The organism is Clostridium tetanomorphum, assembly GCF_017873215.1.
GTDB classification, from domain to species: Bacteria; Bacillota; Clostridia; order Clostridiales; family Clostridiaceae; genus Clostridium_AO; species Clostridium_AO tetanomorphum.
Window position 1 is genome coordinate 1 of the sequence record NZ_JAGGKA010000020.1, and the last position, 57,671, is coordinate 57,671.

The 57,671-nt window shown below is 28.5% G+C and carries 52 protein-coding genes, 2 tRNA genes, 1 riboswitch and 2 other annotated features (1 of these 57 running past the window's edge); of the genes, 41 read left to right on the forward strand and 13 right to left on the reverse strand.

Features of this window, described 5'->3' with window-relative positions; translation table 11 throughout:
• Window positions 1-136: 136 nt before the first annotated feature.
• The 5 genes from leuS to J2Z24_RS16700 all read right to left on the reverse strand — a co-directional run bounded on the left by leuS (window position 137) and on the right by J2Z24_RS16700 (window position 5,762).
• Window positions 137-2,575 (reverse strand): leucine--tRNA ligase, encoded by a 2,439-nt coding sequence (gene leuS / locus J2Z24_RS16680; RefSeq protein ID WP_173702740.1) that lies wholly within the window; start codon window positions 2,573-2,575, stop codon window positions 137-139.
• Window positions 2,576-2,638: 63 nt separating this feature from the next.
• Window positions 2,639-2,845: a binding site (T-box leader), on the reverse strand.
• A gap of 144 nt (window positions 2,846-2,989) precedes the next feature.
• A tRNA-Gln gene (locus tag J2Z24_RS16685) sits at window positions 2,990-3,065 on the reverse strand.
• Window positions 3,066-3,742: 677 nt separating this feature from the next.
• On the reverse strand, window positions 3,743-4,339 hold the full coding sequence (locus J2Z24_RS16690; protein WP_035150956.1) for a J domain-containing protein: 597 nt from the start codon (window positions 4,337-4,339) through the stop codon (window positions 3,743-3,745).
• A complete protein-coding gene (locus J2Z24_RS16695; RefSeq protein ID WP_035150954.1) occupies window positions 4,323-5,213 on the reverse strand; it encodes a DUF5685 family protein in 891 nt (296 codons plus the stop codon). Before J2Z24_RS16695 ends, J2Z24_RS16690 begins: the two co-directional genes overlap by 17 nt.
• Window positions 5,214-5,216: 3 nt before the next feature.
• Complete coding sequence (locus tag J2Z24_RS16700) at window positions 5,217-5,762, reverse strand: class IV adenylate cyclase (protein WP_035150952.1); 546 nt, start codon at window positions 5,760-5,762, stop codon at window positions 5,217-5,219.
• Between the two features lie 187 nt (window positions 5,763-5,949).
• Between J2Z24_RS16700 and J2Z24_RS16705 the strand changes: the two genes are divergently transcribed.
• The 3 genes from J2Z24_RS16705 (at window position 5,950) to J2Z24_RS16715 (ending at window position 7,591) form a co-directional block, all read left to right on the forward strand.
• Complete coding sequence (locus J2Z24_RS16705; RefSeq protein WP_035150950.1) at window positions 5,950-6,156, forward strand: hypothetical protein; 207 nt, start codon at window positions 5,950-5,952, stop codon at window positions 6,154-6,156.
• A 26-nt stretch (window positions 6,157-6,182) separates the two neighbouring features.
• Complete coding sequence (locus J2Z24_RS16710) at window positions 6,183-6,461, forward strand: spore coat protein (RefSeq protein ID WP_035150948.1); 279 nt, start codon at window positions 6,183-6,185, stop codon at window positions 6,459-6,461.
• Between the two features lie 95 nt (window positions 6,462-6,556).
• The gene (locus J2Z24_RS16715; protein WP_035150943.1) at window positions 6,557-7,591 is read left to right on the forward strand and encodes a nucleoid-associated protein; all 1,035 of its coding nucleotides are present in this window, start codon (window positions 6,557-6,559) and stop codon (window positions 7,589-7,591) included.
• Window positions 7,592-7,695: 104 nt separating this feature from the next.
• On the opposite strand, the gene fba is transcribed toward J2Z24_RS16715, so the two are convergent.
• The 3 genes from fba to J2Z24_RS16730 form a co-directional block, all read right to left on the reverse strand.
• Window positions 7,696-8,640: a class II fructose-1,6-bisphosphate aldolase gene (gene fba / locus J2Z24_RS16720; RefSeq protein WP_035150941.1), complete on the reverse strand. Its 945-nt coding sequence runs from the start codon at window positions 8,638-8,640 to the stop codon at window positions 7,696-7,698.
• Window positions 8,641-8,812: 172 nt separating this feature from the next.
• Complete coding sequence (locus tag J2Z24_RS16725) at window positions 8,813-9,193, reverse strand: DUF4363 family protein (protein WP_035150938.1); 381 nt, start codon at window positions 9,191-9,193, stop codon at window positions 8,813-8,815.
• A 13-nt stretch (window positions 9,194-9,206) separates the two neighbouring features.
• Entirely contained in the window at window positions 9,207-9,884 is a 678-nt protein-coding gene (locus J2Z24_RS16730; protein ID WP_035150933.1) for a DUF421 domain-containing protein, read from the reverse strand.
• A gap of 124 nt (window positions 9,885-10,008) precedes the next feature.
• Here J2Z24_RS16730 and J2Z24_RS16735 point away from each other — a divergent pair, with 124 nt between their 5' ends.
• Both J2Z24_RS16735 and J2Z24_RS16740 read left to right on the forward strand, forming a co-directional pair.
• Complete coding sequence (locus tag J2Z24_RS16735) at window positions 10,009-11,667, forward strand: nucleoside kinase (protein WP_035150930.1); 1,659 nt, start codon at window positions 10,009-10,011, stop codon at window positions 11,665-11,667.
• A 73-nt stretch (window positions 11,668-11,740) separates the two neighbouring features.
• On the forward strand, window positions 11,741-12,070 hold the full coding sequence (locus tag J2Z24_RS16740) for a hypothetical protein (protein ID WP_035150927.1): 330 nt from the start codon (window positions 11,741-11,743) through the stop codon (window positions 12,068-12,070).
• A 38-nt stretch (window positions 12,071-12,108) separates the two neighbouring features.
• Here the strand turns inward: J2Z24_RS16740 and pssA are convergent, their stop codons facing one another.
• Window positions 12,109-12,621: a CDP-diacylglycerol--serine O-phosphatidyltransferase gene (gene pssA, locus J2Z24_RS16745; protein WP_035150924.1), complete on the reverse strand. Its 513-nt coding sequence runs from the start codon at window positions 12,619-12,621 to the stop codon at window positions 12,109-12,111.
• A gap of 237 nt (window positions 12,622-12,858) precedes the next feature.
• On the opposite strand from pssA, the gene J2Z24_RS16750 reads away from it, so the two are divergent.
• Window positions 12,859-13,287, forward strand: coding sequence for a CBS domain-containing protein (locus tag J2Z24_RS16750; protein WP_035150921.1), 429 nt, complete (start codon window positions 12,859-12,861; stop codon window positions 13,285-13,287).
• A gap of 113 nt (window positions 13,288-13,400) precedes the next feature.
• Window positions 13,401-14,342, forward strand: a complete 942-nt coding sequence (locus J2Z24_RS16755; protein ID WP_035150917.1) for a YegS/Rv2252/BmrU family lipid kinase — start codon at window positions 13,401-13,403, stop codon at window positions 14,340-14,342.
• A 21-nt stretch (window positions 14,343-14,363) separates the two neighbouring features.
• Here J2Z24_RS16755 and J2Z24_RS16760 read toward each other — a convergent pair whose 3' ends face one another.
• The gene (locus J2Z24_RS16760) at window positions 14,364-16,199 is read right to left on the reverse strand and encodes a YgiQ family radical SAM protein (RefSeq protein ID WP_035150914.1); all 1,836 of its coding nucleotides are present in this window, start codon (window positions 16,197-16,199) and stop codon (window positions 14,364-14,366) included.
• Between the two features lie 256 nt (window positions 16,200-16,455).
• Window positions 16,456-16,621, forward strand: a riboswitch (M-box (ykoK) riboswitch).
• 200 nt (window positions 16,622-16,821) lie between these two features.
• Here J2Z24_RS16760 and J2Z24_RS16765 point away from each other — a divergent pair.
• From J2Z24_RS16765 to J2Z24_RS16800, 8 genes are all read left to right on the forward strand, one after another.
• Complete coding sequence (locus tag J2Z24_RS16765; protein ID WP_035150911.1) at window positions 16,822-18,087, forward strand: magnesium transporter; 1,266 nt, start codon at window positions 16,822-16,824, stop codon at window positions 18,085-18,087.
• Between the two features lie 171 nt (window positions 18,088-18,258).
• A complete protein-coding gene (sleB, locus tag J2Z24_RS16770; RefSeq protein WP_035150962.1) occupies window positions 18,259-18,963 on the forward strand; it encodes a spore cortex-lytic enzyme in 705 nt (234 codons plus the stop codon).
• Between the two features lie 62 nt (window positions 18,964-19,025).
• Window positions 19,026-19,263: a binding site (T-box leader), on the forward strand.
• Window positions 19,264-19,317: 54 nt separating this feature from the next.
• Window positions 19,318-20,229, forward strand: coding sequence for a cysteine synthase A (gene cysK / locus J2Z24_RS16775; protein ID WP_035150909.1), 912 nt, complete (start codon window positions 19,318-19,320; stop codon window positions 20,227-20,229).
• 39 nt (window positions 20,230-20,268) lie between these two features.
• Window positions 20,269-20,835, forward strand: coding sequence for a serine O-acetyltransferase EpsC (gene epsC, locus J2Z24_RS16780; RefSeq protein ID WP_035150907.1), 567 nt, complete (start codon window positions 20,269-20,271; stop codon window positions 20,833-20,835).
• A 12-nt stretch (window positions 20,836-20,847) separates the two neighbouring features.
• On the forward strand, window positions 20,848-21,828 hold the full coding sequence (gene queG, locus J2Z24_RS16785; protein WP_035150904.1) for a tRNA epoxyqueuosine(34) reductase QueG: 981 nt from the start codon (window positions 20,848-20,850) through the stop codon (window positions 21,826-21,828).
• A 38-nt stretch (window positions 21,829-21,866) separates the two neighbouring features.
• Entirely contained in the window at window positions 21,867-22,580 is a 714-nt protein-coding gene (locus tag J2Z24_RS16790; RefSeq protein ID WP_035150900.1) for a lysophospholipid acyltransferase family protein, read from the forward strand.
• 88 nt (window positions 22,581-22,668) lie between these two features.
• Window positions 22,669-23,310 carry an endonuclease III gene (gene nth / locus J2Z24_RS16795; protein ID WP_035150897.1) on the forward strand — a complete coding sequence of 214 codons (642 nt, stop codon included), beginning with the start codon at window positions 22,669-22,671 and terminating at the stop codon, window positions 23,308-23,310.
• A 173-nt stretch (window positions 23,311-23,483) separates the two neighbouring features.
• Window positions 23,484-24,656, forward strand: coding sequence for an NAD(P)-dependent malic enzyme (locus J2Z24_RS16800; RefSeq protein ID WP_035150894.1), 1,173 nt, complete (start codon window positions 23,484-23,486; stop codon window positions 24,654-24,656).
• Window positions 24,657-24,753: 97 nt separating this feature from the next.
• Here J2Z24_RS16800 and J2Z24_RS16805 read toward each other — a convergent pair whose 3' ends face one another.
• Window positions 24,754-25,992 carry a competence/damage-inducible protein A gene (locus J2Z24_RS16805; RefSeq protein ID WP_035150891.1) on the reverse strand — a complete coding sequence of 413 codons (1,239 nt, stop codon included), beginning with the start codon at window positions 25,990-25,992 and terminating at the stop codon, window positions 24,754-24,756.
• 167 nt (window positions 25,993-26,159) lie between these two features.
• Between J2Z24_RS16805 and J2Z24_RS16810 the strand changes: the two genes are divergently transcribed.
• The 5 genes from J2Z24_RS16810 (at window position 26,160) to J2Z24_RS16830 (ending at window position 30,801) form a co-directional block, all read left to right on the forward strand.
• Window positions 26,160-26,735 carry a LemA family protein gene (locus J2Z24_RS16810; RefSeq protein WP_035150887.1) on the forward strand — a complete coding sequence of 192 codons (576 nt, stop codon included), beginning with the start codon at window positions 26,160-26,162 and terminating at the stop codon, window positions 26,733-26,735.
• A gap of 1 nt (window position 26,736) precedes the next feature.
• On the forward strand, window positions 26,737-27,513 hold the full coding sequence (locus tag J2Z24_RS16815) for a TPM domain-containing protein (protein WP_035150884.1): 777 nt from the start codon (window positions 26,737-26,739) through the stop codon (window positions 27,511-27,513).
• Between the two features lie 447 nt (window positions 27,514-27,960).
• On the forward strand, window positions 27,961-28,953 hold the full coding sequence (locus J2Z24_RS16820) for a zinc dependent phospholipase C family protein (protein WP_035150881.1): 993 nt from the start codon (window positions 27,961-27,963) through the stop codon (window positions 28,951-28,953).
• A 125-nt stretch (window positions 28,954-29,078) separates the two neighbouring features.
• The gene (gene mtnA, locus J2Z24_RS16825; RefSeq protein WP_035150878.1) at window positions 29,079-30,125 is read left to right on the forward strand and encodes an S-methyl-5-thioribose-1-phosphate isomerase; all 1,047 of its coding nucleotides are present in this window, start codon (window positions 29,079-29,081) and stop codon (window positions 30,123-30,125) included.
• A 22-nt stretch (window positions 30,126-30,147) separates the two neighbouring features.
• Window positions 30,148-30,801, forward strand: a complete 654-nt coding sequence (locus J2Z24_RS16830; RefSeq protein ID WP_035150875.1) for a class II aldolase/adducin family protein — start codon at window positions 30,148-30,150, stop codon at window positions 30,799-30,801.
• Window positions 30,802-30,876: 75 nt separating this feature from the next.
• Here the strand turns inward: J2Z24_RS16830 and J2Z24_RS16835 are convergent, their stop codons facing one another.
• Window positions 30,877-31,917 (reverse strand): M42 family metallopeptidase, encoded by a 1,041-nt coding sequence (locus tag J2Z24_RS16835; RefSeq protein WP_035150872.1) that lies wholly within the window; start codon window positions 31,915-31,917, stop codon window positions 30,877-30,879.
• A 134-nt stretch (window positions 31,918-32,051) separates the two neighbouring features.
• Between J2Z24_RS16835 and J2Z24_RS16840 the strand changes: the two genes are divergently transcribed.
• The 5 genes from J2Z24_RS16840 to J2Z24_RS16860 all read left to right on the forward strand — a co-directional run bounded on the left by J2Z24_RS16840 (window position 32,052) and on the right by J2Z24_RS16860 (window position 38,048).
• A complete protein-coding gene (locus tag J2Z24_RS16840) occupies window positions 32,052-33,434 on the forward strand; it encodes a VanW family protein (protein ID WP_035150869.1) in 1,383 nt (460 codons plus the stop codon).
• A 92-nt stretch (window positions 33,435-33,526) separates the two neighbouring features.
• Window positions 33,527-34,471 (forward strand): AAA family ATPase, encoded by a 945-nt coding sequence (locus J2Z24_RS16845; RefSeq protein ID WP_035150868.1) that lies wholly within the window; start codon window positions 33,527-33,529, stop codon window positions 34,469-34,471.
• Window position 34,472: 1 nt separating this feature from the next.
• Window positions 34,473-35,618, forward strand: coding sequence for a DUF58 domain-containing protein (locus J2Z24_RS16850; RefSeq protein ID WP_035150865.1), 1,146 nt, complete (start codon window positions 34,473-34,475; stop codon window positions 35,616-35,618).
• Between the two features lie 33 nt (window positions 35,619-35,651).
• A complete protein-coding gene (locus J2Z24_RS16855) occupies window positions 35,652-37,880 on the forward strand; it encodes a transglutaminase-like domain-containing protein (RefSeq protein ID WP_111947593.1) in 2,229 nt (742 codons plus the stop codon).
• Window positions 37,881-37,965: 85 nt separating this feature from the next.
• A tRNA-Leu gene (locus J2Z24_RS16860) sits at window positions 37,966-38,048 on the forward strand.
• Between the two features lie 97 nt (window positions 38,049-38,145).
• Here the strand turns inward: J2Z24_RS16860 and J2Z24_RS16865 are convergent.
• On the reverse strand, window positions 38,146-40,182 hold the full coding sequence (locus tag J2Z24_RS16865; RefSeq protein WP_035150857.1) for a methyl-accepting chemotaxis protein: 2,037 nt from the start codon (window positions 40,180-40,182) through the stop codon (window positions 38,146-38,148).
• Between the two features lie 272 nt (window positions 40,183-40,454).
• Between J2Z24_RS16865 and J2Z24_RS16870 the strand changes: the two genes are divergently transcribed.
• The 16 genes from J2Z24_RS16870 to eno all read left to right on the forward strand — a co-directional run.
• On the forward strand, window positions 40,455-41,207 hold the full coding sequence (locus tag J2Z24_RS16870) for an N-acetylmuramoyl-L-alanine amidase family protein (protein WP_035150855.1): 753 nt from the start codon (window positions 40,455-40,457) through the stop codon (window positions 41,205-41,207).
• Window positions 41,208-41,286: 79 nt separating this feature from the next.
• Window positions 41,287-42,108, forward strand: coding sequence for a Cof-type HAD-IIB family hydrolase (locus J2Z24_RS16875; protein ID WP_035150852.1), 822 nt, complete (start codon window positions 41,287-41,289; stop codon window positions 42,106-42,108).
• A 127-nt stretch (window positions 42,109-42,235) separates the two neighbouring features.
• Entirely contained in the window at window positions 42,236-43,252 is a 1,017-nt protein-coding gene (gene splB / locus J2Z24_RS16880; protein ID WP_242990730.1) for a spore photoproduct lyase, read from the forward strand.
• 114 nt (window positions 43,253-43,366) lie between these two features.
• Window positions 43,367-43,834, forward strand: a complete 468-nt coding sequence (gene trmL, locus J2Z24_RS16885) for a tRNA (uridine(34)/cytosine(34)/5-carboxymethylaminomethyluridine(34)-2'-O)-methyltransferase TrmL (protein ID WP_035150845.1) — start codon at window positions 43,367-43,369, stop codon at window positions 43,832-43,834.
• A gap of 10 nt (window positions 43,835-43,844) precedes the next feature.
• Entirely contained in the window at window positions 43,845-44,684 is an 840-nt protein-coding gene (locus J2Z24_RS16890) for a DegV family protein (RefSeq protein ID WP_035150842.1), read from the forward strand.
• 360 nt (window positions 44,685-45,044) lie between these two features.
• Complete coding sequence (locus tag J2Z24_RS16895) at window positions 45,045-46,145, forward strand: BMP family lipoprotein (protein ID WP_035150839.1); 1,101 nt, start codon at window positions 45,045-45,047, stop codon at window positions 46,143-46,145.
• Between the two features lie 80 nt (window positions 46,146-46,225).
• A complete protein-coding gene (locus J2Z24_RS16900; RefSeq protein ID WP_035150836.1) occupies window positions 46,226-47,770 on the forward strand; it encodes an ABC transporter ATP-binding protein in 1,545 nt (514 codons plus the stop codon).
• On the forward strand, window positions 47,763-48,848 hold the full coding sequence (locus J2Z24_RS16905) for an ABC transporter permease (RefSeq protein ID WP_035150833.1): 1,086 nt from the start codon (window positions 47,763-47,765) through the stop codon (window positions 48,846-48,848). Before J2Z24_RS16900 ends, J2Z24_RS16905 begins: the two co-directional genes overlap by 8 nt.
• A complete protein-coding gene (locus tag J2Z24_RS16910) occupies window positions 48,841-49,776 on the forward strand; it encodes an ABC transporter permease (protein WP_035150831.1) in 936 nt (311 codons plus the stop codon). The genes J2Z24_RS16905 and J2Z24_RS16910 overlap by 8 nt, the downstream gene beginning before the upstream one ends.
• 221 nt (window positions 49,777-49,997) lie before the next feature.
• Complete coding sequence (rpoN, locus tag J2Z24_RS16915; protein WP_173680677.1) at window positions 49,998-51,353, forward strand: RNA polymerase factor sigma-54; 1,356 nt, start codon at window positions 49,998-50,000, stop codon at window positions 51,351-51,353.
• A gap of 188 nt (window positions 51,354-51,541) precedes the next feature.
• The gene (locus J2Z24_RS16920) at window positions 51,542-52,579 is read left to right on the forward strand and encodes a sugar-binding transcriptional regulator (protein ID WP_035150827.1); all 1,038 of its coding nucleotides are present in this window, start codon (window positions 51,542-51,544) and stop codon (window positions 52,577-52,579) included.
• 126 nt (window positions 52,580-52,705) lie between these two features.
• On the forward strand, window positions 52,706-53,713 hold the full coding sequence (gene gap / locus J2Z24_RS16925) for a type I glyceraldehyde-3-phosphate dehydrogenase (protein WP_035150823.1): 1,008 nt from the start codon (window positions 52,706-52,708) through the stop codon (window positions 53,711-53,713).
• A gap of 127 nt (window positions 53,714-53,840) precedes the next feature.
• Complete coding sequence (locus J2Z24_RS16930) at window positions 53,841-55,037, forward strand: phosphoglycerate kinase (protein ID WP_035150820.1); 1,197 nt, start codon at window positions 53,841-53,843, stop codon at window positions 55,035-55,037.
• 104 nt (window positions 55,038-55,141) lie between these two features.
• A complete protein-coding gene (tpiA, locus tag J2Z24_RS16935; RefSeq protein WP_035150818.1) occupies window positions 55,142-55,891 on the forward strand; it encodes a triose-phosphate isomerase in 750 nt (249 codons plus the stop codon).
• A 10-nt stretch (window positions 55,892-55,901) separates the two neighbouring features.
• Entirely contained in the window at window positions 55,902-57,440 is a 1,539-nt protein-coding gene (gene gpmI, locus J2Z24_RS16940; RefSeq protein ID WP_035150816.1) for a 2,3-bisphosphoglycerate-independent phosphoglycerate mutase, read from the forward strand.
• 103 nt (window positions 57,441-57,543) lie between these two features.
• Window positions 57,544-57,671, forward strand: the 5' end (the start) of a protein-coding gene (gene eno, locus J2Z24_RS16945) for a phosphopyruvate hydratase (RefSeq protein WP_035150815.1). The gene runs 1,168 nt beyond the window's last position; the window shows 128 of its 1,296 coding nt (coding positions 1-128); the start codon lies at window positions 57,544-57,546; its stop codon lies beyond the right edge, outside the window.

Below are 57,671 nucleotides of genomic sequence, written 5' to 3' on the forward strand. Positions count from 1 at the left end.
TCATTTGGATTTAAAGCATCTTTAAACTTGCTATGAAATACCCAAAAAACGCTGTCGCGTTAGCAAATTTTTTATGCTAATGCGACATCCCCTTTTATATCTAGAATAAATCGGATATATAGGATTATTTAATATATTATTTTACTACTATATTTACAAGTTTACCTTTTATAACTATAACTTTTAGTATATTTTTACCTTCAGTATGTTTTTTTACATCTTCTGAATTAAGTACAGAAGCTTTTATATCATCTTCTGATAACCCAGAAGCAATATTAATTCTAGCTTTAACTTTTCCATTAATCTGTACAGCTATTTCAATTTCGTCTTTTACTAAAGCATTAGTATCAAATTCTGGCCACTTTTCATTGAATACTGATGATGTCATGCCACAAAGTTCCCATTCCTCTTCAGCAAAATGTGGTGCAAATGAAGCTATTAGTCTTATAAAATCTAATATACATTCCTTTAAGAAAGAAGCATTTTTAACTTCTTCATTCATATATTTAGATAATGCATTTGTAAATTCCATAAGTCTTGCAATACAAGTATTAAATTGCATTTTTTTTACATCTTCTGTAATTGATTTTATAGTAAAATGTCTTACATAATTTAATTCTTTTTCTGATTTATCTAAACTATGTTTATCATTATTAGGGTTATTTATATAGTCTCTACAGGAGTCTAGTATTCTTTCAACTCTATCAATAAATCGGCCAATTGCTTTTATAGTATCATCACTCCAAGCTCCACCTTCAGAGTAATCAAATCCAAACATCAGATACATTCTAAATACATCAGAACCGTATTCTTTTATATAGTCATCTGGGGCAATAGTATTTCCTTTTGATTTACTCATTTTTTGTCCATCTGGTCCAAGAATTAATCCTTGATGAGTAAGAGATAAAAATGGCTCATCAAAGTTTAAGTATCCCATGTCTCTTAATGCCTTTGTTATAAATCTTGCATATAAAAGGTGCATACAAGCATGTTCAGGTCCTCCTACATACTTATCAACTGGAAGTATTTCATTAATTAGCTCTGAATCAAATGCTTTTTCACTATTTTTATTATCTGGATATCTTAAGTAGTACCAAGATGAACAAACAAATGTATCTAGAGTATCAGCTTCTCTTCTTGCATGACCACCACAAACAGGACAAGTAGTATTTATAAACTCTTCTGATTTAGCAAGTGGTGATTTACCATCTGGAGCAAATTCTACGTTATAAGGAAGTTCCACAGGAAGTTGACTTTCAGGAACTGGTACTATACCACATTTATCACAATGTATTATTGGTATAGGAGCTCCCCAATATCTTTGTCTTGATACTAACCAGTCTCTTAATCTATAATTTATTTTTTCAGTGCCTAATCCATTTTTGCTAAGCTTTTCAACTATAGCTTTTCTTCCTTCATCTGAATTCATACCATTGAATTCATCACTATTTATCATAATTCCAGCTTCAGTGTAAGGAAGAGAGTCCCCTCCTTCGATAACTCTTTCTATAGGAAGATCATATTTTGTGGCAAAGGCAAAGTCTCTTTCATCATGAGCAGGAACCGCCATAACTGCACCAGTACCATAAGTGTTTAAAACATAATCTGCAACCCAAATAGGAACTTTTCTTTCATTTACAGGGTTTATGGCGTAGCTTCCTGTAAATACTCCAGTTTTTTCACGTGTAATGGATTGTCTTTCTATATCAGATTGTTTTTTAGCCTGATTTTTATATGCTTCAACTGATTCTTTATTTTCATCTGTAGTTATTTTATCTACTAAAGGATTTTCAGGTGCTAAAACCACATAAGTTACACCAAATAAAGTATCTGCTCTTGTAGTAAATACATCAAATTTTAAATCGGAGTTATGAATTTTAAATGTAACTTCTGCCCCAGTAGATTTACCTATCCAATGTCTTTGCATAGCTTTAGTTTTTTCAGGCCAATCTAATTCATCAAGCTTTTGTAATAATTCTTCTGCATAATCTGTTATCTTTAAAAACCATTGAGTTAAGTCTTTTTTAGTTACTTCAGTATTACATCTTTCGCAAGCACCATCTATAACCTGCTCATTTGCAAGTACAGTATTACAACTTGGGCACCAATTTACAGGAGCCTTTTTTCTATAAGCTAATCCTTTTTCATAAAGTTTTAAGAATACCCACTGAGTCCATTTATAATAGTCAGGATTGCAAGTTATAATTTCATTTTCCCAGTTAAACATAGCTCCCATAGCTTTTAGTTGTTCTTCCATGGTTTCAATGTTTTTCATTGTAGAATCTTTTGGATGAATTTTAGTTTTTATAGCGAAGTTTTCAGCAGGAAGACCAAAAGCATCAAAACCCATAGGTTGAAATACATTAAATCCTTGCATTCTTTTAACTCTAGCCCAAGAATCTACAGGGCCATAATTAAACCAATGTCCTGCATGAAGTTTGCTAGCAGAAGGATATGAAAACATTTCAAGAACATATAATTTTTTACCGTCCTTGTTTTTATCAAATTTATATAAATTTGATTCCTCCCATTTTTTCTGCCATTTTTTATCAACAGAAGTTCCATACTTAGTCATTATATATCGCTCCTTTTGTATTTATTTAATAATATTAATTACATAAAAAAACCTCCATCTCAGTTAAGAGACGAAGGCTTGAATCTCCGCGGTACCACTCTAATTAAGGTCTAAATGTTAGACTTTCACTTAGTATTTTAACGGAATAACCGTATCTGCTTTTGACAGATAAACTCCCAGGCGAGTTCGTATTTTTCACTACTGTTTTACACCATCCAACAGTTCTCTTAAAAGTGGGAAAATACTACTACTCCTGTTCAAAGTATTTTTTGATATAAATTTATATAAAATTCTATAACATTAGTATCATATTGTCAAGAAGGATTTGTTTTATATAGTATATGTAAGAATTGAAAATTAATTTAATAAATCAATTAATATATAAAAAGAACTCTTGATTAACAAGAGTTCTTTTGGCTGCCCATGCTGGACTCGAACCAACACAATGCCTGCTCCAGAGGCAGGTGCCTTACCATTTGGCTAATGGGCATTAATTTTTGTCAGGTTATTACCGACATTTATTATTATATCAAATTATAAAATGGTGTCAACAGTTTTTAAAAAACTTTTTTGATTTCAATAAAAAAATGTAATATTTTGACATATAATCAAAACACAAATTATAAAAATAATTTATAAGTTTTTATTGATTTTAAATCTGGTATTTATTATATGAATGATTATTGTTAAAGCATAGTCTTGCAAAAAGAATCCTAACTGAAATACTAACCAACCAGAAATAATAAATTTGAAGGGTAAGTTAATAATGTTATCAGGTAGAAAAAATTTGTATATAAAATAGGAGATAACTAAACATATATTAAAAAAAGAAAACTTTAATATTATTTCTAAATATAAATTTCTAATTTTTTCAATATATAATTTTATTAAACCATAAGAACCGAAAAATAGAATGTATAAAAAAACCTGACCTCTTAGTCCAATCAATAATAAGTTAAGTAAACTAGTGGCTATATATACTAGAATACCTGTCCTTACGTTCGTAAGTACTATAGTTATGGGTATTAAACAAGAGGTCAATCCCAAAGTAAATAATTTATTAGTAGGAAGTAGAATACTTAAATAAGTTAGAATAACACCTAAAGCAGTCAAGATACCTGCTTTAGTGATAAAAGATGTATTCAATATAATCATCTCCTAATCATATTAACAGCAACTTATAAAATCGCCACCACAGCATTCACAACAACAATCCATACAATATAGAGTGGCACAAACACTACATATATCATTATCTGAACCGTGCCTACTATTATGATATGGCTGCCTATAAGAATTATTTGTATTATTTATACGATTAAAAGCTTCTCTATATTCCATATTATTAGGGTCCATATTACAAGCTGTCTTTATATAGTTATAAGAAGCATCATACCAACCTTTTCTTAAGTTTATCAAACCCATAAGAAAGTTCCATTCTGCATTTCTTATAGAAATTCTACTTAATTTTTCTTCAGCAATAGAAAAGTTGCCATTTTGTATATCCATTCTTATAGATTGATAGTCAACGTAATCATTATTATTGTAAGAATTTGTATTAGAATAATTTCCACTATCTGCATTTTTTATAAGATAATCATAAGCTTCATTTATTTTTCGCATTCTATCTTCAGCTAAATCTCTTAATGGATTATTACCGTATTGGTCAGGATGATATTTTTTTGCTAAATCTCTATAAGCTCTTTTTATTTCTTCTTTAGAAGCTCCTTTATTTATACCAAGTATTTCATATGGGTTTTCCATAGTTAAACTCACTCCCTTTAAAAACTTTGTCCATTTTTTCCATAAGACCATATTGTAAAATATTATATAATAAGTCTTCATTTTTTTTAATATGTAATTTATTTAAGTAATCTAAGCAATATTTTCCACACATAGTTAGTATAAAGAACAGTCTTCCTTCTAAATCTGTTTTTAAAATTTCATAAGATTTATTCCCATCTTTATTAAATAAGGAAATTAAAGGATTAAATTTTTTCTTTTTTATATCAGATTCCAAATCATCCCAAGCATCTATTATATATATCCATTTCCCTAAATTATATCCTAAATTATATAGATTTAATTTAGAGTTCTCGTCATTTTTTTCTATGTAAGAAGATAATATATAACCTGTAAGCTCTGCAAAAGGGTGGCTGATTTCGTCTATACTATTGTAACTCTGGCTTTTTTCAAGACTATAAAGTTCTTTTAATTTTTTCTCTATATAGTGTATATTATCTTGAAATTCAGCATAAACCTTTTTAATATACCTCTTTAAATACAAAGATAAAACTTTACTTTTTATAGAATTATCATCATTAACATTGTCTAATAGTTTAAAATAGGATAATGTTATGTTACAAAAAGCAGCGTATTTTAAAGGTTTATTTGATACAAGAACTACCTTTTTTCTTATAGGATGTACCATACAATGTTCTTTTATATAAGAACAACTATCTTCATCTAAAGAATGAAGTAAAACTGCAAGAAAGGTCATATCATAATTTAAAACAAACCTAGGTAAGTTGCCGTAGTCTTTTTTTATAGTTTTACAAAGGCCACAGTAGTAAGCTCTAAATTTTTCATAATCTTTTATTTTTAATTCCATTTTACAAGGAGTCACATATCCAAACATAGGCTAAAATCCTTTATTTTTAAAAATTTCTATTAGCTCATAAATATTTTTTGAAGTAGTATCTTCAATAGTATACCCTAATTTATGTACAATATCTTTTAGCTCTTCTTCATCTGGAGATTCAATTTCTATATAAGGAAAAGGACAAAAAGATTTTTCATTTATGTCTATTTCTATAAGAGAATTTTTATATTTATAACTTTCTCTATATTTTTTTATACATTGAATAAGTTCTAATCCTAAAGATTTAAAAATACTTTCTCCTTCTATAGGATCTGATATTTGCACCTCATTTTCATCCATTATTTTAAATTTATCTTGACTTAATATCCTTTTAGTTGTCATATAGTATTTATTACAATTGTGTAAAATATCCTCAACAATTCTTATTCTGGCATAACCTTGTTCTTTCAGTAATTTTTTATTTTCAAAATCAAATAATTTATTTATTTGATTCTCTTTTTTCACTTTTTCGCATTGTAAGTTTTTCATTTTTTCTCTTATATCTTCAACATCTATGTTCAATATTTTTACTTCTAATTCTTTCAAAAATATCACTCCTTATTATATTCAGATTATAACACAATAATTTATTTACTTGTATATGCAAAAACAATTGTAGATTTATTTTAAACTATATTAAGGCGTAAATTCCTTAATAAAAAATAAATATTTGTTCTACACTAGGGAACAATAAATAATGTCAGAATTAAATTAGATTGTAGGAGGTAGACAAATGAATACAGGAAATAAGCAAATAGAAAGTAATAACTTAAAGGTTATATCTGACCAATTAAGTCACGAATGTTTAATGAATAAAAAATTCAATCTTTATGCGCAGTATTGTACAGACCAACAATTAAAGGATTTGTGTAATCAAGCAGCTAATGTGCATAAGCAAAACTTTAATGACTTAAAAGCTTATTTAGAATCACATCAATAAAGAGATTATTTTAGGAGGGAAAATTTATGCATAATTCACCAAATTTAAGTGAAAAAGATTTAATGGAGGATTTACTTACTACAGAAAAGCAAGTTATATCAGCATATAGTACAGGAATTACAGAATCATCATGTCCAAATCTTAGAAATGTTTTATTAAATAATTTTAGAAATGCTGAGGATACACAATATAAAGTATTTGATGCTATGAAACAAAAGGGTTGGTATCAAACTAAGGATGCACCTGCTAATGAAGTACAGCAGATGAAAACTAAATCAACTCAGATGCAACAAGAGTTAAAATAATATATAATAATTAGGGATAGATAATTTATCTATCCCTAATTTATTGGAATGGTATATTATCTATTTAGATAAAGTTAAGAAAAGGGTGTGTAGACTTGGAGTATATTAAAGAAATAAATATAAATGAAGCTGTTATACATATTTTGGATAACAATTCGGATAGTCCTATATTAAATGAGTATAAATTAAATCTTAAAGAAGAGACATATAATTTTCTATTAAAACATATAGAAAGATGTCTTAAGGATGAAGAATTAAAATATGCTAAATTCAAAGAGGAAAGAAATATAGTAAAAGAACTAAGCGAAGAGTATTTAAATGGACAAAGTGATATAGTAGAAGTATCTAAGGAAATAGCAAGACAACTTTTTATTTTAATGGAATCAAATGAAAATATACCATCTTGTGACTTAATTGTAGTTTCTATATACACAGAATATGGTCCTATGATTGGTATTATTAAAATGGATTATGTAAAAAATTACACCCATAGCATTAATTTTATAGAGGATAAGGTTGGAATAGAAATAATTCCTGAACTAACAGGATTACCTATAAGTTCTCAGAAGATACAAAAATGTGCCTTTATTAAACCTAAAAACGAAGAAAATGAATTTGATCTTATGATTATTGATAAGCAAAAGAAAAGTAAAGATGAAGACTATGGATCAAATTATTTTATTAATAAGTATTTAGGATGTACAATAATAGAAAATAAAAGGGATGTAACCAAAAAATTTGTTACAGCTGCAGAACAGTGGACAAGAGTTAATCTAAAAGAAAATGCTGATACAGCGGAGAAGGTAAGAAGTACAGTAAAGAAAAAGCTAAGAGAAGAGGAAAATGTAGACTTGTATCAAGTATCTGAAGATATATTTGGGGATAATAAGGAAGCTAAAGCAAGCTTTGTAGAATACATATCTGCTGAAGGCGTTAACGATAAAATAGATGTAGATAAGGAATGGATAGAAAAAAAGTTTAAAAGGATTAGATTGAAAATTGATAAGGATATTGATTTATATATAAATGAAGAAGCTTATAATGATATTAATAGATTCCAAATACATAGACATGGTGATGGATCCATTGATATAGTTATTAAAAATGTAATAAATTATATAGAAAAGTAAGGATAAAATAACATTTATAAAAGTTGTCATATTGGATTAGACAAAAGTAGAAAAATAAAAAAATCACTAAGAAAGTTTAATGCTTTCATAGTGATTTTTTTATTTTAAAGTGTATTTGAAGAACCTAATACATTCTTAATTTTATCTTCCACTAATTCTTCGATAGCAGCTTTTCCAGCTCCAAGATATTTTCTTGGATCTATTTCTTTAGGATTTTCAGCTAATACTTTTCTAACAGAAGCTGTCATTGCAAGTCTTAAGTCTGTATCCATATTTATTTTACAAACAGCCATGGAAGCAGCTTTTCTTAGCATTTCATTAGGAACTCCTTTAGCTCCGCCAATTTCTCCACCAAATTCATTGCACATAGCAACAAATTTTTGTTCTACAGAAGATGCTCCGTGTAAAACTATTGGGAAGTTTTTGAATCCAGCTTCTTCTAAGTTTGTAGTTATTGTATTTAATCTGTCAAAGTCAAGTTTAGCTTCTCCTTTAAATTTATATGCACCATGACTAGTTCCTATTGCTATAGCTAAAGAATCTACTCCAGTTCTTTTTACAAAGTCTACAGCTTGATCAGGATCAGTATAAGTAGCTTCGTGACCAGCAACTTTTACATCATCTTCTACGCCAGCAAGTTTTCCAAGTTCAGCTTCAACTGTAACACCTTTACTGTGAGCATAGTCTACTACTTCTTTTGTTAATCTTACATTTTCTTCATAATCATAATGGGAACCATCAAACATAACAGAAGTAAATCCAGATTCTATAGCAAGTTTTACTTGATCCATATTTGCGCCATGGTCTAGATGTAGAGCTATATCTAAACCAGTATCCTCTATAGCTGCTTCAACCATATGTTTAAGATATTTAGGACCTGCATATTTTAAAGCACTAGATGATACTTGAAGAATAACAGGTGATTTTTGTACACTTGCTGCATTTACTACAGCCTGGATTATTTCCATATTGTTAATGTTGAAAGCACCTATAGCATATTTTCCTTCATAAGCTTTTTGAAACATTTCTTTTGTTGTTACTAAAGCCATATATATTCCACCTTCCAACTGTATTTTATATCCGATTATTAGGATATTTTATTTATAATTACATTATAAAGCATAATATTGTAATTTGCTATAATTATAAAAACATTACTAAATAAAAGTTTTTGAGAAAATATTAGCATACGTTATATTCTAATATAGAGTATACTATATACTACAATATATTTTCAATACTAATTCTTTCTAATTTTAAAGTATGCTGAAAAAAGAATTTTACAGCATATAAGCTAGCCATAGCTTCATCTTTATTATGATATTTAATATATTGTGTTAACTTGTTAAACTCACTTTTTATATTATCTAGTTCTGAATGATTTACGAATATAGAAATTTTACTAGAATGTTTATCTAATTCATCTGATATTTCATTAACTAATTTATAAGAAGAATTCCAATCATCACCTTCTATAAATTGTTCTAAGTTATTATTTAAATTTTCTATATTTGCATATATTTTATTTAAATAATTAATAGAAAAAATTATTGTTAGTAACATACAAATAAAAATAGTAAAAGAAATAAAAATATTTTTCATATAATCACCTTTATTAATTAACCTTATTTTTTTGAATATATATTTTACCTTTGGAGTTTAATATTGCAATAAATACATCCTCAAAATTATTTATGTTATTTTTATTAAGATTTTTATTAAGCCAATTTATATCTTTATCTATAAGTTTTAAGTTTTTATAATTGATTTTTCCATCAAGTATTAAAGTAATAGGTAAAGAGTCTTGATTGCATTGAATGTTCATATCCTTTTTAGTTACAGGGTTTAATTCAGATTTAGGAATTATAGATAACTCTCCACTAGTTTCTAATATAGCGTATTCAATATCCTCAATGTCATAAAATCCCTTGATTCTTAATTCTTCCATTAAATCATTCATATTATACCTTTGATACTTTAATTCATTAATATCAATTTTACCATTTTTAATTAATATACTTGGCTTACCGTTTATAATTCCACGTAATTTTTCACTTTTTAATTGGAATATAGAAAGTAGTGTTTGTAATAACAATAAAGTAATTATAGGTATAATTCCATGAATTAATGGTATTCTAGTATCTTGCATTGGCAAAGAAGCTAATTCAGAAACCATAATGGTTATTGCCAATTCAAAAGGTTCAAATTGACCAATTTGTTTCTTTCCCATTATCCTCATGGAAAATATTACTAAAAAATAGAGTATTATAGTTCTTATTAATACGGTAAACAAAAAAATCACCCTCTCATAAAATATATTTTTGCTAAAAAACAAAAAAATATGACTAAATTGGGTAATATTTTGAAATTTAAAGTATAATAGTATTATACTTACTAAAATATGGGGGATGGTAATAATGAAAGAATTAAAATTAAAACTGAATAATGGTAAAAGTATATCTGTTAAAGAAGGAACAGTAATATATGAAGTTATTAAAGAAAATAATTTAGAAAAAGATATACCTATAGTGTTAGGTAAAATAAATGAAGATATATATGAATTGAATTGTAAAGTTAAAGTAGAAGGAAGTTTTGAGCCTATTGATATAAGTACCAATATAGGAATGAGAACTTATATTAGAACATTACAGTTTGTGTTAATAAAAGCAGTATTAGATGTATTTCCACAGGCTAAAATTTCCATAGAGCATTCTTTAAGTAAAAGTATTTATTGTGAAATATGCAGAAATTGTAAACTATCTGGACAAGATGTAATGAAAATAAAAGAAAAAATGAAAGAAATAATCCAAAAAGATATACCTATAAAAAAGATAAGTTTGAACAAAGAGAAAGCTATAGAAATATTTAAATCATATAATATGGAAGATAAGGTTAGACTTTTAAATAATTTAGATACAAAGGAAGTTAAGCTATATGAATTAGATGGCAGATATGATTATTTTTATGGTTCAATGGCATATTCTACAGGGATATTAAAAGTTTTTGATTTGATGTATTATGAACCAGGATTTTTATTAAGATATCCTACAGAAAATAATCCAAAAGAGATACAGAAGTTTGTAGAGCATAAAAAATTAGCTAAAATATTTAGAGAAACAGAAGAATGGGGAGAAATTTTAGATGTAGCGGATGTAGGGGCTTTAAATGAAAAGGTAAAAAATGGTGAAATTATAGATATAATAAGAGTAGCAGAGGCGTTACATGAAAAAAAAGCAGCTTATATAGCGGATATGATTTCTGAAAGAAATGATACTAAAATAGTATTAATAGCAGGGCCTTCTTCTTCAGGAAAAACTACTTTTTCTAGAAGATTAGGCATACAATTAAGAGTTAATGGATTAATACCAGTGCCTCTTGGATTAGATGATTATTTTATAGATAGGGAAAATACACCTAAAGATGAAAATGGAGATTATGATTTTGAATCAATTTATGCTTTGGATTTGAAGTTACTAAATGAACATCTTCAAGCTATACTTAATGGAGAAGAAGTAGAAATACCAACCTATAACTTTAAAACCGGAAAAAGAGAATGGAATGGAAATAAAACTAAGTTACCAGATAACGGAATACTTATAGTAGAAGGTATTCATGGATTAAATGATATACTTACATCATCTATTCCAAAGGAAAAGAAATTTAAAATATATATAAGTGCATTGACTCAACTTAATTTAGATAGTCACAATAGAATAGCTACTACAGATGTTAGAATAATAAGAAGGATAGTTAGAGATTATCTATCAAGGGGATATAAGGGAGAAGAAACTTTAAAAATGTGGCCATCTATTAGGAGGGGAGAAGAAAAAAATATTTTTGTATATCAAGAAAATGCAGATGTAATGTTTAATTCAACATTAGTATATGAATTATGTGTATTAAAGAAGTTTGCCTTGGAAGAGCTAAGTAAAATAAATAAATCTAGTGCCGTTTATTATGAAGCTTTAAGGCTTAAAAGTTTTTTGAATTTTTTTAAAGATGTAGATATAAGCTATGTACCAGATAATTCTATATTGAGAGAGTTTATTGGTGGAAGTTGCTTTTATAAGTACTAATTTAAAATGCATAAACTTTATTATCTATCCATATGATTAATAATAATATTATTTTTTATATGTGGTGGATAATATGAACCATAGAAAAGTAGTTCAAGATTATTATGGAGATATTAATAATTTAACTGAGCTTCTTACAAAACTAGTTAATTCTTATAGGCTTTTGATAGGTGGAGCAGGAGAATTAAATTCCATAGCTTTATCTAGAAAGAATGATGTTAAACATGCTCTAGAAAGAGCAAATGAATTAGGAGAAGTTATAGATAATATAATAGACGTATTAGAATGTACATCTTACGGATATATGGATTATTGTAAAATAAAATCTGAAGTTATTAGATGTAAAGTGCAAGCTAAGTATATACAAACAGAAATTGATGAAGAACTAAAATTAAAAGAATAACCCAATTTTGATATTACAAAAGGGTTATTCTTTTAATTTTAAACTTTTTTAAATCTTAATTTGCTTACCATAAGATATGAAAACATAACCAATAAAGATATTGTAAGTATAGGACTTGTGCTTCTATTCATAGTAATTAGTGAATAAAGAGCCATAAACATTCCTGCCAAGGTTATAGGAACACCTGTAAATATTCCATCAAAAGATGTAGTATTATATCTGGCTAATCTATAAGCGCCTGCTATTGGAAATACCAATAATAATACATATCCTATTAAGCCCAAATTAGATAGATTGTACAGATTGTAAACTAAAATTGATGGAGCTACGCCAAAAGAAACTAAATCTGCAAGAGAATCTAATTCTTTTCCAAGTTCACTAGATACATTTAAATACCTAGCTACTCTACCGTCATATCTATCCATTAATCCAGCTAATAATATAAAAAGACAAGCGTTTCTATATTCACCTTGAAAAGTCATCATTAATGATAATATACCGCAAGATAAATTACCTAAAGTAAAAATGTTTGGAACAGCATTTTTTGCCATTAAATTATCACTCCTAAAAATTAATAAATAAACTTATGTTTAAATATAATAATATGTTTATTATATATTATAACTCATTTTACGTATAAATTTAATATGTATTCGGTATTTTTCATGTAAATTTAAGATAAGAAAGTTTTTGTTTATGGAAAACATTGATTTTGTTTAATTTAAAGTATTATATTACCGTAATATTAATATTTGTTTAAGGGCAAAATATTTTAGGAGGTGATATTTATGAAGGTTAAAGATATAATGACAAAGAGTGTTGCAAGTTTAAACCCTGAAGATACTGTAGAGCATGCGGCCCAATTGATGAAAGAACATAATATAGGGTCTCTTCCTGTATGTAATGGAGAAAAAGTAATAGGTATGATTACGGATAGAGATATAACTTTAAGATCAACTGCAGAAGGAGAAAATGTGCAAAAACAAACAGTAAGAGATATTATGACCTCAAATCCAGTTGTTATTAGTCCAGAAATAGATGCTAAAGAAGCATCAAGAATAATGAGTGAAAGACAGATAAGAAGACTTCCTGTAGTAGAAAATAATAATTTAGTAGGTGTAGTATCATTAGGAGACATTTCTGTGGAACCTAATTTATATAATAGTGCAGGAAAAGCATTAACAAATATCTCTGAACCAAGTACTCCTAATATTTAAAAAAGTGCGATGCAATCTTAAAAATTGCATCGCAATTTTTTAACTTTAGTGACATAGTTCATATATAATGATATAATATGTATGCGTATTATTTAAAATAGGAGAGTTATAGTATGAATAATGTAAAGTTTATTTATAATCCATATTCAGGAGAAAATACAATAATCACAGATATTGATAAAGTAATTATGGTACATCAACAATGTGGATATACTATAAGTCCTTTTAGAATAGGTATGGAATATGATTTGTCTAGTGCGTTTCAAGATATAGATGAAAGTTATGAATATATTTTGGTAGCAGGTGGAGATGGAACTGTTGATAATGTGGTTAATCATATGAAAGCTTTGGGAATAGATATTCCAATTGCTATACTTCCAGTAGGAACAGCTAATGATTTTGCTAAATTCATAGGAATGCCAGAAGATATAGAAGAAGCTTGTAGGCAAATACTTAATAGTAAGTCTAAAAAAGTGGACATTGGGAAAATAAATGATAAGTATTTTTTGAATGTGGCTAGTACAGGTCTTTTTACAGATGTATCTCAAAAAACCGATGTTAATTTAAAAAATACTATAGGTAAATTAGCTTATTATGTAAAAGGAATAGAGCAATTACCAAGTTTTAGAAAGCTAAGGATAAAGGTAAGTTCTCAGGTTGAAAACTATGATGGAGATATGTACTTAATGTTAGTATTTAATGGGCAGACTGCAGGTAATTTTAATTTAGCTTATAAAGCAGAAATAGATGATGGCCTTTTAGATGTAATAATAATAAAGGCAGGAATGATTATAGATATAATACCATTATTTATAAAAATGTTAAGAGGAGAACACTTAGAGGACGTAAATGGTCTCTTGTATTTTAAAACAGACAAGTTACATATAGAATGTCATGAAGATATTGTTACAGATATCGATGGGGAGAGAGGCCCTGATTTTCCTCTTACTATAGAATGTGTTAAAGAAGGTATAGAAGTATTAGGAGTAATGAATACAAAAAAGACTCCTAGAAATAAAATGGTAAAATTGATAAAACCTAAAAATTTAAGATAAAAAGAAATCACTAAGAAAGTCTTAGTGATTTCTTTTTTTAGTATTTTTTGATGTTTTAATCCTATCAGATATTAAACAATGCTTATCATTTCCGATTAAGTCTGTTCTTTTGCACTTAGCTAAAGCTTCTTTAACCAACTTGTGATTTTTAGGTATATTAAATTGAAGCAATGCTCTTTGCATATTTTTTTCTTTTTGATCCTTAGCAACAAATATATGCTTACCCGTTAAAGGATTTATTTCTGTATAATACATAGCGGTAGAAAGACTTCCAGGGGTAGGATAAAAATCTTGAACTTGCTCAGGTGTATATCCCATACTTTTTATATATTCCGCTAGCTCTACAGAGGCTGTAAGATCGCTACCTGGATGACTAGACATAAGATAAGGAACTAAATATTGATTTTTTTTAATTTTTTTATTTATAGCAAAGTATTTTTCAACAAATTTGTTATAAACTTTTTTATCTGGTTTACCCATTAGATTTAAAACTTTACTATTTATGTGTTCTGGAGCCACTTTTAATTGACCACTTATATGATGTTCACATAATTCTTTAAAGAAAGTATCATTTTTATCGCACATTAAATAATCAAATCTAATGCCAGAACGTATAAATACTTTTTTTACTTTTGGTAATTTCCTAATTTGTCTAAGTATATTTAAATACTCGCTGTGATCAACTATTAGATTTTTACATGGGCTAGGGAACATGCACTGTCTATCTCTACAGGTACCTACCTTTTCTTGAATTTTACAAGCTTTAGTTCTGAAGTTAGCAGTAGGCCCTCCAACATCATGAATATATCCTTTAAAATCATCTAAGTTAGTTAAGAGTTTTGCTTCTTCTATTATAGATTCTGCACTTCTATTTTGTATTATTCTACCTTGGTGAAAGGTTAATGCACAGAATGAACATGAGCCAAAGCATCCCCTATGACTGGTTATAGAAAATTTAACTTCTTGGATAGCAGGAATACCACCTTTTTTTTCATAAATAGGATGGTAAGTTCTTGTGTATGGAAGAGAATATACGATATCCATTTCTTCCTGAGTTAATGGGTCTTGAGGTGGATTTTGAACTATATATTTATCTCCATGTTTCTGAATTAAAATTTTCCCTCTTATTGGATCTTGTTCATAATATTCTAATTTAAAGCTTTCTGCATAAGTCTTTTTATTCTTTAGGCAGTCCTCAAAAGATGGAACTTTTATAAAGTTTTTTAGGTTACTTATATCTTTTGTAGAATATACGGTACCTTTTAGGTTAGTTATATTTGAAAAGTTCATACCGTATTTTAATAGATCAGCCATTTGGACAATAGTTTTTTCTCCCATGCCATAGATAAGTAGATCTGCTTTGGAATCTAATAAAATACTTCTTCTTATTTTATTATCCCAGTAATCATAATGAGCAAACCTTCTTAAACTAGCTTCTATACCACCGATGACTATAGGTACATCCTTATAGGCTTCTTTAGCTTTATTAGAGTAGACTATTACTGCCCTGTCAGGTCTGTGGCCTGATTCACCACCTGGTGAATATAAATCATTATGACGTTTTTTCTTTCCTGCTGTATAATGATTTACCATTGAGTCTATATTTCCCGAATTAACTAAAAAAGCCAATTTAGGTTTTCCAAGAGCTTTAAAGCTATTTATATTACGCCAATCTGGCTGGGCTATTATGCCTACAGAGTATCCTGCATTCTCTAAAACCCTAGAGATTACTGCAGTACCAAAAGAAGGGTGATCTACATAGGCATCACCAGTTATCAACACGAAATCTAGTTCATTTATTCCACGGGCTTTTAAATCTTCTTTATTAATTGGCAGAAAATTCTTCCCTAAATTCATATTTTCTAAGTCTCCATTTCAATTATATTTTTCAGTTAAGTTTCACTTTATAATATTATCATAACTTAATAAAAATATAAAATAACATTTAAAAAAACTGCTTAATCTAGAAAAATTGAAATATTGAATAAAATTTATAGTATTTGAGAAAAAATAGTGGCTGATAACATATAATAAAGAAATTTAAATAAATTTACTGTTTTATAGTTGATTTTTATTACTTTAGTAATATAATAATATTGTAGAATAAATTAAATATTGTTTTAGTTAGGTGAGGCTCCTATATGGATATACGCTACTGCCCGGAAACATCGAGAGATGCCAATGGGTCAACAGGTACTACCGAATTAAGGTTTTATCTAATGTAGCTAGACATAGTTCTAAAGCTATATAGTGCTAAAACTCAACGAAGTATTAACTGAGTTTGTTTAGAGAGCCTTTTTAGCGCTCTTTTTGTTTTACATTATTAATAAAAATATTTTTAGGTGGTGAAATTCAATGGAAAGTGGCCCTCGTAGTGGTCGGACAAATTATAAAAATTTAATATGGCGAGTAGAGGAATATTAAGTTTAATTTATATATAATCATAAATATTCCTCTGCAAGCAGAAGGAGGAATATTTATGAAAAAGATGGCAAGTTTCTTTTTAAGTAAAGTCCTATACAAGAAGGTGTATGATGAATTTGGAGACAATATAGGTAAATTGTGGGATATTTATGTTACTACAGAAGATGGTTTTCCAAGAGCTATAGGATATAAGTTAAAGAAAGGTAGAGAAGTATTTAACTATGAATTTAAATCCATAAGTTTCTATCAAGATGATAGTGGAAGAATGCAGGTAGAGGTAAAAGGTGCTAGAGATATAATACCAAGGACTTATTCATATCTTTTATCAAAGCATTTGCTTCATAAACAGATTGTAGATATTAATGGTAAAAAGATAGTTAAGGTTAATGATTTAAGAATGGCAGAAATAGCTGGAGAGTTAAAAGTAATAGCAGTGGATACAGGAATATTTGCATTAGGAAGAAGATTAGGGGTAGAATGTTTATTAGAGAATATATATAATTTTTTTGATAAAAAGCCTAAGGATAGTTTAATTATGTGGGATAGTGTAGAATCACTAGAAATGGTAAGTGATAATTTGAAATTATCTGTATCTTATCAAAAATTATCAAAACTCCATCCTGCAGATTTAGCAGATATATTAGAAAGCATGGATACCAGATATAGAAAAAAGATATTTGAAAGTATTGATGAAGATTTAGCTGCTAATGTATTAGAAGAAATTCAGCCAGAAATACAAGCAGATATTTTAGAAAACTTAAGCCAAGATAAAAGAGTAGAAGTATTAGAAAGTATGCCTAATGATGAAATTGCGGATATCTTAGATGGAGTTGATGAAGAAACAGCAGAAAAAATTCTTTTAACTATGGAAAAGGAAGATGCAGAAGAAGTAAGAGATCTTATGAAATATGAAGAAGAAGTTGTAGGAAGTATAATGAATAAAGACTTTATTTCATTTAATATAAATATAACTGCTGGAGAAACTATAGAGCTTTTGAGAGATATAAAACCTGATGATGAAGTTATATATTATATATATATTGTAGAAGATGATGAAAAATTAAAAGGAGTAATTTCATTAAGAGACTTAATAATTTCTTCACCAGATAATAAATTAATGGACATAATGAATGAAGATTTAATTAAAATTAAGGATAATCAAAGCATAGATGAGGCAGCAGAATTATCTATAAAATACGATTTACTATCCATACCTGTAGTTACAGAAGAGGAGAAACTATGTGGCATAGTAGTAATCAATGATATAATAGAGGATGTATTAGCTCCTAATTGGAAGAGAAGATTTAAAAAAGCAGGTTAAATAAAAACACTATCAAATATATTTTAGTTTAAATGTATTTGATAGTGTTTTTCATTTGTAAAATTAAATTTTTATAAATAATTCAGAATGTATAGTTATATGTATTTTTTTTTATTCTTAGGTAAAAATAATGTAAGAAATACATTATTAAGGGCTGAGGAGTGTATTGATATGAAAAAAATTATTACTTTAAAAAGGGTAATTATATATGGAATAATAGCTATTATATCTTTTTTGGGCGTTTATGTTTACTTCATTCCATATAATAAAGCATTAAATGCTATCACTTATTATTATGGTTCAAGGGGAGGAACAGTGTATAATATACAAAAAAGACTAAAAAATTGGGGATATTATAAAGGGGGAATTGATGGTATATATGGATATGAAACTTTTACTTCTGTAAAAAAGTTTCAAAGTAAGAATGGATTAAAAGTAGATGGTATAGTTGGAAATCAAACTTTAGCTGCATTAGGAATAAATGAAGGAACTTCATCAGGAACTAGTAATAAGTATAATAATAATAATCAAGATATAAACTTATTAGCTAGAATTATAAATGGAGAAGCAAGAGGAGAGCCTTATGAAGGCCAGGTAGCTGTAGGAGCAGTAGTGCTTAATAGAACTAGAGATCCAAGGTTTCCAAGTACTATAGCTGGAGTTATATACCAACCTGGAGCCTTTACAGCAATAGCGGATGGACAAATAAATGCTGCTATGAAGCAGAGTAGCATAAAAGCAGCTACTGATGCTTTAAATGGATGGGATCCATCGGGAGGAGCAGTATATTATTTTAATCCAGCAACAGCAACTAGTCCATGGATATGGTCAAGACCTTTAATAAAAGTTATTGGAAAACATAGATTCTGTAAATAAGAGGGTTGACAAATTAAAAATATTGAATATAATAAGAATATAGAAATCATACTAAATTAGTCTGAAATACATTGAAAGAGGAAAGTAACATATATGGAATATACAGAGAAGGAATCTAATATGCTGAGAGGATTCTTATAGGAAGTTTATGTGAAGTGCCCTCTGGAGTAGTGCACCGAATTGAGTAGGCTGCATCGGTATCACCCGTTATAGTGATAGAGCATTGAGTTGTGCTTGAAATTTAGTTCAACACCGTATTTTGGTAGAGTGGAACAGCGAAGTTATAACTTCGTCTCTATACTGTAGAGGCGAAGTTTTTTGTATAAAAAAATATATTTTAGGGGGAATTTTATAATGATATATAATAATGCATTAGAAATGATAGGTAATACTCCTTTGGTAAAGTTAAATAATATTGTAGAAGATAATATGGCAGAAGTTTATGTAAAGTTAGAAAAAGTAAATCCAGGTGGAAGTATAAAAGACAGAGCAGCATTAGGAATGATAGAAAAAGCTGAGAAACTAGGATTATTGAAAAAAGGAGATACTATAGTAGAACCAACTAGTGGTAATACAGGAATAGGACTAGCGATGGTAGGGAGACTAAAAGGATATAAAGTAATAATTATCATGCCTGATACTATGAGTATGGAAAGAAGAAATATCTTAAAAGCTTATGGAGCAGAATTAGTACTTACTGAGGGGAAATATGGAATGAAAGGTGCTATAGATAAGGCAGAAGAAATAGCAAATGGTAAAAAAGGATTTTATATACCTCAACAATTTAATAATGAAGCAAATCCAGAGAAACATTATAAAACTACAGCAGAGGAAATAATAAAAGATGTACCCAATATAGATATGTTTGTAGCATCTGTAGGTACTGCTGGAACTCTTATAGGCATAGGTAAAAGATTAAAGGAATTAAAAAATGATGTGAAAGTAGTAGCAGTAGAACCAGCTAAATCTCCTTTATTATCAGGAGGGGAAGCAGGTCCTCATGGTATACAAGGGATAGGGGCAAATTTTATTCCAGATATATATCAAGAAGAAGTTGTAGATCAAATTATAACTGTATCTGATGAAGATGCTTTTAAATACGCAAAGATTATGGGAAGAAAAGAAGGAATATTAGTAGGTATATCTTCAGGTGCTAATATTTTTGCAGCTATAGAATTGGCTAAGAAACTAGGCAAAGGTAAAAAAGTAGTGACTGTTGCTCCAGATGGTGGAGAAAAATATTTATCTACAGGAATATATGAATAATGGAGGAAAATAACTCTAGTAAGAGAATAGGAGGTTTGTATGTTTAAGAATTTAAAATATGATATAGATAATGTAATGAAAAATGATCCTGCAGCAAGAAATAGGTTAGAGGTTTTTCTACTTTATCCTTGTATTCATGCTATCATAAATCATAGAATAGCACATTTTTTTTATAAAATGAAAATGTATTTTATTGCAAGACTTATATCGCAAACATCAAGACATTTTACAGGTATAGAAATACACCCAGGAGCAAAAATAGGAAAGGGATTATTTATAGATCATGGGATGGGAGTAGTTATAGGAGAAACAGCGGAGATAGGTGATAATGTAATTATGTATCATGGAGTAACTTTAGGGGGAACGGGTAAAAATAAAGGAAAGAGGCATCCTACTGTAGGTAACAATGTAATAATAGGAAGTGGAGCTAAAGTATTGGGACCTATAGTACTTGGAGATAACTCAAAAATTGGAGCCAATGCAGTAGTTTTAAAGGAAGTTCCACCTAATTGTACAGCAGTTGGTATACCAGCGAAAGTGGTTAGATGTGATGGTGCTGATGTAATAGATATGCACGACTACAGAACAAAGGCAAAGGGATGTTAATGGTGTGAGAATATGAGTAATAAATATAAAATAATTAAGTATTGTAATGAGTTAGGATTAGATACAATTGGTATAACTTCTTGTAGGAAATTTAAAGAATTAGAAGAATTATTTCAACTTAGAAAAAATAAAGGGTATGAAAATGAATTTGAAGAGAAAAATATAGACAAGAGAATAAATCCTAAGATTTATATGGAAGGAGGAAAGGCGATAATATCTATCGCCTTTCCTTACATGTTTAACAATGAATTCGATAGTAAATTTTATTTTTCTAAGTACACTATGGGTAAAGATTATCACCTAGTAATTTCTAATTATTTAAAAAAGATATGTATGTTTATAGAAAGTTTAGGAGGTGAAGCTAAATATTTTGTTGATAGCAATTTCTTACCTGAAAGGCATATAGCAAGCCTTTCAGGAATTGGATTTATAGGCAAAAATAATATGATAATAACTAAAAAATATGGATCCTATGTATTTTTGGGTGAAATAATTACAAATTTGGAGTTAGAAGAAGATAAACCTGTTGAATATGGGTGTGGAAATTGTTCATTATGCTTACAAGAGTGTCCTACAGGTTCTATAAAAGGTAACTTTAATAATCCTAATATATGTTTGTCCTATATAACTCAGAAAAAGGATTTGGAGGATGTTTGGCTTTCCAAACTTAATGGAAGAATTTTTGGGTGTGATAGTTGTCAAAAGATTTGTCCTTATAATAAAAAAGTTAATTGTTCAAGTATAAAAGAATTTATACCATTACCATTTATGGAAAATGCAGATATAGGGGAATTAATTAATTTAGATAACAAAACTTTTAAAGAAAAATATGCAAATACTTCTTGTGGATGGAGAGGGAAAAATATACTTACGAGGAATGCTTTAATAAATGCTTTTAAAGAAGGAGAATTTGAAAATATAGTCATAAAACAGTTTAACTCACCTTATGTAAAAGATTATTATGGTAGACTTTTACGATTACACAAACTATAATTTAATTATACACTGTTTTATGAAAGGTGGAGCATTTTATGATTTCTCCTACAATGGCTAAAATTATATCTTATCTTCCTAGAGGATTTGTTATTTCTATATCAAGGAAGATTTTGGATGGATATCTTAAAAAATACGCAAATATAAAAGTGAGAGGTCTGGAAAATTTAAAAGATGTTAAGAAGCCAATATTATTTGTTTGCAATCATTTAAGTAACTCAGATGCATTAGTTATAAATAAGGTTTTAAAAGATTATGATATAACTTTTGTAGCTGGAATTAAACTTTCTAAAAATCCTCTTACTAATTTGGGGATAAATATTACTAAGACTATAACTATTAAGCCTAATACAGCAGATAAAGAAGCAATATCAAGTATAGTTAAAGCTTTAAAGAATGGTAATAATGTTTTGATTTTTCCTGAAGGTACTAGGAGTAGAACAGGTAGTATGATAGAAGGAAAAAAGGGAGTTGTATTGATACAAAAACTTTCTAAAGCTACTGTAATACCGATGTCTATAACAGGTACAGAAAAATTGCTTCCTATAAATAGCAAGGATATGGGGTCAGAAAAGTTTCAGTATTCGGATGTGAATATTAATTTAGGTAAATCTTTAGATATACCTAAAAGAGAAGATGGAGAAGAAAAACATCATTATGAAGAAAGAGTTTTAGAATGTTTTATGAAGAATATAGCTATATTGTTACCAGAAGAATATCAAGGAGTTTATAAGATAGAGAATGAAGAATAGAGTATAGATAAGAGAGTAAAAAAATCTTTTTAAATCTGTACTCTGTGCTTTATACTGTTTACTCTAAAGAAGGATGTGATATTAAGTAATGAGAAAAGAAGATATAAACAAGGTATTAGAAATATTAAGTCAAACTTATCCTAATGCTAAATGTGCTTTAGAGTTTAAATCTCCATATGAGTTACTGATATCTACTATATTATCGGCTCAGTGTACAGATAAAAGGGTAAATATAGTAACAGAAGAATTATATAAAAAGTATAATAGTCCAGAAAGCATGATTACTCTTTCCCAAGAGGAATTAGGTGAAAAGATTAAAAGCTGTGGATTCTATAAAAATAAGAGCAAGAATATACTAGAAGCATCAAAAGCTATATTAGAAGAACATAATGGAAATGTTCCGGATACCATGGAAGAGTTAACTAAATTACCTGGGGTTGGAAGGAAAACTGCCAATGTAGTTTTATCTAATGCTTTTGGAATACCCGCTATAGCAGTAGATACCCACGTTTTTAGAGTAGCCAATAGAATCGGTATAGGAAAAGGAAAGACTCCTGATCAGGTGGAAAAGGAATTAATAAAAAATGTACCTAGAAATATGTGGAGTGATACTCACCATTATTTAATATGGCATGGTAGAAATATTTGTAAGGCTAGGAAACCAGATTGTGAAAAGTGTCCTATAGCTCCATATTGTGAATACTTTGCTGGAGTAAGTAAACAAGAGTAATTAATAATGAACAGTTTTTATTTAGTGGAGAATTGATAGCTGAAAGTTTATAATAATTTTTTTAATACATTCAATTTTCAACTCTCACTTATTTTACTTTAAACAAAGAAGGGAGGGAGCTTTATTAGATTTAATCTCTAATAAAGTAAGGTTAAGTTTAATAAGCGTTAAAAATGGATATTAAAGAAGAAGCTTTAAAAATGCATTCAGATAAAAAAGGTAAACTGGAAGTAATAGGAAAGGTTCATGTTAAGGATAGACATGATTTAGCAGTAGCATATACTCCTGGAGTAGCTGAGCCATGTATAGAAATTTCAAAGGATAGAAATAAGGTATACGAATATACAATAAAGGGAAATACAGTAGGAGTAGTAACTAATGGTACTGCAGTTTTAGGGCTAGGAAATATAGGAGCTAGTGCAGGATTACCTGTAATGGAAGGAAAAGCATTATTATTTAAAGAGTTTGCTGGTATAGATGCCTTTCCAATATGTTTAGATACTGAAGACCCTGAAGAAATAATAAAAACAGTAAAACTAATGGAACCTGTGTTTGGAGGAATAAATCTTGAAGATATAAAAGCACCTGAGTGTTTTTACATAGAAAAAAGATTAAAAGAAGAATTAGATATTCCTGTGTTTCATGATGATCAGCATGGAACAGCTATAGTAGTCTTAGCTGGATTATATAATGCACTAAAATTAGTAAATAAAAAGTTAGAAGAATCTAGAATTGTAATAAATGGAGCAGGTTCAGCTGGTATTGCTATTTGCAAGCTTTTATTAAACGCTGGAGCTAAAAACGTTGTTATGTGTGATATTAATGGAGCTTTAGTAGAAGGTGATGAAAGGTTAAACCCAGCTCAAAGAGAAATAGCAAAGGTTACAAACAGAGAATTGCAAGAGGGAACTCTTAAAGATATCGTAAAGAATAAGGATGCATTTGTAGGAGTTTCTGCCCCTAAGGTATTAACTAAAGAAATGGTAGCTACTATGAATAAAGACAGCATAGTTTTTGCTATGGCAAATCCTACACCAGAAATAATGCCAGATGAAGCTAAAGAAGGTGGAGCAAGGATTGTAGCTACAGGAAGATCTGATTTCCCAAATCAGATAAATAATGTACTTGTATTCCCAGGAATATTTAGAGGGGCTTTAGATGTAAGAGCAAAAGAAATAAATGAAGATATGAAACTTGCTGCAGCCAGAGGAATTGCAAATCTTATAAAGGATGAAGAGTTAAAAGAAGATTATATAATTCCAGATCCATTCAACAAAGAAGTATGTGAATCTGTAGCAAAAGAAGTAAGAAGAATTGCAAAGGAATTGGGAGTTGCTAAGATATAGTTTACTAGTTGGTAATTGATAATTGATAGTGAACAGGTAATGGTAATTTTTCTTTACTTTCAAATAAAAATAAAGGGTAAACTGTACCCTTTATTTTTTAATGTTCTGAAATAAGTTTTCTTCTTAAGAAGTCTAATGCAATGGTTACAGTTCTTGATCTTATAGATTGCCTATCACCAGTTAGATTTAATTCCTTAAAAAATGTTTTTCCTTTTATGTAAAGGCCAATGTAAACAAGGCCAACAGGTTTTTCAACACTTCCACCATCGGGACCAGCAATTCCAGTAGTTGAAATTCCTATATCTGAATCAGCAGCTTTTGCTACTCCTGTGGCCATTTCAATTGCGGTTTCTTCACTTACAGCTCCAAAGTTTTCTAAAGTTTCTTTTTTAACTTCTATTCTTCGCATTTTTGAATCATTGCTATAGGTTACAATTCCTTCTATAAGGCATTGTGAAATGCCAGGATAATTTACAAGTCTTCCACATAAAAGGCCTCCTGTACAAGATTCAGCTATAGATATGGTTAATTTGTTGTTTATAAGTATGTTTCCTACTATACTCTCTAGGGTATCTTTATCATATCCATAAATATTTTCTTTTAGAATAGATTTAATTTCATTTTCTACAGGTTGTATTAAACTTTCACATTTTTCTTTTGACTCAGCTTTTGCAGTTATTCTTAAAGTTACTTCATTTTCTTTAGCATAAGGAGCTACTGTAGGATTAGATTGATTATCAATAATATGGTTGATTTTAGTTACTACAGAAGACTCCCCTAATCCACATATTTTCAGTGTTTTAGATACAAATGTATTTTTACTAAATTTTTGAAGATAGGGAACTACATAATTTTCAAACATAGGGATGTTTTCTTTTGGTGGACCTGGAAGAAGAATTAAAATTTTATTATTTTCATTTATTATACAACCAGGTGCGGTACCATAATTATTTTGAAGTATTATAGCTCCTTCAGGAAAATAAGCTTGTTTTTTATTATTTTCACTTATTTGTCTTTTTTGTCTTTCGAAATATTCTTCTATCATTTTTAATGATTCTTTATGAAGAACCATTTTTTTGTGAAAATATTCTCCGGCTACTTCTTTAGTTAAATCATCTTTTGTAGGACCTAATCCACCTGTAGTTATAACTAAGTCTGATCTTTTAAATGCTGTTTCTAATCCTTGTTTTACTCTTTCATTATTATCACCAATAACAGATTGATGATAAAGATATATACCTAAGTCAGCTAATTTTTTAGATAAATATTGAGCATTTGTATTTAAAATATCACCTAATAATAGCTCAGTACCTACTGCAATTATCTCTCCAGTCATAGGATAAGACCTCCTTAAAAATTCAGTTAATAAAATAATATTTCTAATTTAATATTATCACAATATTAAATTATTATTAAATAAATATTGTAAAACTTGAAAGTAGGTATCTTATAAAGAAAAATATATATAATATTCTTAGAGGGTAAATTTGAAGGAGGATGAATATGAATAAAACATTAAGAAATATATTAATAGTATTAGGTATACTAATAGTTTTAATTGCTCCTATAATATCAAGCTATAACAAAATAGTAAGTTTAGATCAAAACATAAAAAAGGCAGAGTCAAATATAGATAGTGATCTTCAAAGGAGATCAGATCTTATTCCAAATTTAGTAGAGACAGTTAAAGGATATGCAAAGCAAGAAAAAGATATATTTACAGATATAGCTAATGCTAGGGCAAGGTTAAATGGTGCTCAGGGTGTTAAAGACAAAGCAAATGCAGATGAGGAGTTAACTAGTGCTATTTCAAGACTTCTTGTAGTGGTAGAACGATATCCAGATCTTAAATCAAATGAAAATTTTAGAGGGTTAATGGTACAATTAGAAGGGACAGAAAATAGAATTAATGTGGCTAGGAAAGATTATAATGTTGCAGTAGAAAAGTATAATGGTACTATAAAAAAATTTCCTACTTCTGTAATAGCATCAATTTTTAGATTTGAGGAAAAAAGCTATTATAAGGCAAATGAAGGAGCTAAGGAAGTACCAAAAGTTGATTTTAATATAGGTAAGTAATATGAAAAAATTAAAAAGTTTTTTTAGTATAGTAGTATTTATATTGATAATCTTTGCTTTTTCAGTTAAAGCAGAAATAAATGTACCTAAGCCTACTAATTTAAAATATGTAAACGACTATGCCAATGTATTGAGCAAAGAAACAAAAGAATATATAGTATCAGTAGGAAAGGAACTAGAAGATAAAACCAGTGCTCAATCTGTAGTGGTTATTATAAATTCTCTTGAAGGCTATGATATAGAAACCTATGCAAATACCCTTTTTAGACAGTGGGGCATAGGGAAAAGAGAAAAGAATAATGGACTTCTTATGTTGATTTCTATGGAAGACAAAAAAAGAAGAGTAGAGGTAGGATATGGATTAGAAGGAGCAATACCGGATATATATACAGATAAGGTAATGGAAAATCTTTTTAAACCAGCTTTTAGGAATAAAGAGTATGACAAAGGAATAAAAGAGCCTTATTCAGTGTTTGCAGATGCTATAGCTAAAGAATATAACGTAAAGTTAGATAAAAATAAACCAGTAGCTTTGCCAAAACAATCTCAGCAAAAAAACAACTCTACTGCGTCTAAAAAAGTAATACAATTGATAGTGTTACTTATTATACTAGATAATTTATTGAATAGAGGAAGAGTTACAAGACAAATACTTTCTATACTATTTTGGAGTTCTTTTTGGAATGGAAGAGGTGGTAGAGGAGGTCCTGGTGGTTTCGGCGGTGGAGGCTTTGGAGGAGGCTCATCTGGTGGAGGAGGCTCCTCTGGAGATTGGTAATACATTTGACAAAATAAGGAGTAAGAATAGGAATTAAAAAAGACGATTTAGTCGTCTTTTTTTATATGTGCGTCCAGCAAAGCTGGACCATACTTACTGGTGAAAGTCCAGTCAAGGTAATTGCCAAGAAGCCTTGTAGCCAACCACTAAGCGTAGTAGAAATACTGGGATTAAAGAAACTATCTTCTTAAAAGTTATAATGTCGTAGAAAGAATAATATCGGAAAGCCGTGTGCAAGAAAATCGCATGCACGGTTTGATGAGGGGAAGAAGGAAATAAAATTTCCTTCAACCTACTCTACAAAATTCTAAATTACTTTTGAATAATAAATGTAATTAGGGAGAATTATAAAGATTAAGAGAAATTTGTTTTAGTCGAAAATTTAATCTTATCATAATGTCAATAGTATTTAAGGATAAAGTCATAATTAAGCAGGAGGAAATTATTATGCCAGACTCATGGACACATATCTTAGGAGCAAATGAAATAATAGAGGATATAAAAAAAGAAAAATATAAATCTATATTAATGAATAATATAAAGTATTTTCAATTTGGATCACAAGGGCCAGATATATTTCTTTATTATTGTCCATTGATACCTAGTAAACACAATAGGGTAAAAAAATTAGGTCAACAATTACATACTGATAAAACAGGAGATTTTATTATATATATTATAGATAAATTAAAGGAATGGAATTATGATGATGAGTATAATATATTATTTTCCTATGTATTAGGTTTTATTACTCATTATGCTCTTGATACATCTATGCATCCTTTTATATATTATTTTGGAGGAATATATGACCCTGATTATAAGAAAACAAAAAAATATGAAGAATATCACAGACAACTAGAAAAAATTATTGGCTTTATAGAATTAGAAAAGAAAAAAGGACCTTCAGCTTATAAAATTCCATTATATGAACAAATAAATTTAGGAGAATGTGTTCCTAGCATAATAAAAAGATTATATTTTAATGCTTTAAACAATGTATATAACTTAGAAATAAAAAATTATTTAATTAACTATTGCTATAAGGATATGAAAAATAGTCTTAAGTTTTTTACAGAGCCTAATGGCATAACAGAAAAAATTTTTTCTGTTATAGAATGGATAATTAAAAAAAGCATTGATGCTAAAATATATATATATCCACGGAAAATTAAAAATGATTTAGATTATTTAAATAATTATGGAAAAAAATGGAGTCATCCTTGTGATTATAAAGAGGTAACAAATAAAACTGGAGAAGAATTATATAATGAAGGGGTAAAAAAGGGAAAAGATATGATTAATGCAATTATTGAATATGTAGAAGGTAACATGACTAAAGAGGAGCTAAAAGAATTTTTCCCTAATATATCTTATGAATCAGGGAAATTATTAGCTGAACATAAAAAAATGATATATTTTAACTGTATATTTGAGTAAATAATTTATTTAGGGTTCATAAAAAATAAAATAAAAGTTTTTTGAAATATATGGAAAGCGCAGGATGAAATGTTATAATTAAATGTAGTAACATTTATAGACACAACTGCTAAGGGGGATTGGTTATGGAAGAGGTAAAGACTATACAGTGGAAAGATAATAAACTTATGCTTATTGACTGTACAAGGCTTCCTTTAAAAGAGGAATATGTTATTTGCAAAAATTATTTACAATTAGTTGAGGCTATTAAAAGCTTAGTAGTGAGAGGAGCACCAGCTATAGGAGTATCTGCAGCTTATGGAGTCGTGTTGGCTTCTATAGAGGCAAGAAAAAATAATAATAAAGAAGAATATATTGAATTTATAAATAATGCCATTAAGGAATTAGGAGAAACTAGGCCTACAGCAGTAAATTTATTTTGGGCATTAGAAAGAATGAGGAGAAAATTAGAGTCAATAAAGCATTTATCGCCGGTAGAAATAGAGGAAACTTTATTAAAAGAATCTCATTTAATATATGAAGAAGATATAAAATGTAATAAAATTATAGGCATGTATGGAAGCAAGATTATTCCCTATAGAGCTAATATATTAACTCATTGCAATGCAGGAGCATTAGCTACTGCAGGATATGGAACTGCTTTAGGAGTAATAAGATATGCTTATAATGAAGGAAAAGATATTCATGTTTATATAGATGAAACTAGACCTTTATTGCAAGGCGGAAGGCTTACTACTTGGGAATTGTTAAAGGAAGGTATACCGGAGACATTAATAACAGATAATATGGCAGCTTATGCCATGAAACTAAAAAAGATAGATATGGTGATAACGGGAGCAGATAGAATAACTGCTAATGGAGATGTGGCAAATAAAATAGGAACATATTCTCTCGCAGTTCTTTCAAAGGCTCATAATATACCTTTTTATATAGCGGCTCCATTATCTACTATAGATTTAAATTTAGCATCTGGTGAAGAAATATTAATAGAAGAAAGAAATAAGGATGAAGTAAGACATGTTTTCGGACACAGAATTGCACCAGAAGAAGTAGATGTTTTTAATCCAGCATTTGATGTAACTCCTAGTGAGTATATAACTGGTATAATAACAGAAGTTGGAATATTAACACCGCCATATAATATATCTATAAAAAGAGCAAAATATAAATAGCTTTTAAATAGGAGTGATTTATATGTTTGAAGATGAAAAACAGCAAATAGTAGACATGTCTTTAAGATTATACAATAAGCAATTGATAGTAGGGACTTGGGGCAATTTAAGCATGAAAGCAAAAGATAAAAGTGGTAAGGAGTTATATATAGTTACGCCTTCAGGAATGGAATATGAAAAGACTAATATTAAAGATTTAGTTGTATTAGATGAGGAAGGAAATATTTTAGATGGATTTAGAAAGCCTACATCAGAGCTAAAGGTTCATATTAAGATATATAAATCTATGGAAAATATAAAATCTGTAATTCATACTCATAGTACCTATGCTACTGCTTGCGCAGTAGCTGGAGTAACCATTCCAATGATAGTAGAAGATATGGTTCAACACATAGGAGGAGATATAAAGATAGCAAAGTATGCCTTATCTGGAACTGATGAGTTAGCAGATTATGTAGTTGAAGCTCTTAGAAATAGAAAGGGAGCATTGCTTAAGAATCATGGAGTTATAGGCATAGGGGAGAATATGGAAGATGCTTATAAATCTTGTGTATTAATTGAAAAAAGTGCACAAATATTGATATATGCAAAAATGTTAGGACATATACATTTATTAAGTACGGAAGATGCTCAAGAAATGATAGAATACTATAATAATAAGTATGGTCAGAAATAATTAGTATATATTTAAAATTTACAATTAAGTAATTAAAAAGCCTTGCAATGCAAGGCTTTTTAAAATTATTATAAATTATTTTATTTCACAATACTTAATTATCAAATCTAAAGTTGCCAAAATACCTTCCATATGTGTTCTCTCATATCCATGAGAAGCAAAAACTCCAGTTCCAATTAGAGCGGTTTTTATATCCCAACCAGCTTTTAAAGCTGCAGATGCATCAGAGCCATAGTGAGGATATATATCTACTTTATATGGAATACTTTTTTCTTTACATAAACCTACTAATTTTTTTCTTAACTGAAAATCATAAGGGCCTGAAGAGTCTTTTGCACAAATACATACTGCATATTCTGAAGAATTTTGATCAAGACCTGGAGCGCCCATATCAACAGATATAAATTCTTTTGAATTTTTTGGAAGAGATGCTGAAGCTCCATGACCAACTTCCTCATAGTTGCTTATAAAAAAACTAGTATTATAAGGGAGTTTAATTGAATTTTCTACCAAATATTTTATTGCATAAAGTAAGATAGCAGCACTAGCTTTGTCATCTAAATGTCTGCTTTTTATAAAACCATTAGAAGTAAATATAGTCCTAGTGTTAAAGTATATATAATCACCTACGTCTATACCAAGTTTTTTTGTATCATCTTTAGAAGATACTTTTTCATCAAGAACTATTTCCATATTTTCTGGGATTCGTTTCAGCTCTCTAGCTTCATTGCCACTTATATGGACAGAAGGCTTAATACTTTGAATAGTACCAGTAATTTTTTTGCCATCAAGAGTTTCTACAGTACAATTTTCACCTTCAATAGAATTCATCATAAAACCACCTACAGGAACAAAGGAAAGGCAGCCATTAGATTTTATAGATTTAACCATTGCACCTAAAGTATCTATATGTGCCGAGAAAACCTTTTCGTAATTACTATTTTCACCTTGTAAAGTAACAATGATAGCACCTTTGTTGGTAACTGAATAGGGAACATTTAATATATGTAACTCTTCTTTTATATAATCCATAACTTTCTCTGTAAATCCGCTAGGACTTGGAATAGTTAAAATATTTTTAAGATAATACTTAATTTTATCTTCATTGTAATTCATAAAATCACTCCTTATGCATACTTACATATATATTCTATCATAGTAAAAACTTTCATGTTACAAAAATACAACAATTATTGTATAAATAATTATTTATAGTATAATTAATAAGTGTAAATTAAGAGGTGATGCGTATGGTAAAGAAAAAAAAACCTAAATCTAAGAAAAAAGCACTTATAATAACATTTGTTTTATTAGGAATAATTTTATTAGGCTCTAGTGCAGCAGGTATAACTTATATGTATAATTATGTAAAACATTATGATAACTTAGTTTATCCAGGAATAATAGTAGAAAATACAAATTTATCTGGTAAAAACCTTGAAGAAGTTAAAAAAATTATAAAAGAGCAATATAGTGATAGAGTAATTAATAAAAAATTAGTAATAAAAACTCCAAATAAGAATTATTCATTAGCTTTTAGTAAAATAAATGCTAAATATGATGTAGATAATGTTGTACAACAGGTTTATTCCTATGGAAAAAATCTAAATTTATTTAGTAAATATAAATTAATAAAAGATTCAAGTAAAAAATTAGTTAAATTGAATTTTTCATATAATGATAAGCCAATAAAAGAACTTATTTCAAATATAGAAAAAGAGGTGAATTCAAATCCATTAGATGCTAAAATTAGTAAAAGTAGTGTAGGATTTGATATAACGCCTGAAAAAATGGGTAAAAAATTAAAGAGAGACAAGCTTTTAGAAAATGCTATAAGTGAAATTGATGGAACTATTGGAAAGGACGTAGAAATAAACGCTGAAATAGAAGATATAAAACCTCATATAACTAAAGATAAGTTAGGTGGCATAAATACCTTAATAGCTTCTTTTTCAACGGATTATGGATCTATATCTTCTCCTCAAAGAGCAAACAATATTCAAGTTTCTACTAAAAGTATAAATGGAACTGTATTGATGCCAGGAGATACATTTAGCTTTAATGGAGTTGTAGGCGAAAGAACCGAAGCTAGAGGTTATCAACCAGCGCCGGTTTTAGTAGGAAATCAAGTGGACTCGGGACTTGGAGGGGGAATATGTCAAGTGTCTTCTACTTTGTATAATGCTATACTTAAGACTAATATAAAAGCTACAGAAAGGGCACATCATACGTTACCTTCTAGTTATGTACCTTTAGGAAGAGATGCCACAGTAGATTGGGGAAATATAGACTATAAATTTAAAAATACTTTATCCTATCCTATATATATTGAAGGAATAACTAGTGGGGGAAATGTAATATTTAATGTTTATTCTAATTCACAGTTAGCTATTAGAAGGTACGATTTAGCTACAGATATATATTCTAAAATAGAAACTACTACAAAAACTATTAATGATCCAAATATCCCAGTAGGACAAGAAGAAATTGTACAAAAGCCGTATACAGGTTTCAAGGTAAAAGTGAGTAAAAATACTTATGAAAATGATAAATTAATAAATACAGAACTTATATCAGATGACTTTTATAGACCAGTTGAAGGATTGATAAAAGTTGGAACTAAGAAAAAATAACAAAAAAGGTTGTGCATTACTAATATAATGTACAACCTTCTTTTTAATTTATAGTGTATAATATCTGTAAGATTGTAAAGGAGTGTTAGACTATGGAAGAAAGAAATTTAATAAAAGAGATAGTTTTTAATATAGAAAAAGTAATAATAGGAAAAGAATATGAGATTTATAACATAATAAAAGGGATAATTGCTAATGGACATATACTTATAGAAGATGTTCCGGGAGTTGGAAAAACTACATTAGTAAAAGCGTTAGCTAAATCGTTAAGTCTTTCTTATAGAAGAATTCAATTTACGCCAGATTTACTTCCTTCAGATATATTAGGAGTTTCTATCTATAATCAAAAAAGCATGGAATTTGAATTTAAAAAAGGGCCTATATTTTCTAATATAGTTTTAGCAGATGAAATAAATAGAACTTCACCTAAAACTCAAGCAGCTCTCCTTGAAGTTATGGAAGAAAAACAAGTATCTGAAGGAAATGCTACATACAAATTAGAAGAACCTTTTATAGTTTTAGCGACTCAAAATCCTATAGAATATGAAGGAACTTTTACACTACCAGAGGCTCAATTAGATAGATTTATAATTAAAGTAAACATAGGGTATCCAGAAAAGAGTTATGAAAATAAAATGTTAAAAATATATAGAACTGCTAATCCTTTAGAAAGCATTAGTAGCATAGCTAAAGCTGAGGATATAATAAATTTACAAAAAAGAGCAAAAGACATTTATGTATCAGATGAAATTAATTCTTATATAGTAAATATAGCGGAGAGTACAAGAGACAACAAATATCTAAGTTTAGGGGTAAGCCCTAGAGCATCTTTATCACTTTTAAGAATATGTCAAGCTTCTGCTTTAATAAATGAAAGAAACTATGTTATACCAGAAGATATAAAAGAAAATGCAGTTAGAGTTTTAAGTCATAGAATAATATTGTCTCCTTATGGAAGATCAAATAATTATACTGAAGAAATGGTAATCAAAGATATATTAAAAATGTTACCAGTACCTAAAGTAAAAGGAAAATAATATGATTAAAATAAATAAAAAGTTTATTTTTTTCACAGTAGTTTCTTTTATTTATGCTTACTTAACAGGAGGATATTTATCTTATTCTATTTTTTATGGATTTTTATTAGCTATAATTTTTTCTTTAATATATATGAAAATTATAATGAAAAGTATAGAAATAAATGTAGAATTTCAAGAAGATATTTTTAATACTTTTAAGGAAACAGAAATTACAACAGTTATTAAAAACTATAGTTTTCTACCTATAGCTTATATGGAAATAAATAATAAAATTATGTATAAATTAGATAAGAGCTATAGAGGTAATTTAGTAAGTTTAAAGACTTATGAAAATAAAAGATTAAAAGAAAATATAGTATTTAATGAAAGAGGTTTATATAATTTTGGACAGTTTAATATATCTATAAAAGACATTTTTTCAATCTTAACCTTTACAAATATATTAAATAATGAACGTATTATAAAAGTATATCCTAAGGTTTATTCTGCAGAATTTATTGATCTATATGATAAAGATCTAACTAAAGCTATTATAAATGAAAGGGGAAAAATTGAAGAAGAGTATCTTACAACAGATATAAGAAAGTATAGGATGGGAGATAATTTAAAAAAGATACATTGGAAAATAAGTGCTAAGCATGGAGAATTATATGTAAAGAATGAAGACACTGTTTCAGGAGGAAGAGTTATTATCTTTTTAAATATGAATAAAGAAGATTATTCTTTACAATATCATAATGAAGTAGAAGAAAAATTAATAAGCCTATGTGTTTCATTAGTTAATACTATGAGAATTAATGGTACAAAAGTTAATATTAACATTTCAAATTATGAACAAAAAAGCTTTTACATAAGAACAAAGAAAGATTTTTATGAATTAATGGAATATTTTATTACTCATAAAAGCCAAGGAAAAAGCAATTTTCCTAATTTAATAATTGATAAAATTAGTGATTACAAAAACATAGTTGTTATAACACCTAAAATTAGTAAAGAATTAAAGGAGAAATTAATATTTTTAAGTATAATGAAACATAAAGTAGAGGTATTTTATTATAGTAATCATTCTGAGAATTTTGACAACATAATTTCATTGAAACAATTTTATATAAAGTGTGTAGATATTAGAAAGATTTATTCATAAAGATAAAAAAGGTACATTGAGGAAGTAATTAATATGGAAAGTTTTAAAAAAAATATAATTTATTTATCTTTAATATATTTAAATATTTTATTTATAATAAAAATAACTGAAAAGTGTTTTAAAATAAATAATGTTTCATATATGTATTTAACAATACTTTTCATTATAAGTGTAATTATATATTATATAAATAGTTTTTTTATAAATAATACTTTTTATAAATTTTTAATAATTATATGTATTGTAATAATTTTAATACTATTGTTTTATTATAATAAACAATATTTTCAAGGTATATTGTTAAAGAATATGAATTATATAATGGACTTAAATAACAATATATATAATAGACAGCAAACAGATTTTTATAAATTTAGATTGTTATCTGCTTTTATAATACCTATATTAACATTTTTCACTTTATGGTGTATTGATAAAATATTTTTTAATTTTATATTATTATTTAATTTTTGTATAATAATATTTTTTTGGTATTACGGATATAAAACTATAATAAAGGAATATACTTTTTATTATATTTTGATAAGTAGTGTAACTTACTTTGTAAGTACTTACATAAGAAATGTAGAAGAAACGAAGAATAAAGGATTAAATATATATGTAGCATATAATACTATAATACTATATGCTATAGTATTAGCAATGATATTGTCGTCAGTTCAACTTCTTTTGCCTAAGGAAATAGAGGGAAGATATGATAATAAAAAAGTAAATAAATTTATTGACAAGTTTTCTATAAGGAAAGTAGATGTAGAACATGAATATAATATTGGATATTCTGGATATGATAATACAAGTAAAAAACTAGGAGGTTCTATTAGTATAAGTAATAGAGAGGCTTTTAAAGTAAAAGGGGATAGACCTTACTATTTAAGAGGAACGAGTAAGGAATATTATGATGGTTTTTCATGGGACAATTTACAAGATAATTTTCAAAGTGTATCATATAAAAATACATTTTTAAAACCTAAAGCTGGAAATTTGTTTTCTATAATTAGAGATTCTAAGTTAGATTATTTAATTATTTATCCAACTTATATAAGAACGGCTACTTTTTTTACCCCTATGTATACTAGACGTATAGAAACAAAAGGGAAAAAGGCTTTTTACAATAAAGACAATAATTTTATATCTAATAATTTAATAGAGAAAGAGTATATTATAGAATTTTATAATGATAATTTTAAATATTCTTTAATAAATCAGGATGAAGATAAACGAGATAAGATTAAAGAAATAATGGATTATGGATATAAAAGGATGTTAAGTTTAGAGAAAGAGAAGTTTAAAGAATATGATATTTATTTACAGATACCAGAGAATATACCTAAAAGAGTGTATTCTTTAGTAGAAGATATAACAAAAGGAGAGAAAAATCCAGGAGGAAAAGTCTTTAAAATATATGACTATTTACAGAAAAATTTTAACTATTCTTTACAAGTATCTGAGGTGCCTAAAGGAAAGGAATTTGTAGATTATTTTTTGTTTACAGAGAAAAAAGGGTATTGTACTTATTTTGCAACAGCAGCCACGATAATGTGCAGAATAGCTGGAATACCTGCCAGATATGTGGAAGGCTTTAATATGACTTATGATAAAGATATAAATGGATTATTTATAGTAAGTGATAAAAACGCTCATGCATGGACGGAGATATTATTGGATCCACTTAGTAATAATTGGTCTATATTTGATGCAGTACCATCAGCACCATTGCAAATAGAAAGAGAAGAACATAGAGAAACAAAAAATGAGAGTCATGAAATTACTAAATCTAATGAAAATTATAAAAAGGATATAGAAAATATTAAAGAAAATAATATAAGAGAACAACATGAAGAAAGCAGAATGAAAAATAACTATATTTATTTAATTGTTTTTGCAATGATAAGTAGTTTAATTATTATAAGAATAATAGTAATTATAATTAAAAGAAAAAAAATAATTAAATCGCAAAGTATAATACCATTATATTTATATATGGTTGAAAGGCTTAAAGTATTAAACATAAGTAAAATGGAAAATGAAGGAGACAAAGAATTTGTTAAGAGAATAGAAGATGTAGTGCTAAAATTAAAAATGAATGAAATAGTAGAATACGTATATGAAGAATTTTACGGTAATAGCCATAAATTATTAGATATAAATAAGAAAAAAGAGTTATATAATTTTATAGAAAACTATATAAAAAATATACAAGGTATATCAAGATATTATTTCACTAAATTTATTACAATATAATATAGAATGAATTTCAATAAAATGGTTTGTATACTATAAAATAACTTTTGTATGTGATATAATATTTAAATAGATAAAAGAAGATGCGGATATGGTGGAATTGGCAGACACGCTAGATTCAGGTTCTGGTGGGAAACCGTGCAGGTTCAAATCCTGTTATCCGCACCAAAGCTTTATATATGAATAAGAAATTTAATAATACCTCTATGTACTAGACTATTAAATCTAGTACATAGAGGTATTTAATACTTATAAAATCCAATATTTAAATTTGGAAATTACCTATAGTTGAATTTAAGTTCTGAGCCAATTCTGATTGGTTTTCTGCTACTTTGCTAACTTCATCAAAAGCTTCCGTTGTCTGATTAATTGTTTGTGATATATTAGAAATATTAGCAGTAACATCTGTAACTGCATGAGCTACTGCATCTATTGCTGATATTAATTCATCCATTGAAAGTGTAATTTCCTCAGAACGTTTCGTTAAATTACCTACTAAATCAGCAATTGCTTCTGAATCTTTTAGAGACAATTCAGATCTTTCTATCATTGTATTATAATCAGACACCACTTTCTCATCCATAAAACCTAATAAACTATGTGAATTATTAGATAGATTTTCAAAAGCTTGTTTCACTTGTAAAACTGTGCTTTCAATATTAGATGCAGTTTTAGTAGATTGGGAAGCTAATGTTCCAACTTCTTCTGCTACTACTACAAATCCTTTTCCATGTTCACCAGCTCTTGCAGCTTCTATAGAAGCATTTAAAGCTAAGAGATTAGTTTTTTCTGCTATATCAGCTATAATTTTAGCCATATCTGTAATTTTCTCAACTACTTTACCATCTTCTATAGATTTTAAAATTTCAACTTGTTTTTCCTTATATATGTTTAATGCAGTGGTTTTAGCATTTTCAGAATCTATTTTCATACTATATGATTTAGATTTAATTTCATTTGCAAAATTATTACCTTCTAAATATTTTTCTTTTAGATTATCTAAAATATTTTTAATTTCTAATCCAGATGCATTCATTTCTTCTGTAGAAGCACTTGTTTCCTCCATAGCAGCAGCAATTTGTTGAGTACTAGAATTAATATTTTGTATTTGTGAGTTTACTTCTTCAATAGTAGCAGAAAGTTCTTGACCACTAGCACTAACATCGTGACTATTTGAGGAAATACCTTCAATTAAAGTTTGAAGATTACTAGCCATATTATTAATTGCATTACTAATTTCGCCAATTTCATCTCTGGATTTTATTATTTCTCTTGAGGTTAAATCACCTTGAGAGATTTTATTTATTAAGTTTAATAATTTTGGAATGTCTTTTAATAGATATTTAATAATAAATAATGATATTAGTAATAAAATTATAGCACTTATTATATATATTAATATTAATATTTTATTTAAAGAATTAAGTTTTAATAATACCTCATCTTTATTAATAATAACACCTACAGACCATCCATTGGATGTTATTGGAGCTGATGCAAAATATTTATCTGTGTTTTCAAAACTATATCCAACAACAGCAGTCTCACCTTTTATCATTCTTTTACCAATTTGTCCAAGAGTCCCTTCATATTTAGCAATGTTATCTTTTAATATTTTAGATTTATCAGGATGATACATAACAGTTCCTTTTTTATCTACAAGTACAGCATAGCCAGTATCACCTACTTTATAATTTGACATAATAGCAGGCAATTCATCTATTAATATATCAATACCAACTGCTCCTAGAGATTTTTTGTTTTTATCAAATATGGGTACTGTAGCACTAACTACCATTTTACCTGTAACTTTATCCACATAGGGATCTGTAAAAAAGAGTTTTCCAGCAGCTACTGTATCTATATACCATTGCCTTGAATGTAAATTCCAATCTGAAGGAGCTTTCCATTCATCATTAGTTATTATATAATTAGCATTATCGAATACTATATAAACTAAGGATAAATTTTTATTAGAGTTTTTTATATTGGCTAAAGTTTTAACTATATTTGTATATTTATTGCTTAATTTTACATTATCTTTAGTTTTAACTTCATTTAAATAATCAAGGATATTTTGATTAGAGGATAAGAGTTCTACTATATCTTTATTTTTAGAAAAAAAGTCATCAATATTTTTTGAAAGAATTGTTGCATCGTTTGATAAAGACTTTTCTGAGTTATCTATAACTATTTTTTTTACATAATTATCAACTATAGCCCCAGTAGAAAAGAATACAATAACTATTAAACTAAAGAATGCTAGAAGAATTTTATTTGTTATGCTTTTATTAAGTTTCATTTTAATTAATCCTCCTTTGTACAAGTATATTATTTTTAAATACTTAAGGAACGGAAGTATATTTGTAACTATTATATCATAATTTTCTGAATTATTTTACTTTTTTTAACTTATTTTTTGCCATAAATTATAAAAAGTATGTAGAGATTTATATTATATAGAATATATAAAAAAGTATGTAGAACAATTATTTAATAATGTGTAGTTGTAAAAAAATACCAAACAATGTATAATAAAAAATATAATTACATAAAGAGGGATAGTGATTAACTATGGCAAAAAATAAGGAGAAAGGTTTAATTCCTTGTATTTTTTCTATTTTGTTAATACTATTATTTTTGAATACCAATACTAGACTTAGTAGAATTATATTAATTAATTCAGAAACTAATATAGTTTTAGCAGAGAAAAAAGATACATTGGAAGAGAACAAAATGTCTTTAAGAAGTGAAAAGAAAATGGACAAACTATCAGATAAGGTAATTGTACTTGACCCAGGGCATGGTGGAAAAGATAAAGGGACTAGTATAGGGAATTTATATGAAAAAGATATTAATTTAAAAATAGCATTTCATACAAAAAAATATCTTGAGAAAAAAGGAATTAAAGTATTTATGACAAGAGAAGATGATAAATTAATTCCATTAAAAGAAATAGGTAAGTTTGTGAATAATATAGGTCCGGAAGTTTTTGTATCAATACATGTCAATTCTTTTAAGGAAAGTAAATATAATGGCATAAGCACTTATTATTATGATGTGAATGGATTTCAAAATGAGGAAAGAATACAATTAGCAGAAACTATACAAAAAGAAAGCGTTATGGATGGAATATGGTATGATAGGGGAATTCGAAAGCAGAATATAGCAGTACTAAGATATAGTAATTCACCTTGTGCCTTAGTGGAGTGTGGATTTATAACTAATCCAGGTGATAGAAACAAGCTTCAAGACGAAAAAATATTAAAAAGTACAGGTGAAAACATTGCCAAAGGTATTATTAATTATATTATGAGCAAAATCTAATATATATAGTAAAAATCAAATATAAATTTTCTGTTATAATAACATATAGAGCAATAAAAGAGGAAGGGAATGTTGTTAATTGGCATATAAATTGGTATGTATTGATATGGATGGTACTTTGCTTAATAGTAATAATGAAATAAGTGAAAAAAATTTACAATCTATAAAAAAAGCAACAGAAAAAGGTGTGCAAGTAGCTGTTAGTACAGGTAGGTTATTTGTGTCTGCAAACTATTATGCAGATCTTTTAGGCGTTAAAACTCCAATAATAGCTTCAAATGGAGCTTATATAAGGGATAAAAATACTGATAAAGTTATACATAAAAATATTTTAGGTTATGACAATTGCAAAAAAGTACTAAAAGTAATAAAAAAGTATGATATGTATCCTCACTTTAATAGTTATAATGGCATATTTACAGAAAAGTTAGTTAACTCATCAAAGTTTTACTCAAAAATGAATGAAACACTTCCAGAAGATAGAAGAATTAAAATAGAAGTGTCTTCTAATTGGCCAGAAGTTTTTGAAAAATATGGTGATGAAATATTAAAATGTATAATAGTAGATAAGGATTACGAAAAGTTAAAATTAGCGAAAGACGAACTTTTAAAGATAGAAGATTTGGAAGTGGTCAGTTCCTTTGAAAATAACATAGAAGTTATGGCAAAAGGAGTATCAAAGGGTAAGGCCGTTGAAATTCTTGCAAATCATTATAAATTAAATAGGGAAGAAGTAATGTGTATAGGTGATAGTGAAAATGATTTATCTATGATAAAATTTGCAGGATTTGGTGTAGCTATGGGTAATGGAAATGATTTAGTAAAAGATAATGCGGATTATATAACTTCTACTAATGACCAATCAGGTGTAGGTGAAGCCATAGAAAAGTTTATTTTATAAAAACCTCTTTAATTTTAAGTGAAAACATATAATGAAAATGAGACTAACTCCCGTTTTTTTAAGCGGGAGTTAGTCTTGGTATTGAACGGATAAAATATGATTTTGATAAACATACTAATATATGGAGGTGTATGGTATGTTTATTCCTAAAAGAGTAATTTTTGAAGAAAATGCTTTAAATTATGACATTGGAGAAAGGTTATTATACAGATTTAAAAGAGAAGATATAGAAATACTTTATTCGAAAAATGGCAGAATCACTGGAATACCTGGCAAAACAAGTAATGAAAAATATTTTGAGGGAAAGAATACTTTGGTAGTAGGAGTAAGAAAAACTTTCAAGTTTGAGTCATGTAAACCATCTGCTAATTATCAACTTCCTATAGTAAGCGGATGCATGGGGATGTGTGAATATTGTTATTTAAATACTCAAATGGGTAAAAAGCCTTATATTAAAATACATGTAAATATTGAGGAAATATTAAATAAAGCTGAAGAATATATAGAAGAAAGAAAGCCTGATATAACTATATTTGAAGGGGCAGCTACCTCTGACCCTGTTCCTGTTGAATCATATAGTAGTGCTTTAAAGAAATCTATAGAATACTTTGGTAGAAATGAGTATTCTAAGTTTAGATTTGTCACAAAATATACTGATATAGATAGCCTTTTAAATTTAAATCATAATGGAAGAACGCAGGTGAGATTTAGTATAAATACTGAAAATATAATATCAAAATTTGAACATAAAACTCCTAGTTTAAAAGAAAGGTTAGATGCTGCTAAAAAGATTAGTAATAGTGGGTATCCGTTAGGATTTATAATAGCTCCAGTTTTCATATATGAAGGATGGGAAGAAGAATATTATAATATTTTAAAGTTTATAAAGAGTAATTTTAAAGATATAAGTTTAGAATTTGAAATTATATCCCATAGGTTTACTAAAAGAGCAAAAGAAAATATTTTAGATATATATCCTAAAACAAGTCTTCCTATGGAAGAGGAAATTAGAAAATTTAAATTTGGTCAATTTGGATATGGTAAATATATGTATAATGATGAACAGCTAAAAAATATGAAGAAATTTTTTGAGAAGAATATAAAAGAACTTTTTGGAGAAGGAAATATAAAATATATTATTTAAGTTAGTTTGAACATTATAAGAAAATATATCTAATAGCTTTACTATTTTCATATAATAGAGTAATATATTTATGTGAACCATAATTCAATTTATTTAGTACAAGGGGGAATACAATTGAAGCTAAATATAGTATTATTTCAACCAGAAATCCCACAGAATACTGGAAATATAGCCAGAACCTGTGTACTTACAGATTGCAAACTTCATTTAATAAAGCCGTTAGGATTCAGTTTGGATGAAAAGCACTTAAAGAGAGCTGGACTTGATTATTGGCCTTATTTGGATATAGAAGTTCATGAAACCTATGAAGATTTAAGAAATAAATATAAAAATGGAAATTTTTATTTTTCAACAACACATGGAAGTAATTTTTATAGTGATGTTAAATTTAAAGAGGGGGATTTTATTGTATTTGGAAGGGAATCCTCTGGATTACCTGATTATATAAGAGATAGTGATCCAGATAAATGTATAAGAGTACCTATGATAAATACTACTACAAGATCTTTAAATCTTTCAAATACAGTAGCTGTAGTTGCTTACGAAGCTTTAAGGCAGATGAATTTCCCGAATATGAAATAGGGGGGAGTACATGGATAAGATAAAGATAATAACAGATAGTACAGCAGACCTACCAAAAAATATAGTTGAGAAATATAAAATAGAAGTTTTACCTTTATTAGTAACTTTCGGAGAAGAAACTTATATAGATGGAATAGATATAAATACTAGTACATTATTAAAGAAAATGGAAAGCTCTGAAGAATTTCCAGGTACAGCTCAAGTAAATCCACAAAGATTTTTGGAGTGTTATAAAAATTATATATCAGAAGGATATAAAATAATATCAATACACTTATCATCAAAAATGAGTGGAACATATCAGTCAGCTTGTATTGCTAGAGATATGTTACAAACTGATTGCATAAGAATTATAGATTCCTTAAATGTAACTTCAGGATTAGGCCTATTAGTTTTAAAAGCTGCTAGACTGAATGAAGAAGGATTAAGTGTAGATAAAATTGAAGAAGAAATACTAAAAGCTATTCCACATGTAAAAAGTGTACTTGCTTTTGAGTATCTAGATAATCTAGTAAAAGGAGGGAGATTATCTAGAACAGCTGGAATAATTGGAAACATACTAGGAATAAAACCAATACTAGCTGTAGATAATGGTGAGATGGTAGTTATAGACAAGGTTAGAGGCAGTAAAAAAGCTATAAGATATATAATGGATTATTTAGACAAGGTAGGCATAAAAGATAATGAGCCTTCTATATTACTTCACATAGATAATAAAGATATTTTAGACAATTTAAGAGAAAATTTGAAAGAAAAACAACATGAATTTATAGAATGTGAAGTAGGATGTGTTGTAGGAGTTCATGCAGGTAAAAATGCTTGTGGAGTATTCTTTATTGAAAATTATTAAAATTATATATATAAAAGTATGTATTGTATTAATAAACAAGCAATACATACTTTTTAAATATATTATGAATTTAACAATAGTATATTGAAAACGTTTTAGCATAATGTTAAGAATAAAATCAATTAAATTACAAATAACTAGTTTATTGAAGAATATGTATAAAGCTGATTTTTGAAACAGTTTAATTGAAATTAATTTTACAATCAATTGTTAAAATTACCAGTTAATGATAAAATTATATTAGGATCAATTGGATTTATTACAATAATAGTGTATAGGAGGAAATTTATAATATTTGTAGAATATTATAGTACTGTTTAAAAATTTTTTATTATATAACTTTATAGGAGGGGTATTTAAATGAACAAGAAAAGAGTATTATCTCTATTAGCGGCTACTGTGATGTCAGTTTCACTATTCGCAGGCTGTGGTGGTGCAGAGAAGAAACCAGAAGGTGGAAAAGAACCAGAAAAACAGGAACAAAAATTAAAGGTTGGACTTGTTACAGATCAAGGTGGAGTTAACGATGGTTCTTTCAATCAATCCGCTCACAAAGGTATTGAGAAAGCAGTTGAAGATTTAGGAATTGAGCAAATAAATGCAATTGAATCAAAGCAGCAGGAACAGTATGAGCCAAATCTAAAAACTATGGCTGGAGCAGCAGATTTAGTAGTAGGTTGTGGCTTCATGATGGAGCAAGCTATGCAAAACGTTTCCAGTCAGATATCGAATAAAAAATTCTTAATAGTTGATGCAGAAGTTAAAACTGGAAATACACTTTCAATAACTTTCAAAGAAGAGGAAGGCTCTTTCCTTGCTGGAGTTATTGCGGGAAAGATGACTAAAACTAATAAAGTTGGATTCATAGGTGGAAAGGAAGGCCCTGTCATAAATAGATTTGAATGTGGATTTGCAGCTGGTGTTATGTCAGTTAATCCAGAAGCAGGAAAATTATTAATGCCTATAGATGAAAAGACTCCAGGAAAGAATGTTAAATATATTGATTCATTTGATGATCAGCAAAAAGGTATTGAAGGAGCAAAGATGCTTTACAACAGTGGGTGTGATATAGTGTTCCATGCAGCTGGAGGAGCAGGGTTAGGATTATTTAAGGCTGCCAAAGAAATGAATAAATGGGCTATAGGTGTTGACTCTGACCAGGCAGCAGATCCAAAATTAAAAGATTATAAAAATGTGATACTCATTTCTATGGAAAAGAAAGTAGGAGCATCTGTTATTGATACAATAAAATCAATACAAGATGGAAGTTTTAAAGGTGGAGAACATAAAGTACTTGGAATAAAGGAAGACAGAGTTGGAATAGCACCAACAATAAATCAAAAGGTTACTAAGGAATCACTAGAATTATCTGATAAGTATAAGGAAGCTATAAAAGCTGATAAGTTTAAGGTACCAGGAACAAGAAAAGAACTTTTAAAATTTAAGGCTCCTCAGATTTAGTTAACAGCAGGCTAGGTGCTTATGCATCTAGCCTTTTTATAAAAATAGTTAGAGTTAAAACAATGGGAAGGAGGACTAAAATGGGAAAGGTTGTAGAAATGAAAGGTATCACAAAAATTTTCCCAGGAACTGTAGCTAATGATAATGTAGATTTTGAATTGGAAAAGGGAGAAATACATGTTCTTCTTGGAGAAAACGGAGCAGGTAAAACTACCCTAATGAATGTATTATACGGTCTTTATCAGCAAGAATCTGGGGAAATATATATAAATGGACAAAAGGTAGATATAAAAAATCCTAAGGATGCCATAAAACTTGGGATAGGTATGGTACATCAACATTTTATGTTAGTTCATAACTTTACAGTAGCTGAAAATATGGTACTTGGACAGGAGCCTAAAAAAGGAACTATAAGTATAGATATAGCTAAAGCACAGAAGAATACTAAAGAATTAGCAGATAAATATGGATTTAATATTGACCCTAAAGCTATAATTGAAGATATAACTGTAGGACAGCAGCAAAAGGTTGAAATTTTAAAGGCTTTATATAGGGGGGCAGAAATTTTAATACTAGATGAACCTACAGCAGTATTAACTCCACAAGAAATACAAGAACTTGGAGTAATATTAAAGAATTTAGTTAAGGAAGGAAAGTCTATAATCTTAATAACTCATAAGCTTAAAGAAGTTATGAGTATGAGTGATAGGGTAACTATAATAAGAAGGGGAAAATATATAGATACTGTTAAAACAAAAGATACTGATATAGACGGACTTGCAGAAATGATGGTGGGAAGAAAAGTTAATTTAGTAGTAGAAAAACATAAAGCTAAAGTAGGAGATACAATTTTAAAAATTGAAAATTTAAAGGCTTTAGATCATAGAGGACTACCAGCATTAAGAGGTGTAAATCTGGAATTAAGAGCTGGAGAAATTTTAGGAATTGCAGGAGTAGATGGGAATGGTCAAACCGAATTAATTGAAACTATAGTAGGACTTAGAAAGGCTACAGAGGGAAACATTATCTTCAAAAATGAAAGTATTTTAGGAAAAAGTACTAAGGATATAACAGAATTAGGAGTAGGACATATTCCAGAGGATAGACATAAAAGAGGACTAGTACTTAAATATTCATTATTAGAGAATTCCATTTTAGGAATTCATTATAGAAATCCTTTTGCAAAAGGAATAATGATGAACTATGAAAATATAAGAAAACATGTAAACAGTTTAATTAAAAATTTTGATGTAAGAACCCCAAATGAAGACGTTTCAGCCTCAGCATTATCGGGAGGAAATCAACAAAAACTTATAGTAGCAAGAGAAATTGAAAAAGATCCTGATATGATTATTGCAGCACAACCTACTAGAGGATTAGATGTAGGAGCCATTGAGTATATACACAAAAGACTAATTGAGGAAAGAGATAGGGGAAGAGGGGTCTTATTAGTATCTCTAGAATTAGATGAAGTAATGTCATTGTCTGATCGAATAGCTGTTATATATGATGGAGAAATTGTAGATATTTTAGATGGAAAAGAAGTTACGGAACAAAAACTTGGAATACTTATGGCAGGAGGAACATTACACAAAGATGCAGAAGGAGGTAAGAAAAATGAATGAGGAAAAAGGAAATTATATTAGAAAACTTGCACTTTTAAGAAATTTTTCTGTATCCTTAATATCTATTATAATAGCTTTAATTATTTCTGTATTTTTTGTAATGTGGGCTAAAGATTATGGATTTGGTGCATCTGCAAAATTATTATTTAGTTCTATATGGAAGGGTAGTTTTGGAACAAAAGTAAATTTCATAGAAACTTTAGTATTTGCTACACCACTTATATTTACTGGCCTTGCTCATGCAGTGGCTTTTAAGACAGGATTATTTAATATAGGTGTAGAAGGTCAATTTATTATGGGTATGACTATATCCACATTAGTAGCATTGATTCCAGGTATGTCAGCTCCAATTCATATAGTAATTACATTATTAGCAGGAATATTAGGAGGAGCATTTTGGGGTGCTATTCCTGGATATTTGAAAGCGAAAATTGGTACAAATGAAGTTGTTAATACTATTATGATGAATTTTGTAGCTATGCATTTAACAAATTATTTTGTAATGGGACCATTTCACAAACCAGGTTCTGCAAGTACACCTTTAATTAAAGAATCTGCTACATTATATAGATTTTTAGGACCTAATAACAGGTTAAGTGTAGGTATATTTATTGGGATAATACTTGCTTTTTTAGTTTATATATTACTTTGGAAAACTACTATAGGATATGAAATAAGAGCTGTAGGACTTAGTCCTTCTTCGGCAGAATACGGTGGTATTAGTATAAAGAAAAATATAATTTTAGCTATGGTTATTTCAGGAGCTATAGCAGGTATAGGGGGTGCTGTGCATATAATGGGAGTTCAGCATCAATCTATACAATTATTTGGATTTACTAATTTTGGTATGGATGGTATAGCTGTAGCTTTAGTTGCTAAAAGTAACCCTATTGGCGTAATATTTTCTGCAATTTTATTTGCAGCATTAAACTATAGTTCAGGTACATTAATGCTATATGGTATACCAAAAACTATAGTATATCTAATACAAGGTATAATAATTTTATTTATAGCAGGAGAATATTTATTTAAATTAATAGCAGATAAAAGAAAAAAGGGGGCTTTAATAAATGAATAGCTCGATAGTTATAGGTTTAGTTACTATTATAGCAGCTACATTAAGGTCTGCAACACCTTTAATATTTGCCGCATTAGGAGGAGTTTTCTCAGAAAAGTCCGGAGTAGTAAATATAGCCCTTGAAGGTATTATGACTGCAGGAGCATTTTTTGCAGTGCTTGGTTCAGAGCTTACAGGTAATCCATGGATAGGTATATTATTTGCTATTATATCTGGTTCTATTATGGCTTTAATACATGCATATTTAAGTGTTCATTTAAAGGCAGACCAAGTTGTGTCTGGTGTTGGTATAAATGTATTTTCAGCAGCTTTAACCAGCTATTTAATAGTTAAATTCTTCAAAACAAATTCACAAACAAGCGTTGTAAATTCAATACCATATCCTTCTGAAACTATGGCTAAAATTCCCATAATAGGATCAATTTTAGGTGAATTGAATTGGTTTGTATTTATAGCACTAATATTAGTGTTTATATCTCATTATGTATTATATAAAACTCCATTAGGATTAAGAATAAGATCAGTAGGAGAACATCCAAAGGCTGCTGATACATTGGGGATAAATGTATATAAAATAAGATATTTTTGTGTAATATTATCAGGAGTGTTAGGAGGACTAGGAGGAGCTACCCTTTCTATAGGGATAATGAATCTTTATAGAGAAAATATGGTAAGTGGAAGAGGATTTATAGCTTTAGCAGCCATGATATTTGGAAATTGGAAGCCTATAAATGCTATGTGGGCATGTATATTATTTGCTTTTGCAGAATCATTTCAACTTTTTGCAAAGGGCTTTGGATGGGCTATACCAGGTGAATTTTATGCAGCATTCCCATATATACTAACAATGCTAGTTTTAGCTGGTTTTGTTGGAAAAACACAAGCACCTGCTGCAGATGGAATACCTTATGAGAAAGGACAAAGATAATCTAGGAAAAATTTTTAAGAAATTAAATGTAGGCATGAAATAAAGAATGTAATTTAATTACATTCTTTATTTTTATAAGAAAAATTAAAACAATTGTATAAATATTTAAACATAAACCTTTTTATATTTGATATAATTATTAATAAGATTTCCATTCACTACATTATTAAATCAATAGGTGGTATAATGTAGTTGTATGAAAGGGTGTTATTTATATGAATATGGATTTTAACTTATCTATATCTCAAGAACAAAAACTAATTATGACTCAACAAATGCAATTATCTGTAAAGATACTTCAGTTATCTTCCTATGAACTACAAAAACTTGTAGAAAAAGAAACTCAAGAGAATCCTCTTCTTGATATAAAATATACAGATAATAAAAAAGATAATACTTTAGATTATAAAGAGATAATAAAGTACTTAGAGTTTGATAATTATAATCATTCAAGTTTTGTTAAAAATGATAATGAGGAAGTATCACCTTTTACTTTTATATCTGAAAAAAAATCATTGAAGGAATATTTAATAGAGCAAATTAGAGATATTGATGTAAAGGATTCCATTAAATTAACATGTTACTATATTGTAGAGAACATAGATGAAAGGGGATATTTAGGGGAAAGCTTAAAGGATATATCTAAAGAATTGAAGATTTCTATAGAAGATGTAGAAAGATCATTAAAGCTTGTTCAGACATTGGAACCAGATGGTATAGCAGCTAGAGATTTAAAGGAATGCTTAAAAATACAATGTAGAAAAAAGGGCATCATAGATGAAAAATTATATTTAATAATAGAAAAACATTTAGAAGATATTGCTGAAAATAGATATAATTTAATTGCTAAGAATTTAAATGTAAATGTAAGAGAAGCGCAAAAATATGGAGACTTTATAAAAACATTGCAGCCTAAGCCTTCTAGAGGCTTTTATACAGGTGAAGAAACTAAGTATATTCTTCCCGACGCTTATATAAAAAAAATTGATGATAAATATCATATAATAATGAATGATGATCTTATGCCTAGATTAACAATAAATAATTTATATAAAGGTATAATTAATAAAGAGGAAGATAAAAATGCGGTTGAATATGTAAAAAATAGATTAGATAGTGCTACTTTTTTAATTAGAAGTATAGAACATAGGAAAAGTACAATATATAAAGTATTAGAGAAGATAATAGAACTTCAAAGGGAATATTTTGACTATGGTGAAAATTTTTTAAAGCCTATGACATTAAAAGAAATTGCAGATAGTTTAGATATGCACGAATCTACTATAAGTAGAGCTGTAAGAGATAAATATATCTATACAGATAGAGGAACTATAAAAATAAAGGATTTATTTACTACAGGATTAGCATTTAAAGGAAATAGTGATGCTTTATCTTCTAAGGAAGTAAAAAGAATTATTGAAGAATTAATACAAAAAGAAGATAAAAAAAATCCATTATCTGATCAAATTATTTCAGATATTCTACAAGAAAAAGGTGTGAATATTTCAAGAAGAACTGTGGCAAAATATAGAGAAGAAATGGGTATAAAATCATCAAAGGGAAGAAAAAGATATTAATTGTAATTGAGGATAGAGAAATAATTAATAATCTCTATCCTCTATAATTGATTAATATAAAGTTACAATTTTAAAAAATATTAAAAAAGTTGTTACTTCCTATTGGAAAATAATTCGAATTGGTTTATAATATAACTGGGACATAAAAATGATTACTGGGACATTAAATGGCCAGAGGGGTGCTTTATTTGGAAGAAATATTAAAGTTACAGCAAAAAATTATTCCTGAAATGATGGAACTGATGCAGAAGAGATATAATATTTTAAGAAATATATATTACAATCAACCAGTAGGAAGAAGAATTTTAGCTAGAAATTTAGAACTTAGTGAAAGAGTCGTGAGAACAGAGATAAATTTCTTAAAAGACCAAAATTTTATAGAAATTACTTTGCCTGGAATGATTATTACTTCTGAAGGGGAAGAAATAATAGATAAACTTAAGAATTTTATCCATGAAATTAAAGGCTTATCTGAACTAGAAAAGTCAATAAAAAAGAAATTAGGAGTAAAGAGTGTAATTATAGTACCTGGAAGCCTTGATGAAGATTCTACAGTAATGAAAGAGTTAGGGAGAGCTGCTGCTAATTATTTAAAAAGTGTATTAGTGGATGATCAAGTAGTTGCTATTACAGGAGGAAGTACTGTTAAGGATGTAATAGATAATGTTCCTAAGATGAATAATTTAAATCAGGTAATGGTGGTTCCAGCAAGAGGTGGAATGGGCAGAAATTTACAAACCCAAGCTAATACTTTGGTATCTAATTTAGCAAATAAACTAAATTGTAACTATAGACTTCTTCATGTGCCAGATAATTTAAGTAATGAAGCAGTGAATGCTATGATGAAAGAGAAAAGCGTAAAAGACATATTAACTATAATACATAGTTCAGATATATTGATATATGGCATAGGAAGAGCTAACGATATGGCTAGAAGAAGGGGATTATCTAAAGAGGAAATAGATAATTTAGTTAGTAAAGGGGCTGTAGGAGAAGCTTTTGGCTATTACTTTAATAGACAAGGCGATGTTATATACTCTACACCTACTATGGGAATTAAAAAAGAACAAATTAGTAATATAAACCATTTAATAGCAGTAGCTGGTGGAGAATGTAAGGCAGAAGCTATAATATCAACAGAAATAAACAATGCTAATAGCGTGCTTATAACAGATGAAGGTGCAGCTAGAAGAATTTTAAAATTATTTAATAATTCAGAATTGTAAAACATGAAGAAGTGAAGTATAATTTATATAGCAAAATTATCCATTATATTATATTAAAGTAAACTTTGTTATATAACATATTAACATTAAAATAAATTTTTTTCTAATTTTAAGGAGGTATTTTAAATGATTAAAGTAGGTATTAATGGTTTTGGAAGAATAGGAAGAAATGTTTTTAAGGCACTTGTAAAAAATTATGCTAATGATTTAGAAGTGGTAGCAATTAACGATTTAACAGATCCAGATACATTAAGACATTTGTTAAAGTATGATTCTCTTTATGGACATTTTGATGGAACTGTAGAAGCTAAAGAAAACTCAATTATTGTTAATGGAAAAGAAATCAAAATTTATGCAGAAAGAGATCCTAAAAACTTACCTTGGAAAGATTTAGGAGTAGATTTAGTAATAGAATCTACAGGACTATTTACTGATGCTACAAAGGCAAAAGCTCATATTGAAGCAGGAGCTAAGAAGGTAATTATTTCAGCACCAGCTAAAAATGAAGATATTACTATTGTTTTAGGTGTTAATGAAGATAAATATGATTCAAAAGAACATAATATCATTTCAAATGCATCCTGTACAACCAACTGTTTAGCTCCATTTGCTAAAATTCTTGATAGGGAATTTGGTATAGTGGAGGGCTTAATGACAACAGTTCATTCCTATACAAATGACCAAAAAATACTTGATGCACCACATAGAGACTTGAGAAGAGCAAGAGCAGCTGCAGAATCCATGATTCCAACAACAACAGGAGCTGCAAAAGCAGTGGCATTAGTACTCCCACAATTAAAAGGAAAATTAAATGGTATGGCTGTTAGAGTACCAACTCCAACTGTTTCAATGACTGATTTAGTATGCACAATTGGAAAAGATGCTACAGCTGAAGAAATAAATGCAGCATTCAAAAAAGCATCAGAAACAGAGATGAAAGGAATATTAGGATTTAGTGAGGAGCCATTAGTATCAGTTGATTATAGAGGAGATGAAAGATCTTCTATAGTTGATGGATTATCAACAATGGTAATGGGAAAAAGATTAGTTAAAGTAGTTGCTTGGTATGATAATGAATGGGGTTATTCCAATAGACTTGCAGATTTAACTAAATATGTTGCCGATAGACTATAATTTAAACTTTAACGCCTTGTTTAACTTATAGTTAAAGACACTCGCAATCATAAACTAAGGAGGGTTTTGGTTTGTAGTTAGGGCTATAAGGCAAAACCCTCTTTTGTGTATAGAAAGGATGATATTTGTGGGATTTAACAAAAAAACTATAGAAGATATAGAAATTAAGGGAAAAAGAGTGCTAGTAAGATGTGATTTTAATGTACCTTTAAAAGATGGAAAAATAACAGATGAAAATAGATTGATAGGAGCATTACCAACTATTAAATATTTAATAGAACATGGTGGGAAAGTAATATTGTGTTCTCATATGGGTAAGCCAAAAGGGGAAGTTAAACCTGAATTATCTTTAGCACCAGTGGCTAAAAGACTATCAGAATTATTAAATAAAGAAGTAGTATTTGCTGCTGATAACAATGTAATTGGAGAAAATGCAAAAAAAGCAGTAGAAAATGCTAAGGACGGAGACGTAATTTTATTAGAAAATACTAGATTTAGAAAAGAAGAAACTAAAAATGAAGAAAGTTTCTCAAAAGAACTAGCGTCCATTGCAGACGTGTTTGTAAATGATGCTTTTGGAACAGCACATAGAGCACATTGTTCTACAGTAGGTGTAACACAATTTGTATCTGTATCAGTATGTGGATACTTAATTCAAAAAGAATTAAAGTTTTTAGGAGAAGCAGTAGAGAATCCACAAAGACCATTTGTGGCGATTCTTGGAGGAGCTAAAGTATCAGATAAAATAAACGTTATAAATAATCTCTTAGATAAAGTAGATACATTAATAATTGGAGGAGGAATGAGCTATACATTTCTTAAAGCTCAAGGATATGATATAGGGACTTCTTTACTTGAAGAGGATAAGATAGATTATGCTAAAGAAATGATAGAAAAATCAAAATCTAAAGGAGTAAAATTGCTTTTACCTTTAGATAATGTTATAGCTGATAAGTTTGCTGGAGATACAGACGCAATAGTTACAGATGATCAAAATATAAAAGAAGGATATATGGGACTTGATATTGGACCGAAAACTGCAAAGCTTTATGCGGATGAAGTTAAAATTGCAAATACTGTAATATGGAATGGTCCAATGGGAGTATTTGAATTTGAAAAGTTTGCAAAGGGAACTATAGAAGTTGCAAAGGTTATGGCAGAATCAAATGCTACAACAGTTATAGGTGGAGGAGATAGTGCAGCAGCAGTTAACCAACTAGGATTTGGAGACAAGATGACTCACATATCAACAGGTGGAGGTGCTTCATTGGAATTCTTAGAAGGAATAGAACTTCCAGGAATAGCGGCACTTAATGACAGATAATAGGGTATAAGATAATAGAGTGCAGATAATGAAAATTTTGCATAGCAAGATTAAAATATCTGTACTCTGTAATCTGCAATCTAATAAAAAGAGGGGTGTTAAAATTGCGTAAACCTATAATAGCAGGAAATTGGAAAATGCATAATACTGTAGAGGAAGCAGTCAAATTAGTTGAAGAGCTAAAAGCTTTAGTAAAAGATACAAATTGTGAAGTAGTAGTGTGCCCAACTTTTGTATGCCTTTCAGATGTGAAAAAGGTGTTAGAAGATTCAAATATAAAAATAGGAGCACAAAATATGCACTTTGAAGAGAAAGGAGCTTTTACAGGAGAAGTTTCTCCAGGTATGCTTCAAGCTTTAAATATAGAATATGTAATAATAGGACATAGTGAAAGAAGACAATACTTTAATGAAACTGATGAAACAGTAAATAAGAAATTAAAGGCAGCATTTTCACATAATTTAATTCCTATCCTTTGTGTAGGAGAAAGTTTACAGGAAAGAGAAACTGAAATAACAGAAGAAGTAATAGGAAGACAGATTAAATTAGATTTAGCAGGTTTAAGTGATAAAGATGTGGAAAAATTAGTAATTGCTTATGAACCTATATGGGCTATAGGAACAGGCAAAACAGCTACATCAGAACAGGCAAATGACACAATAAAATTTATAAGAAATACAGTTAAAAAGTTGTATGGAGAAGCTATAGGTGAAAAGATAAGAATACAATATGGTGGTTCTGTAAAACCTGCTACAATAAACGAACAGATGGCTATGTCAGATATAGATGGAGCCCTGGTTGGAGGCGCAAGTCTTAAGGCAGAAGATTTTGCTGCTATAGTAAACTTCAAATAGGGGGTAAAAAATGAGTAGAAAACCAGTAATGTTAATGATTCTTGATGGATTTGGAATAACAGATAAGTTAGATGGAAATGCTATAATGGCAGCTAACAAACCAAACTACGATAAATTTTTTAATAATTACCCTCATACCCATCTTAAAGCTAGTGGAATGAGTGTTGGACTTCCAGAAGGTCAAATGGGTAATTCAGAAGTAGGTCATTTAAATATAGGTTCAGGTAGAATAATTTACCAGGAGTTAACTAGAATTACAAAAGAAATTGATGAAGGTGAGTTTTTCAAGAATAAAGCAATAAATGATGCTATGGAAAAATCGCTACATAGTAATAATTCACTTCATCTGTTAGGGCTACTTTCTGATGGAGGAGTTCATTCTCATATTTGTCATTTAAAAGCGCTATTAAAGCTTGCTAAAGAAAAGGGATTAGAGAAAGTATATTTACACGGTTTTTTAGACGGAAGAGATGTTCCACCATCATCAGCAAAAATATTTATATGTGAAATAGAACAGTATATGAAAGAATTGGGAATAGGAGAGATAGCCACTGTTTCTGGAAGATACTATGCTATGGACAGAGACAAGAGATGGGAGAGAACAAATCTTGCATATAACGCCATGGTATTAGGAGAAGGAGAATTTGCTAATTCAGCTATTGAGGCAGTAGATAAGTCTTATAACGATAATAAGACAGATGAATTTGTATTACCTACAGTTATATTAAAAGATGAACATCCTATAGGTAAAATAAAGAGTGGAGATTCAGTTGTATTTTTTAATTTTAGACCAGATAGAGCAAGACAAATAACTAGAGCTTTAAATGATAAGGTATTTGATGGATTTAAGAGAGAAACTTTAAATCTTAATTTTGTGACTATGACTCAATATGATAAAACTATAGAAAATGTAAATATAGCTTATAAACCTGAAACTTATAATAATACATTAGGTGAATATATAAGTAAATTAGGATTAAAACAGTTAAGAATAGCAGAGACTGAAAAATATGCTCATGTAACTTTTTTCTTTAATGGAGGGGTAGAAAAACCAAATGAAGGAGAAGATAGAGCGCTTATACCATCACCAAAGGTTGCAACTTATGATTTAAAACCAGAAATGAGTGCCTATGAAGTTACAGATGAGCTTCTAAAAAGATTAGATTCAGATGTTTATGATTTAATAATATTAAATTTTGCAAATCCTGATATGGTAGGACATACTGGAGTATTGGAAGCTGCTAAAAAAGCTATAGAAGCAGTTGATTCATGTATGGGAAAAATAGTAGGTAAGGTTCTAGAAAAAGACGGAACAGTATTTATTACTGCAGATCATGGTAATTCTGAGCAAATGATAGATTATTCTACAGGAAAACCTATGACTGCTCATACTACTAATGAAGTACCTTATATATATGTAAGCAATTATTCTAAAGGTGAGAAATTGGAAGACGGAGGAATACTTGCAGATATTGCTCCAACAATTTTAGATGAAATGAATCTTAATAAACCAGAGGAAATGACAGGCAAAAGCCTTATTATGAGATAACAGATATCAGAGGAAAAATAATAGTTGGTGAAAGAATTTTTTTATGAAAAATTCTAATAATATCTGTACTCTGTACTGTAAATTAAAAGGAGGAAATTTAATTATGAAAAATTATGTTGAAATTGTTGACGTTATAGGAAGACAGATTCTTGATTCAAGATGTTTCCCAACAGTAGAAGTTGAGGTTATTTTAGAAGATGGAACAGTAGGAAGAGCAGCAGTACCATCTGG

What these genes read in the sequence shown, in the direction of transcription:
- J2Z24_RS16805 (WP_035150891.1), bottom strand. Translation starts at nt 25,992, where the DNA reads ATGACTGGAGAGATAATTGCAGTAGGTACTGAGCTATTATTAGGTGAT.
- sleB (WP_035150962.1), top strand. Translation starts at nt 18,259, where the DNA reads ATGAAAAAAATTATTACTTTAAAAAGGGTAATTATATATGGAATAATA.
- J2Z24_RS16760 (WP_035150914.1), bottom strand. Translation starts at nt 16,199, where the DNA reads ATGAATTTAGGGAAGAATTTTCTGCCAATTAATAAAGAAGATTTAAAA.
- J2Z24_RS16725 (WP_035150938.1), bottom strand. Translation starts at nt 9,193, where the DNA reads ATGAAAAATATTTTTATTTCTTTTACTATTTTTATTTGTATGTTACTA.
- J2Z24_RS16850 (WP_035150865.1), top strand. Translation starts at nt 34,473, where the DNA reads ATGATTAAAATAAATAAAAAGTTTATTTTTTTCACAGTAGTTTCTTTT.
- J2Z24_RS16740 (WP_035150927.1), top strand. Translation starts at nt 11,741, where the DNA reads ATGAACCATAGAAAAGTAGTTCAAGATTATTATGGAGATATTAATAAT.
- J2Z24_RS16790 (WP_035150900.1), top strand. Translation starts at nt 21,867, where the DNA reads ATGATTTCTCCTACAATGGCTAAAATTATATCTTATCTTCCTAGAGGA.
- queG (WP_035150904.1), top strand. Translation starts at nt 20,848, where the DNA reads ATGAGTAATAAATATAAAATAATTAAGTATTGTAATGAGTTAGGATTA.
- cysK (WP_035150909.1), top strand. Translation starts at nt 19,318, where the DNA reads ATGATATATAATAATGCATTAGAAATGATAGGTAATACTCCTTTGGTA.
- J2Z24_RS16905 (WP_035150833.1), top strand. Translation starts at nt 47,763, where the DNA reads ATGAATGAGGAAAAAGGAAATTATATTAGAAAACTTGCACTTTTAAGA.
- J2Z24_RS16830 (WP_035150875.1), top strand. Translation starts at nt 30,148, where the DNA reads ATGTTTGAAGATGAAAAACAGCAAATAGTAGACATGTCTTTAAGATTA.
- epsC (WP_035150907.1), top strand. Translation starts at nt 20,269, where the DNA reads ATGTTTAAGAATTTAAAATATGATATAGATAATGTAATGAAAAATGAT.
- J2Z24_RS16895 (WP_035150839.1), top strand. Translation starts at nt 45,045, where the DNA reads ATGAACAAGAAAAGAGTATTATCTCTATTAGCGGCTACTGTGATGTCA.
- J2Z24_RS16815 (WP_035150884.1), top strand. Translation starts at nt 26,737, where the DNA reads ATGAAAAAATTAAAAAGTTTTTTTAGTATAGTAGTATTTATATTGATA.
- J2Z24_RS16810 (WP_035150887.1), top strand. Translation starts at nt 26,160, where the DNA reads ATGAATAAAACATTAAGAAATATATTAATAGTATTAGGTATACTAATA.
- mtnA (WP_035150878.1), top strand. Translation starts at nt 29,079, where the DNA reads ATGGAAGAGGTAAAGACTATACAGTGGAAAGATAATAAACTTATGCTT.
- J2Z24_RS16750 (WP_035150921.1), top strand. Translation starts at nt 12,859, where the DNA reads ATGAAGGTTAAAGATATAATGACAAAGAGTGTTGCAAGTTTAAACCCT.
- J2Z24_RS16765 (WP_035150911.1), top strand. Translation starts at nt 16,822, where the DNA reads ATGAAAAAGATGGCAAGTTTCTTTTTAAGTAAAGTCCTATACAAGAAG.
- J2Z24_RS16710 (WP_035150948.1), top strand. Translation starts at nt 6,183, where the DNA reads ATGCATAATTCACCAAATTTAAGTGAAAAAGATTTAATGGAGGATTTA.
- J2Z24_RS16865 (WP_035150857.1), bottom strand. Translation starts at nt 40,182, where the DNA reads ATGAAACTTAATAAAAGCATAACAAATAAAATTCTTCTAGCATTCTTT.
- J2Z24_RS16835 (WP_035150872.1), bottom strand. Translation starts at nt 31,917, where the DNA reads ATGAATTACAATGAAGATAAAATTAAGTATTATCTTAAAAATATTTTA.
- J2Z24_RS16840 (WP_035150869.1), top strand. Translation starts at nt 32,052, where the DNA reads ATGGTAAAGAAAAAAAAACCTAAATCTAAGAAAAAAGCACTTATAATA.
- J2Z24_RS16735 (WP_035150930.1), top strand. Translation starts at nt 10,009, where the DNA reads ATGAAAGAATTAAAATTAAAACTGAATAATGGTAAAAGTATATCTGTT.
- J2Z24_RS16690 (WP_035150956.1), bottom strand. Translation starts at nt 4,339, where the DNA reads ATGGAAAACCCATATGAAATACTTGGTATAAATAAAGGAGCTTCTAAA.
- J2Z24_RS16910 (WP_035150831.1), top strand. Translation starts at nt 48,841, where the DNA reads ATGAATAGCTCGATAGTTATAGGTTTAGTTACTATTATAGCAGCTACA.
- nth (WP_035150897.1), top strand. Translation starts at nt 22,669, where the DNA reads ATGAGAAAAGAAGATATAAACAAGGTATTAGAAATATTAAGTCAAACT.
- pssA (WP_035150924.1), bottom strand. Translation starts at nt 12,621, where the DNA reads ATGGCAAAAAATGCTGTTCCAAACATTTTTACTTTAGGTAATTTATCT.
- J2Z24_RS16705 (WP_035150950.1), top strand. Translation starts at nt 5,950, where the DNA reads ATGAATACAGGAAATAAGCAAATAGAAAGTAATAACTTAAAGGTTATA.
- J2Z24_RS16890 (WP_035150842.1), top strand. Translation starts at nt 43,845, where the DNA reads ATGGATAAGATAAAGATAATAACAGATAGTACAGCAGACCTACCAAAA.
- leuS (WP_173702740.1), bottom strand. Translation starts at nt 2,575, where the DNA reads ATGACTAAGTATGGAACTTCTGTTGATAAAAAATGGCAGAAAAAATGG.
- J2Z24_RS16800 (WP_035150894.1), top strand. Translation starts at nt 23,484, where the DNA reads ATGGATATTAAAGAAGAAGCTTTAAAAATGCATTCAGATAAAAAAGGT.
- J2Z24_RS16845 (WP_035150868.1), top strand. Translation starts at nt 33,527, where the DNA reads ATGGAAGAAAGAAATTTAATAAAAGAGATAGTTTTTAATATAGAAAAA.
- fba (WP_035150941.1), bottom strand. Translation starts at nt 8,640, where the DNA reads ATGGCTTTAGTAACAACAAAAGAAATGTTTCAAAAAGCTTATGAAGGA.
- rpoN (WP_173680677.1), top strand. Translation starts at nt 49,998, where the DNA reads ATGGATTTTAACTTATCTATATCTCAAGAACAAAAACTAATTATGACT.
- gap (WP_035150823.1), top strand. Translation starts at nt 52,706, where the DNA reads ATGATTAAAGTAGGTATTAATGGTTTTGGAAGAATAGGAAGAAATGTT.
- J2Z24_RS16820 (WP_035150881.1), top strand. Translation starts at nt 27,961, where the DNA reads ATGCCAGACTCATGGACACATATCTTAGGAGCAAATGAAATAATAGAG.
- J2Z24_RS16900 (WP_035150836.1), top strand. Translation starts at nt 46,226, where the DNA reads ATGGGAAAGGTTGTAGAAATGAAAGGTATCACAAAAATTTTCCCAGGA.
- J2Z24_RS16870 (WP_035150855.1), top strand. Translation starts at nt 40,455, where the DNA reads ATGGCAAAAAATAAGGAGAAAGGTTTAATTCCTTGTATTTTTTCTATT.
- J2Z24_RS16755 (WP_035150917.1), top strand. Translation starts at nt 13,401, where the DNA reads ATGAATAATGTAAAGTTTATTTATAATCCATATTCAGGAGAAAATACA.
- gpmI (WP_035150816.1), top strand. Translation starts at nt 55,902, where the DNA reads ATGAGTAGAAAACCAGTAATGTTAATGATTCTTGATGGATTTGGAATA.
- J2Z24_RS16695 (WP_035150954.1), bottom strand. Translation starts at nt 5,213, where the DNA reads ATGTTTGGATATGTGACTCCTTGTAAAATGGAATTAAAAATAAAAGAT.
- J2Z24_RS16855 (WP_111947593.1), top strand. Translation starts at nt 35,652, where the DNA reads ATGGAAAGTTTTAAAAAAAATATAATTTATTTATCTTTAATATATTTA.